This window comes from Pseudomonas sp. LRP2-20 (assembly GCF_024349685.1).
Lineage (GTDB): Bacteria > Pseudomonadota > Gammaproteobacteria > Pseudomonadales > Pseudomonadaceae > Aquipseudomonas.
Genome location: NZ_AP025944.1, coordinates 5,085,149 through 5,141,711, shown reverse-complemented (window position 1 = coordinate 5,141,711; position 56,563 = coordinate 5,085,149). Strand labels below are relative to the sequence as shown.

Here is a 56,563-nt window from a genome sequence, read left to right as displayed (position 1 = left end):
CTTGCAGCGCCTATGCATCCGAGCGCCGCCCGCGCGGCGCATCGCGAGCTATCGCTCGCTCCTACGTTTATTTCGGGCCAGTCAATCCTGCGAGATTGCACGCGAACGCCTTGGCGCATGGCGCGATATCGCGTCGTACCAACGAGGCGGTCGCGCGCCTGGCACAGGCGTTACTGGCCCGAAATAAACGTAGGAGCGAGCGATAGCTCGCGATGCGCCGCGCGGGCGGCGCTCGGTCGCATAGGCGCTGAATATCTCACGGCGAACACCCGAAGCCTCCAGAGATTTTGCTTATGAGAATTAAACTCATTACTATTGCACCCCCATTTCCCGGACTCACGCCATGAAGCACTCCGCCGCCGGACTCCCTCTGAGCTATCGCCTGGCCGTGGTTTCACGCAGCCTGGCTGCATTGCTGGGTGGCTATCTGCTGGCGTCGCTGGTCAGTGTCTGCGTGGCCCTGTTGCTGCCGTTGCCCCAGGTCGACGCCACGCTGACCGGCCTGATGCTCTCGTTCGTGTTCTACCTGCTGGCCTTCATCTGGTGCTTCGCCTGCCGCAGCGCCTGGCGCGCCTGGCTTGGCGTGCTGCTGCCGAGCCTGGTGCTGGGGCTGCTTGGCGGGTTCGCCTACTGGATGAAAAACCCATGAAGGAAGGCTTCCGCCAGGCCATGGCCTGGCTGCACACCTGGACCGGCCTGATCTTTGGCTGGCTGTTGTTCGCCATCTTCCTCACCGGCACCTTGTCGTATTTCAAGGAGGAGGTCAGCCACTGGGCACAGCCGGAAGTGCGCCGCCATGCACTCGACCCGGTGGCCAGCCTGGGGCTGGCCCAGCGCTACCTGGAGAGCAACTCCGCGCATTCGGGCAACTGGATGATCCGCCTGCCCAGCGAGCGTGACGCTGCCTTGAACGTGGGCTGGCGCGACCCCGAGGGCGGGCGGCGGGGCTTTGTCAGAAAGGACCTGGACGCGCAGAGCGGGCAGCCGGTCGAGGCGCGTGATACGCGTGGCGGCGAGTTCTTCTACCGCTTCCATTTCGAACTGCAGATGCCTTATCCATTGGGCCGCTGGCTGTCGACGTTGTGTGCCTTCATCATGCTGCTGGGGTTGGTCACCGGGATCATCACCCACAAGAAGATCTTCAAGGAATTCTTCACATTCCGCCCCGGCAAGGCCCAGCGCTCCTGGCTGGACGGCCACAATGCTATCGGCGTGCTGGTGCTGCCGTTCCACCTGATGATCAGCTACAGCAGCCTGGTGCTGTTCATGTACATGGTCATGCCGGCCGGCATCCTGGCCAGCTACGGCAACACCAGCGGATATTTCAATGACCTGTTCGGCCGCGACGAGGCCCCCAAGGTAGCCAATGTCGCGACCCCTCTGGTGCCGCTGGCGAGCCTCTATGCCAAGGTCCAGGCGCAGGTGCCGGGTGCACGCATGGGCTTCATCCAGGTGCAGAACCCGGGGGATCGCAATGCCCGTGTCACCTTCAGCCAGTCATCGGCAGACAACGTCCCCTACAAGCGCAGTGCCAACTGGACCTTCGATGGCGCCACCGGCGAACTGCTGAAACAGGGCGCGCCGGAAAGCGCCACGATGATGACCTCTTTCAGTTTCGCTGGCCTGCACATGGGCAACTACGCCGGGCCCTGGCTGCGCTGGCTGTATTTCGCCTTCGGGCTTGCCGGCACGGCGGTGATCGGCACCGGCCTGGTGATGTGGCTGGGCAAGCGCCAGCTCAAGCACGCCAAGCGCGAACGCCTGCCGGGCGAATTGCGCCTGGTCGAGGTGCTCAACATCGCCAGCATGAGTGGCCTGATCCTCGCCGTGGCCGGCTTCTTCTGGGCCAACCGGCTGCTGCCCGTGGCACTGCAAGGGCGGGCCGACTGGGAGGTGAATGCCTTCTTCCTGGTCTGGTCGGCGTCATTGCTGCATGCCGTAGTGCGCCCAGGGCGCAAGGCCTGGGGCGAGCAGCTGGCCCTGGGCGCGTTGGCCTTTGCCCTGTTACCCCTGCTCAACGCCCTGAGCACCGGCCAAGGGTTGAACGCCTCTGTGCCTGCGGGTGACTGGGCCATGGCCGGGTTCGACCTTACCGCCCTGGCCTGTGGGCTGTTCCTGGCCTGGGCCGCGAGCAAGATGCTGCGCCCTGCCAAGCCCGCCGCCAAGCGTGCGCCGAAGGCGGCCAAGGTCTCGCCTGACATGGTCGAGGTGCACTGATGCTGAGCATTGCCCTGATCGGCTTCGCCGGTTTCGCCGCGCTGTGCCTGGCGATGGAAAAGCACTTCAGCGAGCTGCTCAGGCGCAAACCCTCCCCAGGCCAGCTGCGTGTGCTGCGCATCGGCGGCTGGCTGTTGCTGATGCTGTCGCTGGTCCTCGCCGTGCGCTGGCGTGGCTGGGCACATGGTTTGGTGGAGTGGGTCGCATTGCTGATGGCGGGGGGCACCTTGTGGGTGTTTGGTTTGCCCTACCAGCCGCGCCTGTTGTTAGGCCTGGCGGCGCTCAGCCTGGTGCTGGGCCCGCTGTTGGCCATGTTTGCCGGGTGATGCCTTGAGCGAACCTGACAGCGACGGCACCCGCGCACGTTTCGTCCAGGTATTCCTGGCCCAGCGTGCACGCATGGAAGCCCTGGTCAGCCGCCGGGTAGGCTGCCGTGCCACGGCGTCGGACCTGGTGCAGGAATTGTTCCTGCGCTTCTGGCGCCGGCCCGACCTGAAGGTCGACGCGCTCGACACCTACCTGTTGCGCTGTGCCGGTAACCTGGCCATCGATCACTTGCGCAGCGAAGGCAGCCGCGAACGCGTCGCCGAAGCCTCGCTGGCGGTGGATGAAGCGGGCCTGGCCCAGGCGCCAGAGCAGGCCGCGGAAATCGATCATGACCTGCAGCGCATCGAAACCGCTCTGCGTGCCTTGCCTGAGCGTACCCGGCAGATCTTTCTGCTCAATCGTATCCACGGCTGCAAGTACGGCGAAATTGCCAAGGCCATGCAGCTTTCCCAGAGCACCGTGGAAAAGCATATGATGCGCGCCCTTGAAGCGTGCAAGGCCAGTGTTGCCGAGCCCGCGACCCTAACTCGCAGGCCTGGGAGCGCCCGCCGATGAGCCATCCAGACCTGATCACCGCTGCCCAGTCCGAGGCGGCCTTGCAGTGGCTGATCCGTATCAACGAACAGCCGGCAGCTGCCGGCAGTGCGGCGTTCAAGCGCTGGCTGCTGGCCGACCCCAGGCATCGCGAAGCCTACGCCGAGGCCCAGTTGCTGTGGCAGCTCAGCGAAGCACCGGCAACGCGCCTGGCCGAGGAAGAACACGCAGACTTGCAGCGTTACTTGCTGGCCATGGCCAAGCCGCCAGGCAAAGGGCATTGGCGGCGCGCCGGCATGGCGTTGGCTGCGGCGTGCCTGGTGCTGGCTGTCAGCATGGCGGGCGGCTGGCGGCCCAGTGACTGGTTGCTCAACCTGCAGGCCGATTTCAGTAGCAGCGATGCGCTGCGCCAGGTGACCCTGGCGGATCAGTCGCAGGTGACCCTGGATGCTGGCAGTGCCATCGCCGTCGACTTCCAGCCAGGTGAACGCCGCGTGCGCCTGTTGCATGGCGCCGCATTCTTCCAGGTTACCCATACGGGGCAGCCGTTCGTGGTGGAGGCCGCTGGCGGCGAAGTACGGGTGCTGGGCACGCAGTTCGAAGTGCGTGACCAAGGGCAGGGCGCGCAGGTCATCGTGCGCAGCGGGCGCGTGGCTGTTGTCCCGGCGGTGGGGCAGGCCGGCCAGGTGCTGACGGCCAACCAGCAGCTGGCCTATGCCGATGGGCAGGCAGGCGAGCTGTCGAGCGTGGACAGCGACAGCCGGCTGGCCTGGCGCCAAGGCTGGCTGAACTACTACCAGGCGCCGCTGGCGCAGGTGGTGGCAGACCTGGGCCGCTACTACCCAGGCCGCATCGTCCTGCTTGATGGCGAGTTGGGGCAGCGCAAGGTCAGCGGCAGCTTCCCGGCGAATGAGCCTTTGGCGGCACTGGACTCGCTGGGCAAGGTACTGGGCTTTTCGCGGCAAACGCTGTTGGGGCGGTGGACCGTGATCCACTGAAAAAAATGCAAAAGCGGATGAGGTAACAGGTGGCGGCATCCGTGTAATGAGTGGAAGTGCGATTCATTCGCAGTAATAACCCTCTCACAGGTCAGCGTCCATGAAGTTCACCCCGCGTTGCGTTCCCCTCTGGCTCGGCCTTTCAGCGTGCTCGGCCATTACCGCTGCCCCTGGCCTGATGGCTGCCGAGCAACTTCAGCTGCACACGTTCGACCAGCCCAGCCAGCCGCTGGCCCAGGCCCTGAATGCCTTCAGCCGTGCCACTGGCCAGAGTGTCGTCTACACCCTCGAATTGCCTGGCGTACAAGCCCCGGCCCTCAATGGCTCGTTCAGCGCCGAGCAGGCCCTGCAACAGCTGCTGGGCAACAGCGGACTGACCTGGCGCCGCCTCGACACACGCACCCTGACGCTCGAACCGGTGGATACTTCCGGCGCCGTCAACCTGCAGGCCACCACGGTGACCTCGCAAATGGACAGCTACAGCTATCAACCGCCGGCCAGTGCTTCGATCATGCGCGGTCAGGGGCCGTCCCAGGACATCCCTCAGGCGATCAACGTGGTGCCGGCCCAGGTCATCCGCGACCAGGCCCCACGCAACCTCGACGACGCCCTGGCCAACGTCAGCGGCATCACCCAGGGCAACAACTTCGGTGGCACTTCCGATACCGTGATGAAGCGTGGCTTCGGTGACAACCGCGATGGCTCGATCATGCGCGATGGCATGCCGCTGGTGCAGGGCCGCAGCCTCAATGCCAGCACCGAGCGGGTCGAAGTGCTCAAGGGCCCGGCTTCGCTGCTGTACGGCATTCAGGACCCAGGCGGGGTGATCAACGTGGTCAGCAAGCGCCCGCAACTGCAGCAATACAATGCCCTGACCGTGCGCGGCTCCACTTACGGCAGCGGCAAGAACGGCAGCGGCGGTGGTTTCGACAGTACCGGCGCGCTGGGTGACAGCAACTTCGCCTACCGCCTGATCGTCGATCATGAGGACGAGGACTACTGGCGCAACTTCGGTGTGCACCGCGAATCGCTGGTGGCGCCATCGCTGGCCTGGCTCGGCGAAGAGACCCAGGTGGTGCTGGCCTACGAGCACCGCGAATTCCTCTACCCGTTCGACCGCGGCACGGCATTCGGCAGCAACGGCCACCCACTGGACATCCCCGCTACCCGCCGGCTGGACGAACCATTCAACGACATGGAAGGGCGTTCCGACCTTTATCGCCTGGAGGTCGACCACCAGCTGGCCGACGACTGGAAGCTGCACTTCGGCTACAGCTTCAACCGCGAGACCTACGATGCCAGCCAGGTTCGCGTTACTGCGGTGAACGAGGCCAAGGGCACGCTGACGCGCAGCATGGACGGCACCCACAACGCCATGAGCCGCGACCAGTTCGCCACCTTGAGCCTCAATGGCAGTGTCGAGCTGGCCGGCATGCAGAACGACCTGCTGTTCGGCATTGACCACGAAGATCGCAAGATCTTTCGCGGTGACCTGATCCGCCAGAGCGCTCAATCCACCTTCAGCTACCTGAACCCGGTCTACGGCCAGGAAGTGGAGGGCACGACAGTGCGCGCCAGCGACAGCGACCAGACCGACAAGCTGCGCACCGACGCCTTGTTTGTGCAGGACGCGCTGCACCTGGACGAGCACTGGATCCTGGTCGCTGGCGCGCGTTACCAGCAATACGACCAGTACGCCGGCCGTGGCCGCCCGTTCAAGGCCAATACCGACACCAGTGGCCAGGCCTGGGTACCGCATGCCGGCATCGTCTACAAGGTCGATGACCAGCTGTCGTTCTACGGTAGCTACAGCGAGTCGTTCAAACCCAACTCCAGCATTGCCCCGCTGACCGGGGGTGTGGTGCTGGATTCGTCGGTGGCGCCGGAGGAGGGCAAGTCCTGGGAGCTGGGCGCCAAGCTGGACATGCCGGGCAGCCTCACCGGTACCCTGGCGCTGTTCGACATCACCAAGCAGAACGTGCTGGTCGCCAACTTCGACAGCGGAACCGGCGAGACGGTGTACAGCAATGCGGGGGAGGTCAATTCGCGCGGCGTCGAACTCGACCTGACCGGGCAGCTCAGCGAGCGCTGGAGCCTGATCGGCAGTTACGCCTATACCGATGCCAAGGTGACCAAGGATCCCGACCTGGAAGGCAACCGCCTGCAGAACGTCGCCAGGCATACCGGCTCGCTGTCGGCGGTGTATGACTTCGGCAGCCTGTTCGGTGGCGATCGCCTGCGTTTTGGCGCCGGGGCGCGGTATGTGGGCGAACGGCCGGGCAACTCGACCAATACCTTCGACCTGCCGAGCTATACCGTGGCTGACGCGTTCGCCACCTACGAGACCAAGCTCGACCAGCACAATGTGCGCGTGCAGCTGAACGTGAAGAACCTGTTCGACAAGGTGTATTACAGCTCGGCGGTGAACCAGTACTTCGTCGCCATTGGCGATGCGCGGCAGGTGAGCCTGTCGAGTACCTTCGAGTTCTGAACCTTGTACAGCCTGTGTCGGCCTCTTCGCGGCTAAAGCCGCTCCTGAAGGGACGGCGCAGGGCCTGTGGGGGCGGCTTCAGCCGCGAATGGCCGAACGGTACTCGCCAGGTGTCGCCCCCAGCGCCTGGCGGAAGCGGTTGCTGAAATGGCTGGCACTGGCGAACCCGCACAGCAGTGCCACCTGGCCCAAGGGCAGTTCGCCCAGGCGCAACAACTGGCAAGCCCGGTGCAGCCGTCGCGCCAGCAAGTACTGATGCGGCGGCAGGCCGAAACTGGTGCGGAACATCCGCGCAAAGTGGTACTCCGACAGGTTGCAGCGCAGTGCCAGCTCGCCCAGGGTAATCGGCTGGTCGAGGTGCGCCTCGATATACTCGACCAGCTGCCGACGCAGGCTCGGCGCCAGCCCGCCTTTCAGGCGCAACCCCTGGCGCAGGCCAACCTGGCTGAGTACGGCATGGTCGACGATCTCGTGGGCCAGGCTGCTGGCCAGCAAGCGTTCGGCGGGTTCATCCCAGTCGAGGGTGATCAGCTGGCGAAAGCGCACGGATTGCTGCGGGTCATCGAGGAAGGTCGCCTCCTGCAGCTGCAGTTCGCGTGGCTCACGGTCGAGCAGGCGCACGCAGCCCAGGGCGAACTGGGCCTCGCTGATGTACAGATGGGCCAGGCGAATCGCACCGTTCACCACCCAGTTCGACTCGTGCCCCGCTGGCATGATGCACAACTTGTCCGGCGCGCCCTTGTCGGCCGGGCGCTGGCGGCGGAAGGTGCCGGTGCCATCGGCGATGTAGCACGACAGTGTGTGATGGCTCGGCGCCTGGTAGTCGCGGGCGTCGTCGCGGTTGCTCCACAACGCTGCCGCCAGACCGTCGCCCAGGTGCGCGCTCAGCTCCAGCCGGGCGTTTGGCGAGGCGTGCATGGCGTTGAACACTTGCAACTGGGTGAGTGGGGTCATGGTGAGTCCTCTGCGGCTCATCGTACTGCGCCTGCATGCCGGTGACAGCTACCCGGGCAGGAAAAGCGCAAGTTTGTGCAAGCAGGGAGAGGCCAATCGGCAGAACACTGGTGATCCCTGTGGGAGCGGGCTTGCCCGCGAAAAGCCAGGCACCGCTATCGACATGCCCAAGGAACCGCCGCCATGAACCTGTTTCTGTACCTGCTCACCGTCCTGATCTGGGGGACCACCTGGATCGCCCTGAAACTGCAACTGGGCGTGGTCGACATCCCGGTGTCGATCGTCTATCGCTTCGCCCTGGCCGGCCTGATCCTGTTCGCCATGCTCCTGCTCACCCGCCGCCTGCAGCCGATGAACCGGCGCGGCCACCTGATCTGCGTGGCACAGGGTTTTTGCCTGTTCTGTGTCAACTTCATGTGCTTCCTCACCGCCAGTCAGTGGGTTGCCAGTGGCCTGATCGCCGTGGTGTTCTCGACCGCGACTTTGTGGAATGCCCTCAACGCCCGCATCTTCTTCGGCCAGAAGATCGCCAGCAATGTCCTGGCTGGCGGTGCGCTTGGCCTGCTCGGCCTGGGGCTGCTGTTCTGGCCCGAGCTCTCGCACCACACAGCCAGCCGCGAAACCCTCTACGGCCTGGGCCTGGCCTTGCTCGGCACGCTGTGCTTCTCGGCCGGCAACATGCTTTCCAGCATGCAGCAGAAGACCGGGCTCAAGCCCATGACCACCAATGCCTGGGGCATGGTCTATGGCGCCTCGATGCTGGCGCTGTATTGCCTGGTCAGCGGCATCCCTTTCGCCATGGAATGGAACACCCGCTACATCGGCTCGCTGCTGTACCTGGTCATCCCCGGCTCGGTAATCGGCTTCACCGCCTACCTGACTCTGGTCGGGCGCATGGGGCCGGAGCGGGCGGCCTACTGCACCGTGTTGTTCCCGCTGGTGGCGCTGAATGTGTCGGCTTTTGCCGAAGGTTACCAATGGACGACACCGGCGCTGCTGGGCCTGGTGGCGGTGATGGCGGGGAATGTGCTGGTGTTCCGCAAGCGCAAACCCGAAGTCGCAGCGCCTGTGGCAATGGCCAGATAGGCAACAGGTAGCCTGTACCAGCCGGGCTTCCCCTGTGGGAGCGGCGGTGCAGCGATCCGCCTTACGCGCGAAGGGCTGGCACAGGCAACGAGGCTCTCAGCCCTTCCATACCTGCGGATTCACCAGATCCCGCGGCCGCTCGCCGAGCAGCGCAGCCCGCAGGTTTTCCATCGCCCGGTTGGCCATGGCTTCGCGGGTCTCGGCAGTCGCCGAACCGATGTGCGGCAAGGTCAGCGCATTGGGCAGCTGGAACAGCGGCGACTGGCTCAGGGGCTCTTTCTCGTAAACATCCAGGCCGGCGCCACGCAGGGTGCCGTTCTGCAGCGCCTCGATCAGCGCCGCTTCGTCGACCACCGGGCCGCGGGCGATGTTGATCAGGAACGCACTCGGTTTCATCAGCTTCAATTCACCGGCGCCGATCAGCTTGCGCGTGGCATCGGACAGCGGCACCACCAGGCAGACGAAGTCGGACTCCGCCAGCAGTTGCTCGAGGCTGCGGTACTGGGCGCCCAGTTCCTGCTCCAGCGCCGTCTTGCGGCTGTTGCCGGCATACAGGATCGACATGTTGAAGCCGAAGCGGCCACGCCGGGCAATGGCGGCGCCGATGTTGCCCAGGCCGACGATGCCCAGGGTCTTGCCATGCACATCGCTGCCGAAGTGCGACGGGGCGACCGTGGCTTGCCAGTGGCCGGCCTTGGTCCAGGCGTCGAGCTCGGCGGTGCGGCGGGCGCAGCCCATGATGAGCGAGAAACCCAGGTCGGCGGTGCTTTCGGTGAGCACGTCGGGGGTGTTGGTCAGGGCGATGCCGCGCTCGTTGAAATAGTCGAGGTCATAGTTGTCATAACCGACCGAGACGCTGGACACCACTTCGAGCTTGCCCGCGCCTTCGAGTTGCGCGCGGCCCAGCTTGCGGCCGGCGCCGATCAGGCCGTGGGCCTCGGGCAGCGCTTCGTTGAACTGGGCACTGATGTCGCCGAGCTTGGGGTTCGGCACGATCACGTTGAAGTCTTGCTGCAGGTGCTCGGCCATGGCCGGGGTGATGCGGCTGAAGGCCAGGACGGTTTTTTTCATCGGGCAACTTCTCAGGGCGGTGGCTGGGGTTGATTGGTTAGCAACCTACCATTGTCCACCGCCGCCGTGCAGCAGCTTTTTTCAGTTGGCGAGCAGCAATTCGTGGGTTTTCAGGTCGGCTTCATGGGCCGCCAGAATTTCCGGCAACGAGTTGCGCAGGTACTCGACCCAGGTCTTGATCTTGGCATCCAGGTACTGGCGCGACGGGTAGATGGCATACAGGTTCAGCTCCTGCAGCCGGTACTCCGGCATCACCCGGACCAGGCTGCCGTCACGCAAGCCATCGATCACCGAGTAGATCGGCAATACGCCCATGCCCATGCCACTGCGGATCGCGGTTTTCATCGCATCCGCCGAGTTGACCTGGAACGGCGAGCTGGTGATGTTCACCAACTCCTGGCCCTCCGGGCCGTCGAACAGCCATTTTTCCAGCGGGATCACCGGGCTGACCATGCGCAGGCAGGAATGCTTGAGCAGGTCGACCGGCTTTTGCGCAAAGCCGTGCTTGGCCACGTACTCGGGCGAGGCGCAGACAATGCTGTAGGTGATGCCCAGGCGTTGCGAGACGAAACCGGAGTCCGGCAGCTCGGTGGCCAGCACGATGGACACGTCGTAGCCCTCGTCGAGCAGGTCCGGCACGCGGTTGGCCATGGTCAGGTCGAAGGTCACGTCCGGGTGCGACTCGCGGTAGCGGGCGATGGCATCGACCACGAAGTGCTGGCCGACCCCGGTCATCGAATGCACTTTCAACTGGCCGGCAGGCCGGGCATGGGCGTCGCTGGCTTCAGCTTCGGCTTCTTCGACATAGGTGAGGATCTGTTCGCAGCGCATCAGGTAACGCTTGCCCGCCTCGGTCAGGGCGATGCGCCGGGTGGTGCGGTTGAGCAGCCGGGTTTGCAGATGGGCTTCCAGGTTGGAGACCGCCCGCGACACGTTCGCGGTGGTCGTATCCAGTTGCGCCGCGGCGGCGGTAAAGCTGCCTAGCTGGGCTACGCAACTGAAAGCACGCATGTTTTGCAGGGTGTCCATGGGTCACTCTCAAGGTAGAGGACAAAATTGTGTCACGAAGTAACGCGAATGTGCGTTCGACCAAAGCCGGATTATCGCTGTTTCGGTAACAAAGATTCGCAGGAATATGCGCTTATCGCCAGTGCAGCGGCCCCCTAGAATTGCCCGGCCCCTCCACCTCTTCCTCGGGAAATCGCAGCTGTGCCGCGTCGCATCCTCAGAACACTTCAAGTGTTCAGTGCCTGTGCCCTTAGTCTCACCTTGAGCGGCTGTATCGGAACCTGGGGTATCGCCCCGCAAAGCAAGACCCTGCAAGCCAATACCTTGACCACCGACGCGGCCATTCGCGAAGCGGCCAGCGACGCGCACTGGCCTGACCAGCGCTGGTGGCATGCCTATGGCGACCCACAACTCGACCGCTGGATCGACCTGGCCGTGGCCGGCAGCCCAAGCCTGGCCATGGCGGCGGCGCGTGTGCGTGAAGCCAAGGCCATGGCGGGTGTGGTCGAGTCGGCGGAAAAGCTCCAGGTCAATGGTGATGCCACGCTCAAACGGCATAACTGGCCTGAGGATCAGTTCTACGGCCCTGGCGCGCTGTCGGGTGCCAACACCTGGGACAACAACGCCGCCCTCGGCTTCAGCTACGCGCTGGACCTGTGGGGGCGTGAGCGCAACGCCAGCGAGCAGGCGGTGGACCAGGCCCACATGAGCGTGGCCGAGGCCCGCCAGGCGCAGCTGGAGCTGCAGAACAACGTGGTGCGCGCCTACATTCAGCTGAGCCTGCATTTCGCCCAGCACGACATCGTCAAGGCCGAGCTCGAACAGCAGGAGCAGATCCTGGCCCTGGCCAAGCGCCGTCTGGACGGTGGCATCGGCACCCATTTCGAGGTCAGCCAGGCCGAGGCACCGCTGCCCGAAACCCATCGCCAGCTCGATAGCCTCGACGAAGAAATCGCCCTGACCCGCAACCAGCTGGCGGCGCTGGCGGGCAAAGGCCCAGGGGAGGGCGCGCAGTTGCAACGGCCGACCCTGGCCCTTGCGGCCCCTCTGAAACTGCCTTCGAACCTGCCTGCCGAGCTGGTCGGTCAGCGCCCGGACGTGGTCGCCAGCCGCTGGCAGGTCGCCGCACAGGCCCGTGGCATCGATGTCGCCCACGCCGGTTTCTTTCCCAACGTCGACCTGGTCGGCAGCCTCGGCTTCATGGCCACCGGTGGTGGCCCGCTGGAATTCCTGACCGGACGCAAGTTCAACTACAACGTCGGCCCGGCGATCAGCCTGCCGATCTTCGACGGTGGCCGCCTGCGCTCGCAGTTGGGCGTGGCCTCGGCGGGTTATGACGTGGCCGTGGCGCGCTACAACCAGACCGTTGTCGGTGCGCTGAAGAACATTTCCGACCAGCTGATCCGCCGTGAATCGATGAAGGAGCAGTCGCACTTCGCCGCCGAGTCGGTGGCCGCTGCGCAGAAAACCTACGACATCGCCACGGTGGCCTTCCAGCGCGGCCTGACCGACTACCTCAACGTGCTCAATGCGCAGACCTTGCTGTTCCGCCAGCAGCAGGTGCAGCAGCAGGTGCAAGCTGCGCGCCTGATTGCCCATGCCGAACTGGTCACCGCCCTGGGCGGTGGCTTGCAGGCCGGCCAGGACGTGCCGAAGGAAGAACGCCAGGCAGCGCCTGAAACCCCCGCCACCCTGGCCATTTTCGACAAGAAGCCGGATAACGCCGAATGAGCACTTCCAGTTTGCCCATGCGCTGGCTGCAGAGCCTCGAATGGCGCCGGGGCTTCTTTGCCTGGGCGCGCACCGACGGGGTGACCTGGGTCTACATCTTCAAGGTGCTGGCGGCAGCGTTCATTACCCTGTGGCTGGCCATGCGCCTGGAGCTGCCGCAACCGCGTACGGCGATGATCACCGTGTTCATCGTCATGCAGCCGCAGAGCGGCCATGTGTTCGCCAAGAGCTTCTACCGGGTGCTCGGTACCTTGGCCGGCTCGGCGATGATGGTCGCGCTGATCGCCATCTTCCCGCAGAACACCGAACTGTTCCTGCCCAGCCTTGCAGTGTGGGTTGGCCTGTGCTCGGCCGGTGCCATGCGCTACCGCACCTTCCGCGCCTATGGCTTCGTCCTCGCCGGCTACACCGCGGCGATGATCGGCCTGCCCGTGCTGCAGCACCCGGACCAGGCGTTCATGGCGGCCGTGTGGCGGGTCCTTGAAATTGCCCTGGGCATCCTGGTGTCGACCTTCGTCAGCGCCGCGATCCTGCCGCAGTCGGCCAGTGCCGCCATGCGCAATGCCCTGTACCAGCGCTTCGGCGTATTCGCCGGGGTAGTGGTGGAAGCCTTGCGCGGCGATAGCCAGCGCGACCGCTTCGAGACCAGCAACGTGCGCTTCGTCGCCGAGGCGGTGGGGCTGGAGAGCCTGCGTAACGTCACTGCCTTCGAAGACCCGCACATGCGTCGCCGCTCTGGCCGCCTGGTGCGCATGAACAGCGAGTTCATGGCCATCACCACGCGCTTCAACGCCTTGCACCGCTTGCTGGAGCGCCTGCGCGCCCGCGGTCCGCTGCAGATCGTCAGCGCCATCGAGCCAGGCCTGGACACTTTGGTGGAGCTGCTGCAGCCCTATGTGGGCCGGGCGCTGACCGACGCCGATGCGCTGCGCCTGACCCTGGAACTGGCGGCCTACAAGGAAGGCCTGCAGGCGCAGGTGCGTAGCCTGCGCGCCGACTACCTGGCAACCCAGCCCAGCGAATCCGACCTGCTCGATTTCCACACTGCGTTCGAGTTGCTCTACCGTTTCGTCGACGAGATGTACAGCTACGCCGAAACCCACGCCTCGCTGGCCGCGCACAAGCACGAGCGCGAGCAGTGGGATGAGCCCTATGTGGCGCAGACCAGCTGGCTGGTGTCGCTGGCCGCCGGTGTGCGGGCGTCGGCGGTGCTGTTGCTGCTGGGCAGCTACTGGCTGATGAGCGACTGGCCCAGCGGTGCCATGATGACCCTGATCGCCACCGTCACCGTGGGCCTCTCGGCCGCTTCGCCGAACCCCAAGCGCATGTCGTTCCAGATGGCCTGTGGTACGGCGATCGGTGCCTTCATCGGCTTTTTCGAAACCTTCTTCGTGTTCCCCTGGATCGACGGTTTCCCGCTGCTGTGCATGGTCCTGGCGCCGGTGTTCGTGCTCGGTGCCTTCCTGTCGTCGCGGCCAGCCTACGCCGGTTACGGCATCGGCCTGCTGGTGTTCTTCGCCATCGGCTCGGTGCCGAACAACCTGACCGTCTACGACCCCTACAGCTTCATTAACGACTACATCGGCATGGTCATCGGCATGTTCGTCTGCGCCGCAGCCGGGGCGATCATCCTGCCGCCGAACAGCCGTTGGCTGTGGAGCCGCCTGGAGCAGGAGCTGCGCGGGCAGGTGCTGTTCGCCATCAGCGGCCGCCTGCGCGGCCTCGGTTCGGCCTTCGAAAGCCGCACCCGCGACCTGTTGCACCAGGCCTATGGCCTGGCTGCCGGCAAGCCGCAGGTACAGAGCCAGCTGATGGGCTGGATGTTCACCGTGCTGGAGATCGGCCACGCCATCATCGAACTGCGCAAGGAGCAGGCCCGCGCGCCGGTCCACCCGGCCTACGCCGAGTCGCAGCCGTGGCGCCAGGCCATTCGTGTCATGGGCCGTGCCCTGGCCCGTCTGTTCCTGCAGCCCAGCGCCAGCAACCACGAACGCGCCCTGGTCGCGGTGGACCACGCCATCGCGCGCGTGCAGGCCACTGACGAACCGTTCGCCCGGCACTTCGACACCTCGGTGCTGCGCCGTGTCCAGAGCTACCTGCACTTCATCCGTTCATCCCTATTGGACCCACAGTCGCCGCTGGCACCGGCGAAAGGATTGCACGATGCTCCGTGAAAGCATGCCCCGTGAGATCGCCTTCCATGGCGTGTACATGCCCACCATGACCCTGATGTTCCTGTTCGCCCTGGGCCTGGCCTGGGGCCTGGACCGGTTCATCGCCAGCCATGATGGCTACCGCTTCTTCTGGCACCCGGCGCTGCTGCGCCTGAGCCTGTTCGTCTGCCTGTTCGGCGCCCTGGCGCTGTCGCTCTACTGGTGAGAAACCTTCGATGAAAAAGTTCTTCAGCCTGATCGCCACCCTGCTGGTGCTGGCCGCTGCCGTGGTGATCGGTCGCCAGTTGTGGTTGCACTACATGACCACGCCGTGGACCCGCGATGGCCGCGTGCGCGCCGACATCATCAACGTCGCCGCCGACGTGCCTGGCTATGTGGTGGACGTGCCGGTCAAGGACAACCAGCGGGTGAAGAAGGGCGACCTGCTGATCCAGATCGACCCTGAGCACTACCAGCTGGCGGTCGACCAGGCCAAGGCCCTGGTCGCCTCGCGCAAGGCCACCTGGGAGATGCGCAAGGTCAACGCCAAGCGCCGTGCCGACATGGACAACCTGGTGATCTCCAGGGAAAACCGTGACGACGCCAGCAACATTGCCAACTCCGCCCTGGCCGACTATCAGCAGGCCCAGGCTGAACTGGCGGCGGCCGAGCTGAATCTCAAGCGCACTCATATCGTCGCCACGGTGGACGGTTACGTGACCAACCTGAACATCCACAAGGGTGATTATGCGCGTACCGGCGAAGCGGTGATGGCGGTGGTCGACGAGAACTCCTTCTGGGTGTACGGCTTCTTCGAGGAGACCAAGTTGCCGCACGTGAAGGTGGGTGACCAGGCCGAGCTGCAGATGATGAGCGGCGAGCGCCTCAAGGGGCATGTGGAGAGCATCGCGCGCGGCATCTACGACCGCGACAACCCGCAGAGCCGCGAGCTGATCGCCGACGTGAACCCGACGTTCAACTGGGTGCGCCTGGCACAGCGGGTGCCGGTGCGGATTCATATCGATGAAGTGCCGGACGGGTTCCTGCTGGCGGCGGGGACGACCTGTACGGTGGTGGTGAAGCCGGGCGAGGAGTGAATGCTGCTACGTGGGCCTGACCTGTGCAGGCCCGCACGCTCGCAGCAATTGGTCCCAATCGTCCGCAGGGTGGCTGCTCGGCAGCATCTTCTGAAAAACCAATGCAATCGCAATACCTGCGTGATCAGCGGTTCAAGCGGCTCCGACCAGCACAGGCACCTCAACCCGATCAATCACTTTCGCGCTGATCGAGGGGTCCAGCAACCGCCCCAGCCGCGACAGGTGGCGGTGGCCCATGATGATCAGCTCGCAGTTCAGTTCCTGTGCCTTGGCGACAATCGCCTCGACCGGCTGCCCGGCGACCATGCAGCCCTGGCTGCTGAAGCCGGCCTGCTGCAGCAGTTGCACCGCCTCGGCCACGGCGCGGTCGCCCAGGCGTTGTTCCTCGCAGGCAGCGGGGTATTCCTCCAGTTCCTCGGCAGTGTAGGGCGCGGGCTTGTCGTGCACGGCGAAGGTCGAGTCGATGGCCAGCAGCACGTGCAACGCGTGTTCGTCGGGGCGGCAGTAGCGGCGGGCGAGGGTGATCAGGGCGCTGGCGGCAGGGGAGGCATCGATGGCGATCAGGACGGGGCTGGGCATGGGAATCCTTGGTTGATGCTGGTTCGTGTGCTTGCAGGTCTGGCCCTTTCGCGGGGCAAGCCCGCTCCCACAAGCATCCACCCTGCTCAAAGGCCGAGCAGTATCTGTGGGAGCGGGCTTGCCCCGCGAAAGGGCCGGACTTGCCAATGCTCCATTTAAGGCCGAACACGGCCAGCGAATAAATGCCCCGCCACGCACGAGCGCATTGCGTCTGGTGCAATCCGCCAACCTGCTACCATCGCCTTTCCCACCGCTGTAACGGAAAACGGCCATGCAACTCCCGGACATGAACCTGCTCGTCGCTCTCGATGCCTTGCTTGATGAAGGCAGCGTGGTCGGCGCCGCACAGCGCATGAACCTGAGCCCGGCGGCGATGAGCCGCACCTTGGGGCGTATCCGCGATGCCCTGGGCGATCCGATCCTGGTGCGCGCCGGCCGTGGCCTGGTGCCGACGCCACGGGCGCTGGCCCTGCGCGAGCAGGTGGCGGCACTGGTGGAGCAGGCCGGTGAAGTGTTCCGCAGCGCCGATGAAGTCGACTTGTCCAGGCTCGATCGCGCTTTCAATATTCGCACCAATGACCTGTTCATCGCCTTGTATGGTGCCCAGCTGCTGCGGCGCATGCATGAACAGGCGCCACGCACGGTGCTGCGCTTCGTGCCGGAAAGCCCCGGTGGCGATGACGACAGTGTGCTGCGCGATGGGCGCACCGACCTGATCATCAGCTCGACCGTCGACCTGGGCCCGGAGATCAAGGTGCAGAGCCTGTTCCAGACATACTATGTAGGCCTGGCCCGACGCGACCACCCGATCTTCGACCAGCCGATCACGCCGAGCAGCTTTGCCAGTTATCCACAGATCAGCGTGTCCCGCCGTGGCCGGGCCAACGGGCCGATCGATGTCGAACTGGCCAATTTCAAGGTGCAGCGGCGGGTGGCGCTGATTACCCCGAGTTTTCACTCGGCGCTGTTCTCGTTGCCGGATTCCGACCTGATCCTGCCGATGCCAGCCAACATCCTCAACAGTGTGCACAAGCTCGGGTTGCCGCTGCGTTCGTTCGAGATCCCGGTACCGCTGGAGCGGGTGACGGTACTGCAGGCCTGGCACCCGCGTTTTCACAACGATCCGGCGCACCGCTGGCTGCGGCAGACCTTGAAGGCCTGTTGCAGTGTCGACCCGTGAATGCTGCTCAGCCCTTGCAGCCTCTTCGCGGGAAAACCCGCTCCCACAGGGTAAGCGCCAAGCCCGAGGCTACCTCAGCACCTGTGGAAGGGGATTCACCCGCGAAGAGATCGACTCGGTTTTGAGTCGGATTGCGCCTGGCGCAACTTAAACCTGCCGAGAAGTCAGTTTTCGTCAGCATTCGACCTTCTTAGACTGGCTCCAGTCGCAAATTTGTTGCTGGAGATGTCTGCCCATGAGTTCCCTGTCTGCCCCCTCTGCCGCGATTGCCGCCGCCCCCGCGCCGGCCGCCCCCGTGCAGACGGCGTTCGGCCTGCAGGTGGTGGTCGGGCTGTTCGGTGTGCTGCTGGCGGTGCTGTGTGCCGGCCTCAACGAGTCGGTGACCAAGATTTCCCTGGCCGACATCCGTGGCGCCATGGGCATCGGCGCCGACGAAGGGGCCTGGCTGCTGGCGGTGTACAGCGCCGCGTCGGTCTCGGCCATGGCCTTCGCCCCGTGGCTGGCCACCACCTTCTCCCTGCGCCGCTTCACCCTGAGTGCGATCGGCCTGTTCGCCGTGCTAGGGCTGCTGCAACCGTTCGCCCCCAACCTGCATAGCCTGATGCTGTTGCGCGTGCTCCAGGGCTTCGCTTCGGGCGCCTTGCCGCCGATGCTGATGAGCGTGGCACTGCGTTTCCTGCCACCTGGCATCAAGGTCTACGGCTTGGCCTGCTACGCCCTGACCGCCACCTTCGGGCCCAACCTCGGCACGCCGCTGGCGGGCCTGTGGACCGAGTACGTCGGCTGGCAATGGGCGTTCTGGCAGATCATCCTGCCCTCGGCACTGGCCATGTTCTGTGTCGGCTGGGGCCTGCCGCAGGACCCGCTGCGCCTGGAACGCTTCAAGCAGTTCGACTGGCGCGGCGTGTTGCTTGGCCTGCCGGCCATCAGCTGCATCGTCCTGGGCCTGTCGCTGGGTGACCGCTGGGGCTGGTTCGATTCGCCGCTGATCTGCTGGCTGCTGGGCGGTGGCGTGCTGCTGTTGGTGCTGTTCATGTACAACGAATGGTCCGAGCCGCTGCCGTTCTTCCAGCTGCGCATGCTGCAGCGGCGCAACCTCAGCTTCGCCCTGCTGACCCTGGCCGGGGTGCTGATCGTGTTGTCCGGTGTGGGCAGCATTCCATCGGCGTACCTGGCGCAGATCCAGGGCTATCGCCCGGCGCAGACCAGCCCGCTGATGATGCTGGTGGCCATGCCGCAGCTGATTGCGCTGCCGCTGACGGCGGCGCTGTGCAATATCCGTGCGGTGGATTGCCGCTGGGTACTGGCCATCGGCTTGGCCTTGCTGGCGGGGTCGTGCGTGGGCAGCAGCCTGCTGACCAGCGAGTGGATCCGTGGCGATTTCTACCCGTTCTACCTGCTGCAGGTATTTGGCCAGCCAATGGCCGTGTTGCCGCTGCTGATGCTTTCTACCAACGGCATGAGCCCGCAGGAGGGCCCGTTCGCCTCCAGCTGGTTCAACACCGTCAAAGGCCTGGCCGCCGTGATTGCCGGTGGTCTGCTGGATGCCTTGGGCACGCTGCGCCGGCATTTCCATTCCAACCATCTGGTGGACAGCCTGGGCAACGCCCCGCTGATCGACGACAGCGCCGCCGGCCTGGCCAAGCGTATCCATGACCAGGCGCTGGTGCTCACGTCGGCCGACCTGTACCTGGTCATGGCCTGCGTCGCCGTGGCGCTGATCTGCCTGATTCCTTTCGTGCCTACCCGGGTCTATCCGCCGCGTGCGGTGGCCTGAACCCTGGATGACTTCGAGACACTGAACATGACCAACAACCGTAAAACCATTCTCATCGGCTCGGTGCTCGCTGTGGCCGTGCTGGCCGGTATCGTCGGCCCCTGGGTGTTCGGCAGCGACCACCACCAGCGCACCAACGATGCCTACGTGATCGCCGACTACACCGTGGTTGCGCCCAAGGTCGCCGGCTTCATCAAGGAAGTGCTGGTAGAAGACAACCAGCAGGTCCAGGCCGGCCAGTTGCTGGCGACCATCGATGACCGTGACTACCAGGCCGCGCTGGATGCCGCCCAGGCACAGCTGCTGGTGGCCAAGGCACAGAGCGCCGATGCCCGCGCCACCCTTGAGCGCCAGGCCGCACTGATTGCCCAGGCCCAGGCGGCGGTAACGGCGGCCCAGGCTGAAGCCGCCTTCGCCGACCATGAGGTCAACCGCTACAGCCGCCTGGCCGAGCAAGGCGCCGGTACCGTGCAGAACGCCCAGCAGGCGCGCAGCCGGGTCGACCAGGCCCGCGCGCGGCTGGTAAACGCCCAGGCGGCGCTGGTGGCAACCCGCAAGCAGGTGGACATCCTCACGGCCCAGGTGGCCAGTGCCGATGGCCAGTTGAAGCGTGCCGAAGCCGGCCTGGAGAAGGCCCAGCTGGACCTGTCCTACACCCGCATCACCGCGCCGGTCGACGGCATGGTCGGTGAGCGTGCACTGCGCGTCGGCGCCTTCGTCAACCCGGGCGCACGCCTGCTCTCGGTGGTGCCGCTGCAGCATGCCTACGTGGTCGGCAATTTCCAGGAAACCCAGCTGACCCATGTGCAGCCGGGCCAGCCGGTGAGCATCAGTGTCGATACTTTCTCCGGCGAAACCCTCAAGGGCCATGTCCAGAGCATCGCCCCGGCCACCGGCGTGACCTTCGCCGCGGTGAAACCGGACAACGCCACCGGCAACTTCACCAAGGTGGTGCAACGCATTCCGGTGAAGATCGTCTTCGATGATGGCCAGCCACTGCTCGAACGCCTGCGCGTGGGCATGTCGGTAGAGGCGACCATCGACACCCAGGGCGACAAGCTGGCCGGCAAAGAGGTGAGCGCCCGATGAAACCTGCCGCACGCTTGAGCCCGCTGCTGCTGGCCGTGTTGATGGCTGGCTGCACCCTCGGGCCGGACTTTCAGCGCCCTCCCAGCCAGGCGCCGCAGCAATGGGCAGCGCTGCAAGGTGAAGCCGCCGCGAGCCAGCCACAGGCTGAGCCGCTGGAGCTGCGCTGGTGGGAAACCTTTCACGATGCGCGCCTGAGTGCATTGATCCAGCGCGTGGCCGATAACAACCTCGACCTGCAGATGGCCAGTGCACGCCTGCTGCAAAGCCGGGCCTTGCGCAGCACAGTGGCGGCCGATGAAACGCCGTCGGTCGATGCCAATGTCGGTTACAGCCGCGCCCGCAACAGCGCAGAAGGCCTGAGCGATCCATCCGGCAACGCGGGCAAATCGGCCTTCAACCTCTGGCAGGGCGACCTGGTCGCCGGCTGGGAGCTGGACCTCTGGGGCCGGGTGCGGCGCCAGGTGGAAGCAGCCGACGCCACCGTGGAGGTGGCCGAGAACGACCGTCGGGGCGTATTGCTGGCGCTGCTTTCGGAAACCGCCGGCAACTACATCCAGCTGCGTGCCGTGCAACACACCCTGGACGTGACTCGTGACAACCTCAAGGTCGCCCAGCACAGTCTGAAGCTTTCCCAGGACCGTCAGGCAGAAGGCGTCGCCACCCGTCTCGACGTGGCCCAAGCCAGTGCCCAGGTCGCTTCCATCGAAGCGCGCCTGCCAAGCCTGGAAGCCCGGCGCGATGACCTGATCAACGCCCTCAGCCTGCTCGCCGCCGAGCCGCCACGCAGCCTGCAAGCCGAGTTGCTGCCGGGGGGCGAACTGCCCGCGCCGCAGCAGACCTTCGCCATCGGCCTACCGTCCGAACTGGCCGAGCGGCGCCCGGACATCCGTCAGGCGCAGGCACGCCTGCATGCTGCCACCGCGAGCATTGGTGTCGCCAAGGCCGACTTCTATCCAAGCATCCGTCTGTCCGGCAGCGTCGGCTTCCAGGCCATGCAACTGGCCGATTTCGGTGCCTGGGATTCGCGTCGCTTCGCCTTCGGCCCGCAGTTGTCGCTGCCGATCTTCGAGGGTGGGCGGCTCAAGGGTACCCTCGAATTGCGCGAGGCGCAGCAGCAGGAAGCGGCGCTGAATTACCGCAAGGTGGTGCTCGGCGCCTGGCACGAAATCGACGATGTGCTACGCCTGTACAACGCCAGCCAGTTGCGTCGCGACCACTTGGCCGAGGCCGTGCGGCAGAACCGCATCGCCCTGGAAACTGCCCAGCGCCAGTATGTGGAAGGGGCGGTGGACTTTCTCAATGTGCTGAGTGTGCAGAGCGCCTTGCTGGCCAGCGAAGAGCAATGGATCGACAGTTCGGCGGCAGTGTCGCAGGCGCTGGTCGGCCTTTACAAGGCGTTGGGCGGTGGCTGGCAGGCGTTCGACGAGCAGCCAGCGAAGAAAGCATAAAGACGAGTGCCGCGTTGCGGCCCATCGCCGGCAAGCCAGCTCCACAGGTATTGCGTTGATTTCAAGGGCAGTGCCGTCCCTGTGGGAGCGGGCTTGCCCGCTGCGATTCCCCAGACAGATGAGGAGGCACAGATGCACATTTCTCTTAACGGCAAGCGCGCTATCGTCAGCGGCTCCACGGCGGGTATCGGCCTGGCCATCGCCATCGGCCTGGCCGAGGCGGGCGCCGAAGTGGTCCTCAACGGCCGTACCCAGGCCCGTGTCGATGACGCCCTCAAGGCCGTGCGCGAGCGTCTGCCGCAAGCGCGCATCATTGGCATCGCCGCCGACCTGAGCACCCAGGAGGGCGCGCAGAAGCTGTTTGACCAGGTGCCGCACACCGATATCCTGGTCAACAACCTCGGCATCTTCGAACCCAAGCCGTTCTTCGAGATCGACGATGCCGACTGGCAACGCTTCTTTGATGTCAACGTGCTCAGCGCCGTGCGCCTGTCGCGCCACTACGCCCAGGGCATGGCGCAGCGCAAGTGGGGGCGGGTGATCTTCCTGTCCAGCGAGTCGGCGTTGCAGATCCCGACCGAGATGATTCATTACGGCATGACCAAGACGGCATTGCTGGCAGTGTCCCGTGGTCTGGCCGAGACCTTGGCCGGAACCGGGGTGACGGTGAATTCGGTGCTGCCGGGGCCGACCCGCTCGGAAGGCGTGGGCGACTTCTTTGCCAAGCTGGCGCAGGAGCAGGGTGTTGGCACCGATGAGCTGGAGGCCAACTTCCTCGCCGAGCACCGGCCGACTTCGCTGATCAAGCGGCTGGCGACGGTGGAGGAGGTGGCCAACATGGTGGTTTACCTGGCATCCGTGCAGGCCAGCGCGACTACCGGGGCTGCCCTGCGGGTGGATGGCGGGGTGTTGCGCTCCATCGCCTGACCGGTAGCTGCCTGTACCGGCCCCTTCGCGGGCAAGCCCGCTCCCACAGATTGGACTGCGCAGATCCTGTGGGAGCGGGCTTGCCCGCGAAGAGGCCGACTCCGATGTCAAAGGGGGCGCAGTAGCCCGAAGCGCTTGCGCAAGGCCCAGTCCAGCAGCCGTCGCGGCAGCAAGCGGGCCATCAGCGGCAGCGCCGTGCTGCCATTGCCCAACCGCACCACACCCGGCACAGGTGACTTGCCAACTGCCGCCAACACTCCCTGGGCAAATTCAGCCGCTGAAGTCGGCTTGTCCTGCGACGCCCGCGCCCGCGCCTGCACATGCTCGCGCAGCGGCCACCACGCCGAATCCGCCGCCAGCACCTGGTCGGCCTGGCGCTGGGCATTGCTGGCGAATTGCGAGGCAATTGCCCCTGGCTGCACTTCCATCACCTGGACACCGAATGGCGCCAACTCCAGGCGCAGGGCATCGCTCAGCGCATGCACGGCGGCCTTGGACGCACAGTAGGCCCCGGCGAACGGGGTGACCAGCACGCCCGAGACGCTGCCGATGTTCACCACCAAGCCACGCGAGCGACGCAGCAGCGGGAACAGGGCACGGGTCACGCCAACCACGGCGAACACGTTGGTTTCGAACTGCTGGCGCAGGGCGTCGACGCCACCGTCGAGCAGCGGGCCCATGGCGCCGTAGCCGGCGTTGTTGATGAGGATGTCGAGGGTTACCAGTTCCTCGGCCAGGCGCGCCAGGGCCTCGCTGTCGTTTACATCCAGTTGCCGGGCGCTGAAGCCGGCGGCATGCAGCCGCTCGACGTCCTCTGGCTTGCGGGCGGTTGCCCACACTTGGTAGCCGGCATCGCGAAAGGCGTCGGCCAGGGCGCGGCCGATGCCGCTGGAACAACCGGTGATCAGGACGGTGGGCATGGTTGAGGCCTTTATTCTGAAGGCTTTTAGATTGCCTGCTCCGGCCTCTTCGCGGGCAAGCCCGCTCCCACAGGTACTGAGCTGTTCTTGAGCTAAGCCGTAACCCTGTGGGAGCGGGCTTGCCCGCGAAGAGGCCGGAGCAGACGCTGGATCAGTTGGCAAATGTACCTTGCAGGTGTTCCGCACGAAACTCCAGAGTCTGCGGGCGGTACCCAGAGCGCAGCGGTGGAAGAGGCAGGCAGTCCTTCCACTCGCCCCCTGGTTGCAGTTCCCCCGGCCCGCGATAGCGCGGTGCGTTGTACGTGTTCTCCGCCAGGTTCACGGTATCCCCCGGTGCATACGCCGCCACCCGCCAGCGCAGTTCGCTCAGCGGGACATCGTTGCCGTTCTTCATGCGCACCTGCAATGCGCGGTCGGCGGGGCAGTGGTCGGGAGCGTAGCTCAGGCGCAGGTCCAGGCGCGCCAGTTGCGACGCTTCGCGACTGTCCTGCCAGAAGACCATCAAAGCCACCAGGCCCAGGCCACAGACAGCGGCCAGGGAGATCGGCAGGGCCTTGGCCGGGTAGCGCAACAGCAGCACCAGCCAGGTTAGGATGAGAAAGGCACCGATGATCATGGGGCAGGCAGACCTAGGTTGCGCAGGTCAGACCATCGTAGCGCCAAATCGGCTTGGTCTCAAAAAAGAAGGGGCCGCATCGGCGGCCCCTCGGGTGTTGCTTACTGCGCGATGGTCTTCACTGAAATACCCCGGTCGACGGGTGTCGAGGTGCGTCCATACACATCCTCGAAGCGCTCGATGTCGTCCTCGCCCAGGTAGCTGCCGGACTGCACTTCGATGATCTCCAGCGGGATCTTGCCCGGGTTGCGCAGGCGGTGGACCGAGGCGATCGGAATGTAGGTCGACTGGTTCTCGGTGAGCAGGAACACGTTCTCGTCACAGGTCACCTCGGCGGTGCCGGACACCACGATCCAGTGCTCGGCGCGGTGGTGGTGCATCTGCAGCGACAGGCTGGCGCCCGGTTTGACGGTGATGTGCTTGACCTGGAAGCGGCCGCCCATGTCCACCGAGTCGTACGAGCCCCACGGGCGATACACTTCCAGATGGTTCTGGGTTTCGCTACGGCCCCGCTCGTCGAGGGTCTTGACCATCTGCTTGACACCCTGGACCTTGTCCTTGTGGGCAATCATCATCGCGTCCTTGGTCTCGACCACGACGATGTTTTCCAGGCCGATCACCGACACCAGCTTGCCGTTGCCGTGGATCATGCAGTTGCGACTGTCCTGCACCACCACGTCGCCCTTGGTGACGTTGCCGTCGGCGTCCTTGTCGTGCACTTCCCACAGCGACGACCAGCAGCCCACGTCGCTCCAGCCGGCCGACATCGGTACCACGCAGGCACGCTGGGTCTTTTCCATCACCGCGTAGTCGATGGAGTTGTCCGGGCAGCAGGCGAAGGTGGCTTCGTCGATGCTCAATGCATCGCCATCTTCCTGGCTGCGCTCCAGGGCCAGCAGGCAGGTGTCGTAGATGTCGGAGTCATGCTTTTTCAGCTCTTCAAGGAAGCGGCTGGCGCGGAACAGGAACATGCCGCTGTTCCAGAAGTAGCCACCGGCGGCAACGAACTCGGCGGCGCGCTTCTCGTCGGGTTTTTCGACGAACTGGGCGACCCGGGCCACGCCTTCGGGCAGCAGAGCATCCTGGCTGGAGCGGATGTAGCCGTAACCGGTTTCCGGCTTGGTTGCCGGTACGCCGAACAGCACCATCTCGCCGCGCTCGGCAGCCACGGTGGCCAGGGCCAGAGCACGCTGCAGGGCCTTCTGGTCGTCGATCACGTGGTCGGCGGGCAGCACCAGCATCAAGTCGTCACGGCCTTCGTTGATCAGCTTCATGGCCGTCATCGCCACCGCTGGCGCTGTGTTGCGACCGAACGGCTCCATCAGGATGCCCTGGGTTTCCAGTTTCAGGGCAGCCAGCTGCTCTTGAACGATGAATTTGTGGTCCTTGTTGCAGACCACGATCGGGCTGTCCATGCCTTCGAAGCGCAAGCGCTCGAGGGTCTGCTGGAACAGGGTGTGTTCACCGGTCAGCGCCAGGAACTGCTTGGGGAACTGCTTGCGCGACAGAGGCCACAGACGGGAACCGCTACCACCAGAAAGAATTACCGGGATCATCATGTTTCTCCAATAGTCGTTATGAGGCAGGGAAATCAGTTGCTAGCCACGGGGCGAGTTACCCACACCGGCGACAAGTTGCTGCCGGAACCCGTTACGTACAGCACGGCAGCTTCGCCACGCTCCAGGGCGACCGGTTTCAGGTCGCTGACTTTCTTGTCGCCTTCGAACAAGGCCAGGTTGACCTTGACCGGATTGATTTCACGTTCGCCACGGCCCTTGGTAGCCACCGACGGCACCACTTCGGTCTTGCCGTCGGCCGTCTTCAGGGTCACCGCCTGGTCGCTGAGGTTCTGCACCCGCACCAGGGCCTTCTGCTTGTTCTTGAACGGTGGTTCTTCGATCAGCTGCGGGGTGCCACCGGCGTTGTTGACCAGGGTGTAGTACTTGTCCGCGGCCAGCTTCACCGGCACGCTCTTGCCGCCGACCTGGGCGGTGTAGTCACCGCCCGGCAGGAAGCTGAAGTCGCTGCTGGCCTGGGCGCCAACCTGCTTGATCTGGGTGTTGCCGACGCTGGCCGCAGCCGGTGCGCTGGCGGCGTTGTACAGGCGCACGAAGGTCGAGCCTTTCGGCGCGGTCGGGCCGTACAGGGCGGCGTCGGCACCGGCAAAGGCCTGCATGGAGGCAAGGGAAAGGCCGGCCGCGAGGGTGAGGGCTTTGGCAATGGAAGTCTTGGTAGTCATGTGCATTTCCTCTCTATCGATCAGTGATTCGTCCGGGTGGACGACAAGGCCAGGTTTTCTTCGGATTTACGGGCGTTCTTCAGCTGCGCGATCCACTGCGGGTCGAAGCTGCTGAGGTCGTTGGTCATTGGCAGATAACGTTCTGGGAATTCCCACACCACCACTTGTGGCGCGGCGTTCTTGAAGGCATCGCTCTGCATGTACTTGAGCATCGGCAGCAACGGGCCGTGGCCGTCCTCGGCGTAGTTGGCGACGTCGCTGTGCAGTGCCTGCTGCAGCGCACCGAGGAAGTTCCAGTGCGGGTTGGCGCTGTAGCTGGTGCCCACCAGGGCGACCGGGATCTGGTTGTCGGCGAACAGGGCGTCGCCGGATTCGCCTTCGGTTTCGGCAGGGCGGGTGGTGCGTTGCTGCAGGTTGTCCGGGGTCGGCAGCAGGTTGCTGAACAGCGGGTCCAGCGGCAGGAAGTTGGTCAGGTCGCCCTTGTAGGGGGCGGTGCTGCCGGCTTCGGTGATGAACGTCTGCGGCTCACCGTTGAGCAGGCTCTGGCGGCTGACCGCTTCGGCCAGCGCTTGCGCCACCACTTCGGCGCCCATCGGCGTCCAGTGGGTGTCGGTGCGCAGGAACACCTGGCCGCGGGCCTTGGCCTGTTCCAGTGCTGCCATCAGGTCGGGAGCGAACACGTTGGCCTGGCGCGCCTGGGCATGGAACCGGTTGTACAGATCGTCATGCAGGCTGGCCGGCTGTTCCTTGCCGATGTACTCGGCATACACCCGTGCCTTGGCCGGGATGATCGCCAGCACCAGCTGGCTGCCGTGCTGCTGCAGGGTGTCGCGCACGCCGCGGATCAGCGCCAGGTTGTCCTGCATCAGTTGCTCGGCACCGGCGGTAGGCTTGAACTCTTCGTCGCTGAACAGCCACTGGTCGCGGCCCAGCACCACGCCAGGGCGGCCTTCGTTGAACAGTTTGAAGTCCAGCGCAGCCCATAGGTTGGTGCCCAGGCGCTTGATCGGGAACTGGTCGTCGTAGTGGGTCTCGGCGGCCTTGGCCAGCTTGCCGTTGAGCAGGGTCATCTGCTCGGTACGGTGGAAACTGTCGAAGCCACCGGTGGACCAGACGCCCATGCCCACCAGCAGGCCGAGGAACGACAGGGAATAGGTGACGCGTAATGTCCGGGTCATGTCATCCACCTCAGAACTGGAAGTACAGGAACGGCGAGTAGCTCTGCGCCGAAAGCTTGAGGATCGAGGCCACGAACAGCAGCAGGATCAGGGCGCGGGACATGACCCGGGTCCAGTCCAGGCCGATCGAGCCGTCGGCATTCACCTGCACCGGCGTGGCCTTGGCGGTTGGCTTGGCATTGCGGTAGAAGTCGCGCAGGCCGAAGAACGCCAGGGTGAGGTAGGCAATCACCAGGGTCGCCACTTGCAGGCCGGTGAGCTGGGCGCGGTTGAGTTCCGACAGCTGCCATTCGCCGAAGCTGAACATGGCGCCGTACATGCGGGCGGCGACGTGCAGGTTTTCGGCACGGAAGATCACCCAGCCGACCACCACCAGCAGGAAGGTGAAGGCCCACTTGACCGGGTTGAAGCGCTGCGGGTTGGTGTCGATGCCCAGTGCCCGCTCGATCGCCAGCCACATGCCGTGCCAGGCGCCCCAGATGATGTAGGTGAAGTTGGCACCGTGCCACAGGCCGCCCAGCAGCATGGTCAGGAACAGGTTGCGGTAGGTGTTGAAGGTGCCTTTGCGGTTGCCGCCCAGGGTGATGTACAGGTAGTCGCGCAGCCAGGTCGACAGGCTGATGTGCCAGCGCCGCCAGAACTCGGTGATCGACTGGCTGATGTACGGCTGCTTGAAGTTCTCCATGAAGCGGAAGCCCATCATCAGGCCCAGGCCGATGGCCATGTCGCTGTAGCCGCTGAAGTCGAAGTACAGCTGCGCGGTGTAGGCCAGGGCGCCGAGCCAGGCGTCGCCGGTGGTCGGGTTGTGCAGGGCGAAGCAATGGTCGGCGACCACGGCCAGGGTGTCGGCGATGAACACTTTCTTGATGAAGCCCTGCATGAAGCGGGTGCAGCCTTCGGAGAACTTGTCCAGGGTGTGGGTGCGGTTGTTGAACTGGTCGACCAGGTCCTTGAAGCGCAGCACAGGGCCGGCGATCAGGTGCGGGAAGATCGCCACGAACGCCGCGAAGTCGATCAGGTTGCGAGTGGCCGGGGTGTCGCCGCGGTACACGTCGATGATGTAGCTGATCGACTCGAAGATGTAGAACGAGATACCGATCGGCAGCAGCACGTGGGTGAGGATGAACGGCTCCAGGCCGAACGAGGTAATGATCGCGTTGAGGCTCTCGACACCGAAGTTGGCGTATTTGAAGTAGCCGAGGATCGCCAGGTCCACGCCGACGCCGAGCAGCAGCCAGCGCTGGGCCGGCTTGCTACGCACGCCGGCGGCGCCGACTTTCAGGCCGATCCAGTAGTTCCACAGGGTCACACCGGCGAACAGGGCGAGGAAGTCGACCCGCCACCAGGCGTAGAAGATGTAGCTGGCGACCAGCAGCAGCAGGTTGCGATAGCGTTGCCCGCTCAAGTAGTACAGGCCGAGGAAGATCGGCAAGAACAGGAACAGGAACACGTTGGACGAGAAGACCATCCCGGTTCTCCTAATTGTTCACAGCATCCGGGGCACAGCGCCCCCCAAACCCCCCACTCATAAAAGTGAGAGATACCTTGGTCCCTGTGGGAGCGGGCTTGCCTGCGAACAAGGGCGAAGCCCTTGCCATGCACCGCAGTGCCTTCATCGCGGGCAAGCCCGCTCCCACAGGTTCCGATCCCTTGACGGGGTTAACTCATTTCTTGCTTTCTGCGCTCGGGTCGTAGACCCGGGTCAGGTCGCCGCCCAGCCGGAAACTGTTGAACGGTTGCATGTCATGCTTGCGCTCCAGGGTGTCACCGACGCAGTGGTACAGCGCGCACCAGGGCTCGAGCCACGAGTACTTGCTGTCGATCTTCAGGTCGGTCAGGTCCTGCTTCTCACCGGCGCGAGCCTTGAACTGGCTCGGGTCGCGTACACCCGCCAGCACGCCTTCGCCCAGACGCTGCAGGGCGAAATTGTTCTCGCTGCGCAGGTCGACGCCATTGGCCTGGGCGAAGCTGGCGATCATCGCCAGCGGCGGCAGGGCATAGTTGTGGTAAGCCAGGGCGCGCTGCTTACGCTTGATCTCGTTGGGCAGGAAGCCCTGCTCATCCACCTGGTTGGCGCCGACCTTGTATTCCTTCACCGCCCAGTCGAACAGGTCGCGGCGGTCGGTGGCCACGGCGGTGGCCATCACTGACCAGGCCGCCCAGTAGCTGTGGTTGTTGATCTTCTCCAGCGGCAGGTTGCTCCAGTCGCGCACGGTCTGTTCGGCGAGGCGGGCGAACCACTTCTCGATCAGCTGGGCCTCGGCCCGGTGCGCGGCCAGCGGCTGCGAGTTGGAGAACTTCAGGCGCAGCCACGAACCGCTCATGCTACCCAGCGCCCATTTGCGCATGGACTTGCCGGTGTGGTTGTAGTCGGTGGACAGCAGCGCATCGGCGCGTGCCCAGGTACCGAGCCAGGCCAGGGTGCAGTCGAGTTGCGCCGGGCGGCCGTCACGCATGTACTGGCCGACCATCTTGCTCACGCCCTTCTCGAGCGTGGTGATGTCCTCGGTCGACTTGCGGAAGGCCTTTTCCGAGGCAACGTTGAGCGTCGCCCGGGCCTTGTCCGAACCTTCGTACTTGCTGCGGAACTGCAGCGCGCCCGTGTAAGGCTTTGGCGCCGGCTCGCAATGGAAGCCGCCGTCGCCGGTCTTGAGCTTCTCGATGCCCTCGTAATAACCCTGCGGGGGCACCAGCGCAGCCTGTGCGGCGCCGCCGAACAGGGCCAGGGTGAGCAGGGCAGGGCGGAAGATTCGCTTGAGCATGGTCATGGTCGCCTCACTGGCCGGCATGCGCGGTCTGCGCGGGCACGGCGAAGTTGTTGCGTTTGCAGAGCTTGGCCTCGACTTTCTGGGTACCGCTTTCCGGCCCCTGGACTTCGAAGGCCAGCAGGTTCTGGCTGGCCCAGTCCTCGTCTTCGCGCATCTGGAAGACGAAGCGGCCGTCGGTGTCGGAGGTTTCCGGCTTCTCCAGCTTGATGTCCTCGTGGCGGCCATTCAGGTACCACAGGGTGGCTTGCAGCACTTTCACCGAAGGATCTTCGAACTTGATGTCCATCTGCAGGTTGCGGTTGACCAGGTCCTTGATCACGCCGCCTTTGCCGTTGACCATCAGCTCGTTCTTGCCAGGCTTGAGCGTGGTGCTGGCGCTCATCAGCGCCGGGCGCGCGTCGCAGCCGTCGTCGAGCAGGGCGAGGATCTGCCGCCAGATGGTTTCCTGGTCCAGGCGGTACAGCGGCGAGAACTCCCAGATGAGGATCTTCGGCGGGTTCTTCTGGAATTCCTCGCTGCCCAGGTACTGGATCATCGAGCCTTCCAGGCCACCACCGGGGAAGGCGACGTTGAGCACGTCGGCGCCGATGTACTGTTCGAGGAAACCGGAGAAGTTGTAGTTCTTGCCACTGTGGCTGGTACCGACCAGGGTGATCTGGGCGTTGCCGCTGTCACCGAACAGGTCGTCGCCGCCGCCGGTCGAGCCTTTCGGCTCGGTGGCGAACTGGTCCATGTACTGCACCGCGTAGCTGGTGCCGCAGAGCTGGCCGGCGACGTTGTGCAGGGTGCCGGTCTTGCCCATGCGCCCGGATTTGTGGGTTTCGAATTCCTTGCGCGGGATGCCTTCGAAGGCCGGCATCTTGTGCACCGTGTCGGCCACGATCTTCGCCGCGCGCTCGGCGCCGTACGGCGTCCAGTGCTGGTCACCGCGGAAGTAGAAATCCTTGCCCTGGTCGGCGGCGGCCAGCTGCTCGTTGGTCAGCGGCGACAGGTCGGGCACGTTGTAGCCCATGCTGGCGAAGCGCTTGAGCATGGCCTGGTAGTTGCCCAGCGCTTTCTGGTAGTCGAAGGCGGCCTTCTCTGCCGGGTTGAGCATGTTGCGGTTCACCAGGCCACGGGTCGGCTGGTAGACCACAACCAGCTCCACACCGCGCTTCTTGAACGCGTCGTGCACCTGCTGCAGGCGCTTGTAGCCGGCCGGCGTGGTGTTGAACTCGGTGCGCAGGTCTTCGCGGGTACGGAACAGCCAGTCGCCCTGGGCCTGCACCAGCGTGGTGAAATTCTGCTGATAGCGGGTGGTGTAGCGGCTGGCGTCATGCGCCTCGGGGCACAGCTGGCAGCATGGTTCGGCGGTGAAGCTCGGGGCCTTCACGTCGCCTGCGCGCACGCCCTGGCTGATGGCCAGGAGGGCGGCGGACAGGCCCAGCAGTTTCATCAGGTGTGGAGTCATGGTCTGGGCTTCCTTAATCGATCATTTCGGTCTGGCGTTCGACCGGGTCGATCAGCACGGCCTTCTGCTGGCGCACCAGCAGGTCGAGGATTTCGTCCTGGCGCTCGCCGAGGATGCCGTTGAGGCTGATGCCGCTGGCTTTGCGCGGGGCGAGCATGGACACCTTGTACAACTCGACCGACAGCGGCGAGTCGATCGACAGCGGGCCGGAGCCGTTGGCGGCCAACTCGCCGCCCACCACGATCAGCGACACCTTGGTGTCGAACGGGTCGAGGGCAATGTCGCGGTCGGTGTCGGACAGGTCCTTGATGTGCCCGTACACACCGACCAGGCCGTTGGCCACGGCGACGTTCTCGTACAGGCGAATGTTCACGCTGTTGCGCACGCGGATGCCGTGGCGACGGTTGTTGATCAGCTTGTTGCCCCAGATCAGGTTGTCGCCGCTTTCGTACAGGGTGATGCCGTCGGTGTGGTTACGGTAGATCTCGTTGTAGGCCACCAGGTTGTTGACGCTGTTACGGTCGATCACCACGCCGGAGAGCTTGTTGTCATAGCTCTTGTTGTTGATGATCCAGCTGTCGTTGACCTCACGCGAAACGATGATGCCGTGCTTCTTCTTGGTGCCGTACACGGTGTTGCCGGCAATGATCAGGCGGTGCGAACGGTCGTGCGGGTCGATGCCGTAGACGATGTTGTCGTGGTAGGTGTTGTCCTTGACCACGAAGTCCTGGGTCTCGTAGCAGTAGAAGCCGTACCACATGTCGCTGAACGTCGAGCCGATGATCCAGCCGGTCGGTTCCGCGCGGCCCATGCGCTCGGACATGTTCGGCGTGTACTGCGAGATGCTCACGCCGTATGACTTGGACTTGGCATAGCCGAAGCTGGCCATCTTGGTGTTGACGATGTAGGTCTCGGTGCCGCCCCACGACAGCAGGAACGGGCGGAATTCCTTGGGCGAACGGAAGGTCGCCGGGCCGTTGTCCTTCTCGCGCCAGCCGGTCACCTGGGTGTCGGTGACGAACAGCTTGCCGTCGTTGACCAGGAACGAGCCGCCTTCCTGGGACAGGCGCAGTTGCTTGACCTTGCCGTCGATCTCGAGAATGCCCTTCTGCCCGACCACGATCGGCAGGCGTGCCAGATACACGCCAGGTTCGACTTCGCTGAGGTATTGCTTGGGCACCTTCTTGCTCAGCTCGACCAGGTCGATGTGGCCGTCATCGACGAAGATCGCCTGGGGAATGCCATGCTGGCGCTGCACCCATTCGGCGGCCTTGTTGTCGCCGCCGACGAATTCCTTGAGGGTGTCCTCCTGGAACATGCGGCGCACGCTGACCTTGCCCTTCTGGCGGCGGTCGATCTTCTTCTGCACCGCTTCGGCGGTGTAGCCGCTCAGGTCGGGCAGTTTCGGCGGGTCCATCTGCAGCGGCTCGATCGGGGCGCTGGCCACGGTGTAGGTCTTGGCCTGCTGCAGCTCCTTGGCGATCACCTGGGGCTCTGCGGCGACAGCCAGGCCACTGGCCAGCAGCAGAGCGCTGGCCAGAAGGCTGTGACGTAAGTGCGGGTGAAGGTTCATCAGGTTTCTCCCGGCCTCAGAAGCGCCAGATCACGTCGACGAAGGCACGGTGCATGTACGAGTCCGCTTCCTTGCCGTAGGCGTCGCCCGGCTTGAACACGCCGGCACGCAGGCGCACCAGGGCGGAGGGCTCGTCGATTGCCTGGCTCATCGAAGCCGGCAGCAGGCCTTGCTTGAAGTACTTGGTGACGACCACGTCCATTTCCTGGCCGAGGTCTTTTTCGCCATCGACCAGTGGGCGGTTCACGCCGTCGTCGTTGACCACAGCGTTGATGCCGCTGGAACCGATGTTCTGATTGCCGTCGACACGCCAGAACTTGTGGTAGATGAGGCTGGCGTCGTAGTCGTCGCGCAGCTGCCAGGAGGCGAACAGGGTGGCCGCCTGCAGGTTGCCCAGCTCGCCGCGGAAGGCTTCGCCGAAGCGGTGCACGCGTGAACGGGTACCGGTGAAATTGGAGCGGTTGCTCTCCAGGCCGGTCTGTTCGAAGTTGTTCGAACCGTCGTCACCACCGCCGCCGCTGCCGCGGGCGTAGGCGGCACCGACCTGCCATTGCGGGTCCAGGCGCAGGCGGATGCCGAGGTCGGTGGCCCAGGCGTTGACGTTGCCGCTCTGCTTGCCGGTGGCCACGGTCTGGTCGCCGACGGTCTGGCTGCTCAGGGTGTCGCGGTCACCGGTCAGCCAGGTGACGCTGCCCCAGTAGTTGACGGTGTGGTCGTTGCGCCAGTTGTAGGCGTCGCTGTTGGCTTCCAGGCCCAGCCAGGTGAGGTCGCCGGTGCGGCGCTTGTCCAGTGCGTCGACGGTCTCGCCCGGGTTCTTCAGGCTGCCGCTGTCATGGGTGTGGTGGGCGCGCAGGCCGACCCAGTGGCCAGGGGTCCACTGCGTGGCGACGTTGCCGTAGATGTGGGTGCGGTCCTTGTCTTCCGGGGCCAGCTCGGTGAGGTCGGTGCGGTACTCGCTGAAGCGCTGGGCCACGCCCAGGTCGGCCTTGAGCAGGGTGGTGTCGAAGGTCCAGTTCAGCGCTTCGATGTTGGTGTCGCGCCACATGCCGTCGTCGCTGCGCAGCCGCTGGCGGCCGAGGCGCAGCTGTTCGCCCGGGTAGGCGGTGAGGCCGCTGTAGCCGACCCAGAACTCGCGCATGGCCAGGTAGCTCTTGTCCTGCTTGCGGCCGTCGGCGGCGGTGTCGGTGCTGGTGCCGTCGTCGTTCTGGCGCAGGGTGTCGGTTTCGATGGTATCGGTGGCGGTGACCGCCTGGCCCATGGCGTAGGCGCTCCAGTTGCCGCGTTCGCCATATACCCAGGGGCGCAGGTCGAGGCCCAGGCCGTTGACGTCGCCGCCAGGGCGGGTGCCGAGGTCACGGTCGTCTTCTGACTGGCCGGTGATTTTCACATCCAGGCCGAAGTTCTTTTCAGCGGTCATTTCCGCCAGGGTCGGGCAGGACCACAGCAGGGCGAAGCTCAGGCCGATGCCGGCTTTCACGAATGGATTGAGCGTCATAGCGAGTCCTCACCTTCTACTTCTTTTTCGTCGTCTTGCAGGGCTTCGAGGGCCAGGGTGCTGTTGGCGCCCTGAACCATGCTGCCGCGGGCCTGCTTTTCCTGCGCCAGCAGGCTCTGCGCCTGGCTGCGCTGGTCAGGCGTGAGTTGCTGGTCGAGCTGTTGCAGCAGCTCGCTGGACTGTGGCGTCGGGTTGGCCTGGGCCAGCTGGGCGAATACCCAGGCGTTGCCCGGTTGCGGGCGGATGCCGTGGCCTTCGCTGAACAGCTGGGCGAGGGCGTAGTCGGCGCTGTTCTGGCCGCCACGGGCGGCAGCCAGCAGGTTGTCCACGGCCTTCTGCGGCTCGACCTTGCCCAGGTAGCCACGGCGATACAGCTGGCCGAGGTAGTAGTGGGCGCTGATTTCGCCGGCATCGGCGGCAGCCTGCAGGTGTTGTTCGGCCTTCACCGCATCGGCAGGCAAGGTCTTGCCTTCGTAATAGAGGCGGCCCAGCAGCAGTTCGGCGCGTGGCAGTTCGGCTTCGCGGCCTTTGTCGATGTAGGCCATCAGCTGGTCGGTGTCGCCCAGTTCGGGGAAGTCGTACAAAAGCTGCGCCAGGCTGACCCAGGACGCCGGGTTGGCCGGGGCGACCTGTTCGAGCAGGTCCTTGGCGGTTTTTTCGTCGGTCTGGCCGAGGCTGCGGTCAGCCAGCACGCGGGCGACGCTGTCGACTCGGGTGGCCGGCACCGCGCCGCGGGCATAGGCGGATTTCAGCTGGCCGAGCAGGGCGGCCTGTTGCTCGGCCTGGCCGCGCTTCTGGTAGACGGTGGCCAGCTCGACGTAGCAGATGTCGGTGGTGTTCAGCGCGGCCTTGCAGATTTTCTCGACGTCACCCAGGTGCTGGTCGTAGGTGCCCTGGGTGCGATACAGCAGCACCTGGGCCAGGCCCGCTTCCGGGTTGCCGGCGGCGCGCCACTGGTCGATCTGCTGCTGGGCGTTGACCTTGGGGAAGCTCTGCGGGTAGGTCAGGTAGAGCATCGCCAGTGGGATCAGGGTATTGCTTTCACCTTGCTTGGCGGCGAGCTTGAGCAGGGTTTCGGCCTCTTCACGTTCGACCTGGGTGCTGTCGGGCTTGGCCACCAGCAGGCGGCCGAGGCGCGCCTGGGCACGTGGCGAGGTGGAGGCGGCAGCGCGGTAGGTGGCTTCGGCTTCGCGGATTTTCGCCGGGTCACGGGTGGCCACCTTGATGTCGGCCAGGCCCACCTGCGCGTCGCTGTAGCCCAGGTCGGCCAGGGCCTTGTAGTTGCGCTCGGCCAGCGCGGTGTCGCCGCGCTTGAGGGCTTCGTTGGCCAGGCGCTGGTCGGGCAGGCCCGCACAGCCGGCCAGTGTGATGGCTGCAGCCAATGCACACATTCCAAGGTTAACTCGGACCCTGTGGGAGCGGGCTTGCCCGCGAACTGCCACTGCCGACGACGTTGACCCTGCTGGCCTCTTCGCGGGCAAGCCCGCTCCCACAGAGGTCGCGTTGATTTCAGAGATCATTGTCCGATCCTCTTACAGGCCACGGGCCACGGCTTTGTCGATCAGCCAGTTCAGCGAAGGGCCACGGTCGCTGTTGACCGAGGCAGGGCGCCCGGCCAGTTCGGCCGGCATGGCGCTGTCTGGCTTGATCTGCACGCGGATGTCGGAGGCCAGGTCTTCGCTGTTGAGGCTGGCGCTGCTGACGATCTGGCCGGTGCGAGCTTCGTCTTCGCCGGCTACCTGGAAGTTGACCCGGGTGCCAGGCTTGACCTCGTCGAACTGGCGGTAGCTGAAGCGGGCCTCGACCATCGGGGTCGTGGTGCGCGGCACCAACTGGAAGATCGGCTGGCCCTTGGCGGCGTACTGGCCGTCGTCCACCAGCTGGCGGGCGACCACGCAATCGCAAGGGCTGGTGAGGGTGCCGGAGAGCTGCTTGCCGAACAGCTCCTCGATCTTCGCCGGCTCCAGCTGCGAGTCGTCCAGGTTGCCCTTGAGCATGTCCAGCATGCTGGTGGTGAAGGTTGCCAGCGGCGCACCCTTGACGATCTGCCCACCGGTTTCGGCCAGGCTGTTCACGGTACCGTCGCGCGGCATGGTGACGGTGGTGGTCGGCACAGCCACCACGCCGGCTTCGGCATGGCTGACGAAGTACATGCCGTACAGCGACTTGGCGACGAAGCCAAAGGCAGCCACACCGACCACGAACACGCCCAGGGTCACGGTCACCGCCTTGAGCCGACCGAAGGCGGACAGGCCGGAGCCCCCATCCTTCTGTTTGCGGGCCTTGGTGAAGTTGTCGCGCTGCAGGGTGCTGAGTACGTCGCCTGCGGTGATCAGCTCACCCGACAGGTGGCTGGTGATGATGTGGCGCAGGGTGGCGATGTCGCGCGGTTCGAGGTTCTGGAACTGCGCGCCGGTACGGCCGCTATCGCTCTGGTAGGAACGCACCTGGAACTCGATGTCCATCGACAGGCCGAGGTTGTCGACCGTGAACTGCAGGCGACCGCGTAGCACTTCACCGACCGACAGTGGCTGTTTGGTGTGGAAGCTCAGGCCACCGGCGGAGAGGTCGTCGACCTTCACATCGTGGGCCTGGCGCTCTTTGTCGAGGAAGCGCAGCTTGGCCGGGATGCGCACACGGGCGTGTTGGCGCTGGGCTTCGGACTCATGCACGACGTTGACGTTCACGGCGGTATTCATCTTGGTTTGTTCCTGTTAGTTCCGATCCGGGTTGGGCTCACACGACCATGAACAGCACAGCGACGAAGATGCTGGCAGCCGAGAAGGTCATGGTCCGCGAGGACCAGGTGTTGAACCATTGTTGAAAACTGGCGAGGTCACGCTTGAGGGCAGTCGGTTGGCGGGTCCAGGACTGCTTGTCGAGGCGGAAGAACACGTAGATCTTCATCAGCGCGCCGACGATCTGGTTGTAATAGAGAATCAGCGGGTAGGCCGGACCTACGTTGTGGCCGGAGCACAGCAGCATGATGGTGAGGATCAGGCGGGTGATGCCGATCCACAGCAGGTACACCAGCAGGAAGGCCATGCCGAACTTGAGGCTGGCGATTACCGCCACAGTCAGGCCGAGCAGGCTGGTCCACATCGACACGCGCTGGTCGAACAGCACGATGCTGGTGAACAGGCCCAGGCGGCGCAGGCCAAGGCCCAGCGCACGGGAGTTCTGCCGCAGGTTGTTGCCGTACCAGCGATACATCAGCTTGCGGCTGGCCTTGAAGAAGCTTTTCTCCGGCGGGTGCTCGACCGTGTTGATCGCGGCATCCGGCACGTAGAAGGTGTCGTAGCCCAGGCGCATCAGGCTGAACCAGCTGGACTTGTCGTCACCGGTAAGGAACTTGAAGCGGCCCAGGCGCCAGTGCATCAGCGAGTCGCTTTCGACGTCGGCGATGAATTCGGGGTTGGTCACCACGCTGGCGCGGAACATCGACATGCGCCCGGTCATGGTCAGCACGCGCTTGGACAGGGCCATCGAGCACATGTTGATGTGGCGCTGGGCGAAGCGCAGCTTGTGCCACTCGCTCATGATGTAGCCGCCGCGCACTTCGCAGAATTCGTTGGTGGTCAGGCCACCGACGTTGGGGTACAGCTTGAACCACGGCACGGTCTTGCGCACCACGCCTTCGCCGAGCACGGTGTCGCCGTCGATCACCGCGACCACGGCATTTTCGTCCGGCAGCATCCGCGAGATGGCGCGGAAGCCATAGGCCAGGCCGTCACGCTTGCCGGTACCGGCAATGCGCACGATGTCCAGGGTGACGTGGGCGGGCGGGTTGTACTTGGCCCACAGGCTCTTCACCAGCAGTTCATCGGACATCTCCACCAGCGAGCAGACCACGGTGGTGGGGTAGCCGCATTCGATCGCCTCGCGGATCACCGAGCTGTACACCTGGGCGGTGGTCAGCGCTTCGATTCGGAAGCTGGTGACCATCAGGTACACGTGCGACGGCGCGGCGGCATCGCCCATCTTCTGCACCTTGCGGCGCAGGTACGGGTAGACGCCGTAGAGGAAGATCATGCCGCGGATGAAATGGGTGGCGCCCATGGAATAGCGCCAGATGCCGACTGCGCCGACCAGGAAGATGAAGTGCTTCGACTGCGAGTCGAAGATATCGGCTGGCAGGGCCAGGGCGATCAGCATGAGCAGACTCATGAAGAGCAGCCACCCGGCGCACTGCAACAGCACTGTCTGGAGCCTTTGCATGTTCAGCATCCGTCGAGAATTCGGGAAAGGGTGGGCAGCGATGGTGGGGAGGCCACCGCTGCCCGGTCGGGCATTACCAGCAAATGCCTTCGGTACGACTGGTGGCGCAGGTGGTCTTGCCCATGAAGCCGACCAGGTCGATCACCTGCTTGCCTTCCGGCGCTTGCTCGGCAAGGGCGCGGAACTGCTCGTCACGGTTGCCCAGGACGATGATGTCGGCGTCGGCGATGACCTTCTGGAAGTCGGCGTTGAGCAGCGACGAGACGTGCGGGATCTTCGACTCGATGTACTCTTTGTTCGCCCCGTGGACGCGGGCGTACTCGACGTTCTCGTCGTAGATATCCAGCTGGTAGCCCTTGCCGATCAGGCGTTCGGCCAGTTCCACCAGCGGGCTCTCGCGCAGGTCGTCGGTGCCGGCCTTGAAGCTCAGGCCAAGCAGGGCGACCTTGCGCTTGTCGTGGGCTTCGATCAGCTCGAAGGCGTTCTGCACTTGCGATTCGTTGCTGCGCATCAGCGAGTCGAGCAGCGGTGCGCGTACATCGAGGGAAGCTGCGCGGTAGGTGAGGGCGCGCACGTCTTTCGGCAGGCACGAGCCGCCGAAGGCGAAGCCTGGGCGCATGTAGTACTGCGACAGGTTCAGCACCTTGTCCTGGCAGACCACGTCCATCACGTCACGGCCATCGACGCCGACGGCCTTGGCGATGTTGCCGATCTCGTTGGCGAAGGTAACCTTGGTGGCGTGCCACACGTTGCAGGTGTACTTGATCATCTCGGCCACTTCGATCGGCTTGCGGATGACCGGTGCGTCGAGCTCTTCGTACAAGGTTTGCAGCACGTCGCCGCTGGCCTTGTCGAATTCACCGATGACGGTCATCGGTGGGTGGTCGTAGTCCTTGATCGCGGTGCTTTCGCGCAGGAACTCAGGGTTGACCGCGACGCCGAAGTCGACGCCGGCCTTTTTGCCCGAGCAGTCTTCGAGGATCGGGATCACCACGTTCTTCACGGTGCCTGGCAGCACGGTGCTGCGCACCACGATGGTGTGGCGGCGTTCGCTGTCGCGCAGGACGTAACCGATCTCGCGGCACACCGACTCGATGTATTCCAGGCCCAGGTCGCCGTTTTTCTTGCTCGGGGTGCCGACGCAGATCATCGACACGTCGCTGGCACGGATGGCCTCGGCGAAGTCGGTGGTGCCACGCAGGCGGCCATTGGCGATGCCTTGCTGCAGCAGTGCTTCCAGGCCAGGTTCGACAATCGGCGACTTGCCCTGATTGATCAGGTCGATCTTGGTCTTGGACACGTCCACACCAATCACGTCATGGCCTCGCGCCGTCAGGCAGCCTGCACAGACCGCACCCACATAACCCAAACCAAAGATGCTGATACGCATCGCTATCACCTCATGTGTTTATCACGCCAGCTCCTCCGGGAAGAGCCGGACTGGGTTGATTAACAACAGTTTTCGGGCGCACGGGTCCATGGCGAAAAGCTCACTTCGCCGAGCGCAGGCATGAATAAATCCGTCGCGCACAAAGTTGTGCACTAAAAGTTGGCAGTTAATTGCCAGTATTAAAAAGGCGTGCCCTGAGATGCAGCCGTCTTTATTGCAAAGCGCTACTTGGCGCGTTGCTGTGCTTGTTCTTTCAAGTGAATAAATCCTTTGAAATCAACCACTAGGACGATTTTAAGGGCGCGTATGTCCTCCGTGATCCGGGGTTTCCGAAGAGCCCGTTACACCTTTCTAAGTTTAAGGGGCTGGTAATGGATACCTGCCGCTTGTCATCTGTAAGTCATCTCTCACAGCCCTGGGGCATGAAATTCGTTACGGCACTATGAGCGGTGGCTCGCAGGAGAAGTTCCTGGCTGGGTTTCGCCTCCATGAAAGATTTCTAAATAATTTTTCAGTGGCAAATACTTTCACTTTGATAGCACACAACAGTTTCACCCCCGGATATAAAGGACGGGCCTGAGGAGCGCTGTTGTTATGCCACCATGCAAAAAATTTTTTCAAAATTCGTCAAAAAAGTACGAACGGTCTTATGGCGTTTGGCGATATAGAGGAGGGTGCTAGTTTTTTGGCGTCGAAATAATGACTTGATGGCGCTTTGAAGCTTGCCCTGTTGCAGGGCGGGAGGGAGGAGTGGGGCGGGAGTTCGCCGATGTAGTTTCGGCGCGTCGCAGATCGAGCGCCGCCCGCGCGGCGCATCGCGAGCTTTGCTCGCTCCTACGTTTGTTTCGGGCCAGTTATTTCTGGGGGATTCGCGCGCGAACGTCTTGGCGCATGGCGCGACATCGCGTCGTACCAACAGGGCGGTCGCGCGCGCCTGTCACAGGGGTTACTGGCCCGAAACGAACGTAGGAGCGAGCAACGCTCGCGATGCGCCGCGCGGGCGGCGCTCGATCTCACAGGCGCTGCAGATCCCAGGTAGATCCCACGGCAGCCTTCATCACTGCTCAGGGTGATCGCGCAGGAACACCAGGTGATCCGGCTTGGACTGCTCGGCACTGTAGTAATAGCCCTGCACATCGAACTGCTTGAGCTGCTCCGGGTCGTTGACCCGTTCCTGGATCACGAAACGGCTCATCATCCCGCGGGCTTTCTTGGCGTAGAAGCTGATGATCTTGTACTGGCCGTTCTTCAGGTCCTTGAAGTCGACGTTGATCACCCGGGCCTTCAGCGCGCTGCGTTTCACCGCGCTGAAGTACTCGTTGCTGGCCAGGTTCAGCAGCAGCTCGTCGCCCTGGTCGGCCAGTGCCTGGTTCAGCCATTCGCTGATACGCGTTCCCCAGAAGGCATACAGGTCCTTGCCGCGGGTGTTTGCCAGCTTGGTGCCCATTTCCAGGCGGTAGGGCTGCATCAGGTCGAGCGGGCGCAGCAGGCCATACAGCCCGGAGAGCATGCGCAGATGCTCCTGGGCATAGCTGAAATCGTCCTCGCCGAGGGTTTCGGCATCCAGGCCGGTGTACACGTCACCTTTGAACGCCAGCAGCGCCTGCTTGGCGTTGGCTGGGGTGAAGTCTGGAGTCCAGCTGCCAAAACGTGCGGCATTGAGCCCGGCGAGCTTGTCGGACAGGTGCATGAGCTCACTGATTTGCGCCGGCGACAGTTCGCGCAGCTGCAGGATCAGTTCCTGGGAATCGTCCAGGTATTGCGGCAGGGTGAAACGCTCGGTCACCGGTGCGGTGTCGTAGTCGAGGGTCTTGGCGGGGGAAATCACCGTCAGCATCGGGTCGGCTCCTGAAATCGTTGCGGTGAATTCTACGGATCACGGCCGGTAACGCCAAACTATGGCGACAATAGTCACAGACCATCGCCGAAGCAGGCGCTATAGTGCGCGTTTTGGCTGTCACGGAGAGACCGATCGTGCGCATTGCCGGGGCCTTGCTGGCCACCTTGTTGAGCCTGGCCGCCCAGGCTGCCCCCATGCCCCCGGCCAGCCTCGACCGCAGCCAGTGGCCCGAGCAACTGGACAGCCCGGTGCTGTTCGACGTCGCCTCGCGGGCCGAGATCCTGTCATTTGCCCAGGTGCTGCATGAAAGCGAGCTGCTCGATGATGGCGCGCTGGCTGCGCGGTTGGGGCTGCGGCAGATCAACCTGCAGAAAATCCGCGCGCTGCGGGCGCAGATGTGGCAGCGCTTGTGGCAGGGCTACCAGCAGGCTCAGCGCAGTTGCGAACAGGATGCCTCGTTCTGCTACCTGCTCGAATCCATCGCCGACTTGCGCACCAGAGCGGCGACGTTCGCCACAGAAGTCGGCACGTTCTACACAGGTTGGATCGAACCCAGTCATCAGTTCCATGTGCGTTATCTGGACGAACAGCTGCGCAAGGCAGCGTTGCTGCCGCAGACCAGCAGCGAGGTCGAGCGCCTGTCCAGCCGCGAGCGCAATGGCGATGAACTGAACGATCGCATGTTCCTGCTGACCTTCGTCGGTGGCCCGGGAGCCGATGGCGGTAGCACTGACGCGCTCACCGAATACCTGCGCAAGCAGAAGCTGCAGGGGACCTTCTTTGTCTTGGGCAATCGCCTGCAGCAGCGGCGCGATACCGGCGCGGCCAATGCGCTGAGCCAGCTCTACGCCGGCCAATGCGTGGGCATCCAGGGTTGGGAATATCGCTCTCACGCTCAGTGGCAGGGCTGGCAGGACTCGATCAAGCGCGCCCAGGCCCGGGTCCAGGCCGACCTGCCGGCGCAATACGTGCCCTTGTTCCGCCCGCCCTATGGCCAGCGCCGGGCCGACGGCGAGGCCTTCATGGCCAGCCAGCAGCTGCGGGTGTCGCTATGGGATATCGATGCTCAGGATGATGGCCCGCTGACCGCCGAAGCTTCGGCCCAGCGTGTGTTGACCTTGATGCTGCTCTGGCGCAAAGGGGTGATCCAGTTCCATGACAGCCTGCCCAAGGCGCAGCCGGCGGTCGAGTGGCTGCTGCAGAGCACGGTGCAAAGCGGGATCGGCTGGGAGAACTGCCGCGATTACGCTGATCGCGAATAGAGGGTGTGACTTCTGACTGTAGTCCCGTCCGGGGTTGCCGCCAAGCGCTCTTCGTCAATCGGAAAAATAAACATCAAAATTGCGTAAAAATGCTTTTTTCGGTTATGGCTTTTGCGGTATGAAGAAACCAGACAGCCGATTCCTGCAGCACAGGTGGCGTCATCCAGGCCCACCTTGCCAGGTACGCTTCCCGGCCGTAGCAACGCGGATACGGGGAGAACGGCGGTCACTCTGCGGCGCACTACAGAGCGTGCCGTGTGGCTTCGACATAAGGTGACCGAGTATGGATGACCAAGGACGCACCCCTTCCTCCAGCAAGCCAATCCTCTATGTGCTCGATACCAACGTCCTGATTCACGACCCCAACGCATTACTCAACTTCGAGGAGCATCACGTCGCCATACCGATGACGGTGCTGGAGGAACTCGACAAGCTCAAGACCGGTAAACAGAGCATTGCTGCCGAATGTCGCCAGGCCATCCGCCTGATCGACCAGACCCTCGGTGACGCTTCGCCCAGCGATGTCGAGCAGGGCGTGCCGATCCAGCGTGGCAAGAGCGGGCCCAAGGGTTACCTGTCGATCCTGATGAGCCCGCGCAACGAGCCCAGCAAGCTGCTGCCGGAAAACCTCAACGACAACATCATCATCAATACCCTGCTCGACGTACGCAGCCGGCGCACCGACCTGGACGTGGTGCTGGTCACCAAAGACATCAACATGCGCCTGAAGGCGCGCGCTTGCGGGATTGCCGCCGAGGACTACAGCACCGACCAGCTGGTCGACGACGTTTCCTTGCTGTCCAAGGGCTATCACTCGGTCAGCGGGTCGTTCTGGGACCGCGTCAGCAAGGTCGATACCCGCCAGGAGCGTGGACGCACCTGGCATCGGGTGCAGATGATCGACAACCTGCCAGCGGTGCACATCAACGAGTTCATCATTGACGAACAAGGGTTCGTCGGCTGGGTAAAAGGCATCCGTAACGACGAACTGCTGTTGCTCGACCTGCACCAGGAACCCTTGCTGCACCAGGAAGCCTGGGGCCTGAAGCCGCGGGATATTCATCAGAGCCTGGCGCTGTTCGCCTTGCTCGACCCGGATATCCACCTGGTCAACCTGACCGGCGCCGCCGGCTCCGGCAAGACCATCCTGGCCCTGGCCGCGGCCATCGAGCAGACCATGGTCAGCAAGCGCTACCGGCGCATCATCGCCACCCGCAGCGTGCAGGGGCTGGACCAGGAGATCGGCTTCCTGCCGGGCACCGAGGCGGAGAAGATGGAGCCTTGGCTGGGCGCCATCACCGACAACCTCGAAGCCTTGCATATGGACGACGAAAGCACCCATGGCAGCGTCGAGTACATCCTCGAACGCGTGCCGCTGCAGTTCAAGTCGCTGAACTACATCCGTGGGCGCAGCTTCCAGCAGAGCCTGATCCTGATCGACGAGTGCCAGAACCTCACGCCGCACCAGATGAAAACCATCATCACCCGGGCCGGTTCCGGTTCCAAGGTGGTGTGCCTGGGCAACCTGGCACAGATCGATACGCCTTACCTGTCCGCGACCAGCTCGGGCCTGACCTACCTCACCGAGCGCTTCAAGGACTTCCCCCATGGTGTGCACATCACCCTGCAGGGTGTGCCACGCTCGGTGCTGGCCGAGTACGCCGAGTCGCATCTGTAACCTGGTGCAGCCGGGCGGTACGCCGCCCGGTTTTTTCCTCTGCGCAAACCTGACCCACGGGTTTACACTCTCTGTTCCCTTCACAGGAGCAGAGCAGTGCTGACTCATCTTGATTCCCAGGGGCGCGCCAACATGGTCGACGTCACTGAAAAAGCCGTGACCGAGCGCGAGGCCGTGGCCGAAGCGCGCGTGCGCATGTTGCCGCAGACCTTGCAGATGATCGTCGACGGCGAGCATCCCAAGGGCGATGTGTTCGCCGTGGCGCGCATTGCCGGTATTCAGGCGGCGAAGAAGACCAGCGACCTGATCCCGCTGTGCCACCCGCTGATGCTGACCAGCGTCAAGGTCGAACTGAGCGCCGAAGGCCAGGACGCGGTGCGCATTGTCGCCCGCTGCAAGCTGGCCGGGCAGACCGGCGTCGAGATGGAGGCGCTGACCGCCGCCAGCGTCGCTGCGCTGACGATCTACGACATGTGCAAGGCCGTGGACAAGGGCATGGTCATCGAACAGGTGCGCCTGCTGGAAAAGGTGGGTGGCAAGAGCGGGCACTACAAGGTGGAGGCATGATGAAGGTCAAGGTGATGTACTTCGCCCGTTACCGCGAGTTGCTGGGCGTCGATGCCGAGCGCCTGGAAGGCGAATTCAAGGTGCTCGACGATGTGCGCCAGGCGCTGGTGGCCAAAGGTGGGCCGTATGCGGTGCTGGCCGAACAGAACCTGATGTGCGCGCGCAACGAAGAGCTGTGCCGGCTCGACGAGCCGCTGGAAGAGGGTGATGACGTCGCGTTCTTCCCACCGGTGACCGGAGGCTGAACATGGCAGTGCGAGTGCAGCAAGGGGCGTTCGACCCTGGGGCCGAGGTCAATGCCATGCATGCGGCCAATGTCGGCGTCGGCGCCGTGGTCGGGTTCGTCGGCTATGTACGTGATTTCAACGATGGTCGCGACGTGGCGGGGATGTTCCTCGAACATTACCCGGGCATGACCGAGAAGGCCCTGGCCAAGATCGTGGTCGAGGCCGAGCAGCGCTGGCCGTTGCTCAAGGTCGAGGTGCTGCACCGCATCGGTGCGCTGGAGCCGGGTGAGCCGATCGTCTTTGTCGGCGTGGCCAGTGCCCATCGGCAGGCGGCGTTCGATGCCTGCAACTTCATCATGGACTACCTGAAGACCCGGGCGCCGTTCTGGAAGAAGGAAAATACCCAGGAAGGGCCGCGCTGGGTAGAAGGCAAACAGAGTGACCAGGATGCCGCAGGGCGCTGGTAGATCCTCTGTTTGATGGCCGGGGCGTTGCCCCGGTTCGCGGGTGAACCTGCTGCCACAGGGATATCCACAGCCTTCAAGACTTGGTTATCACAGGTAAACCGCTGTCCTCAGGTCCTGTAGAGAACCCTGTGGGAGCGGGTTTACCCGCGAAGAATCCAGCGCAAATCAGTGGTGCTTGCGCGGTACTGGTTTGAGCAGTTCGTCCGGCGGCATCTCGCACTTGATCTTGCGCCCCAGCAGCTCTTCGATCGCCGGCAGCTGGTAGGAATCATCCTCACCGGCAAAGCTGATCGACACACCGCTGGTGCCTGCACGGCCCGTACGGCCGATGCGGTGCACGTAGTCGTCCGGGTCTTCCGGCAGGGTGAAGTTGATCACGTGGCTGATGCCGTCGATGTGAATCCCGCGCCCGGCCACATCGGTGGCCACCAGCACGGTGATGCGCCCTTCACGGAAGCTCTCGAGGGTACGAATACGCTTGTGCTGTGGCACATCACCCGACAACTGCGCGGCATTGATGCCGTCGCGCACGAGTTTTTCCTCGATGCGCCGCACCTCGTCCTTGCGGTTGGCGAACACCATCACCCGTTCCCACTTGTTCTGGGTCACCAGGTTGTACAGCAGCTTGTACTTGTCGCTGCCGGCCACCGCATACACGTGTTGCTCGACCGTTTCGCTGGCGACGTTCTCCGGCTCGATCTCGACGATCGCCGGGTTGGTGGTCCACTGCTTGGCCAGGTTCATCACGTCGTCGGTGAAGGTGGCGGAGAACAGCAGGGTCTGGCGTTCGCTCTTCGGTGGGGTCTGGCGGATGATCTGCCGGACCTGGGGGATGAAGCCCATGTCGAGCATGCGGTCGGCTTCGTCCAGCACCATCACCTCGACCATGTCCAGGTGCACTTCGCCGCGCTGGTTGAAGTCCAGCAGGCGGCCGGGGGTGGCTACCAGAATGTCGCAGTGGCGAGCTTCCAGGGCCTTGAGCTGCTTGTCGAAGTCCATGCCGCCAACGAAGCTCATCACGTTCAGGCCGGTGTACTTGGTCAGGGCGACGGCATCCTTGGCGATCTGCACCACCAGCTCGCGGGTCGGCGCGATGATCAGCGCGCGCGGCTCGCCCATGTAGCGCTCTTTGGGCGGTGGCGTCTGCTGCAGCTGGGAAATGATCGAAATCAGGAACGCCGCCGTCTTGCCGGTACCGGTCTGGGCGCGACCGATGGCGTCCTGGCCACGCAGGGTATAACCCAGTACCTGCGCCTGGATCGGCGTGCAGTACGGGAAACCGAGGTCGTGGATGGCGTGCATCAGCTCGTTGGAGAGCTTGAAGTCGTGGAAGCGGGTCTTGCCTTCCTGCGGCTCGACCACGAAGTCTTCCGGCTTCCACAGGCTCGCCTGAGGCTTGGGCTTGCGTTCGCGACGTGGTTTGTCCTTGGCCGGCCTGTCGGTGGGCGCTGGGGCATCGGCGGGTGCTTCTGCCTTGGCGGCGGGCTTGGCGGCGGGTTTGGCGCGAGGTGCGGCCGGTTCGGGGGCGGGCCGGGCCTCGGCAGTGGGCGCGGGCGCCGCTGGCGTCACGCTGGCAGCAGGAGCGACGGCCTGGGGCGCGGCGTCTCCTTTGCCGAATATTTTCTTGAGTGCCTTGAGCACGATCGTCTCATCAACTGGTTAAGGAATGTACGCCGGGCAGTGTAATGCAAGATCTGGGCGCGGCGTAGGGGAAAACTCCCACAACTACAAATGGGTTGGCTTATTGCAATTGCTTGCTCAGCCAGTCGTGGATGTCGCTCAGTTCCTCGACCGCCACTTCGTGTTCCATCGGGTATTCGTGCCAGCGTGCGGCAACGCCCCAGGTATTGAGGTATTCGAACGCGGTACGGCCCATGGACGGAATCACCACCGGGTCGTGCACGCCGTGCAGGCACAGGGCCGGGGTGCGTTGCTGGCAGGCGCTGAGCTGGTGGCTGTCGGTGAAGGTCGGGGCATAGGTGGAGAGGGCAATCACGCCGCCCAGCGCTTCTTGCCACTTTATATAGGCAGTGTGCAGTACCACTGCGCCGCCCTGGGAGAAGCCGGCGAGGAAAATCCGCGACAGGTTGATGCCCTTGGCCTGTTCGGCCTTGATCAGGCCGATGATCTGTTCGGCCGACTCATCCAGCTGCGCTTCATCGATGGCGCGGGCCGGGGTCATGGCCTTGATGTCGTACCAGCTAGGCATGGCATAGCCGCCGTTGATGGTCACCGGGCGGGTCGGCGCCTGGGGCATGACGAAGCGGGTGCTGAGCAGGCGTTCCTGCATGAATTCGGCAACAGGTAGGAAGTCGTAACGGTCGGCACCCAAACCGTGCAACCAGATCACACAGGCGTCAGCGGTTTTCTGGGGTTCGAGAATCAGCGGGTTGGTCATGACTGCTCCGAAAGTGTGCGTGCCTTTCATAAAGGTGCGTGAAAACAAGGCGTAGGAATTATCTGACAGAAAGAGAATGTCGCAACGATACAACTTTCCCTACTTGACGAGCGCTTAAACGCTACAGCCAACAAATCTGGTACGCGCTTTGCAATTCTTCATTCGATGCAAAGGGCAGGCCGTGACGGTAACACCCTTTGCACGCGAAGGCTGTCACAGAACAGCCCATTGCGCCAATTGACCCAATAACAAGCCAACAAGGGTCGGATGCGCCTCATAAGGGTGCGGTGCAATTCCGGCTCGTACAACAAGAGCGATTTGGAGGTTGTGAATGAAGATGTTGAAAACCACCCTGGCAGTCCTGACCGCTGCCGCTGCACTGGGCGCCGTGAGCACCGCCCAGGCCGGCGCCACCCTCGATGCGGTAAAGAAGAAGGGCTTCGTCCAGTGTGGCGTGAGCGACGGTCTTCCAGGCTTCTCGGTACCTGATGCGCAGGGCAAGATCGTGGGTATCGACGCCGACGTCTGCCGCGCCGTGGCCGCCGCCGTGTTCGGTGACGCGACCAAGGTCAAGTTCAGCCAGCTCAACGCCAAGGAACGCTTCACCGCGTTGCAGTCGGGCGAAGTCGACGTGCTGTCGCGCAACACCACCTGGACCAGCTCGCGCGATGCCGGCATGGGCCTGGTGTTCGCCGGCGTCACCTACTATGACGGCGTTGGCTTCCTGGTCAACAAGAAGCTTGGCGTTTCCAGCGCCAAGGAGCTCGACGGCGCGACCATCTGCATCCAGGCCGGTACCACCACCGAACTGAACGTGTCGGACTTCTTCCGTGCCAACAACCTGAAGTACACCCCGATCACCTTCGACACCTCTGACGAGAGCGCCAAGTCGCTGGAGTCTGGCCGTTGCGACGTGCTGACCTCGGACAAGTCGCAGCTGTTCGCCCAGCGCTCCAAGCTGGCTGCGCCGACCGACTACGTGGTCCTGCCGGAAACCATTTCCAAGGAACCGCTGGGCCCGGTGGTGCGTAAAGGCGACGAAGACTGGTTCAGCATCGTCAAGTGGACCCTGTTCGCCATGCTCAACGCCGAAGAGGCCGGCATCACCTCGAAGAACGTCGAGGCCGAGGCCAAGGCCACCAAGAACCCGGACGTCGCCCGCTTGCTGGGCGCGGATGGCGAGTACGGCAAGGACCTCAAGCTGCCCAAGGACTGGGTAGTGCAGATCGTCAAGCAAGTCGGCAACTATGGCGAAGTGTTCGAGAAGAACCTGGGCCAGAGCACCGACCTGAAGATCGACCGTGGCATGAACGCCCTGTGGAACAACGGCGGCATCCAGTACGCGCCACCTGTGCGCTGATGGCTGCACCCTGCGGCGGCATCCCGCCGCCGCAGGCTGTTCGAATCCCTACTGTCCGGGGCACTTCATGCAAAATCAAATCGGCGCACCCAAGGGCTTGTCCCTTAACGATCCGCGTGTGCGCGCGTGGCTGTTCCAGATCCTCACGATCGTCTTCGTGGTCGGCCTGGGCTGGTACTTGTTCCACAACACGCAAACCAACCTGCAACACCGGGGTATCACCTCGGGCTTCGACTTTCTCGACCGCAGTGCCGGCTTCGGTATTGCCCAGCACCTGATCCCCTACGTGGAGTCCGACAGCTATGCGCGGGTGTTCGTCATCGGCCTGCTCAATACGCTGCTGGTGACCTTCATCGGCGTCATCCTGGCGACCGTGCTCGGCTTCATCATCGGTGTGGCGCGGCTGTCGCCGAACTGGATGATCAGCAAGCTGGCGACCGTGTATGTGGAAACCTTCCGCAACATCCCGCCGCTGCTGCAGATCCTGTTCTGGTACTTCGCGGTGTTCCTGACCCTGCCGGGGCCACGGGGCAGCATCAACATCGACGACACCTTCTTCATCAGCAACCGTGGCCTGAACATGCCCGGTGCCTCCATGGCGGAGGGCTTCTGGCCGTTCGTCGTCGCCCTGGTGCTGGCGCTGGTGGCGATCGTGGTGATGGTGCGTTACGCCAACAAACGCTTCGACGAGACCGGCGAGCCGTTCCACAAGTTCTGGGTGGGGCTGGCGCTGCTGATCGCCATTCCTGGCGCCTGCGCATTGCTGTTCGGCAGCCCGGTGCACTGGGAAGTGCCGCAGCTCAAGGGCTTCAACTTCGTTGGTGGCTGGGTGCTGATCCCCGAGCTGCTGGCGCTGACGCTGGCGTTGACCATCTACACCGCAGCGTTCATTGCCGAAATCGTGCGTTCGGGCATTCGTTCGGTGAGCCACGGCCAGACCGAGGCCGCCCACTCGCTCGGCCTGCGTGATGGCCCGACCCTGCGCAAGGTGATCATCCCCCAGGCACTGCGGGTGATCATTCCGCCGCTGACCAGCCAGTACCTGAACCTGGCGAAGAACTCGTCGCTGGCGGCCGGTATCGGCTACCCGGAGATGGTTTCGCTGTTCGCCGGTACCGTGCTCAACCAGACCGGCCAGGCCATCGAGGTGATCGCCATCACCATGAGTGTCTATCTCGCCATCAGCATCAGCATTTCGCTGCTGATGAACTGGTACAACAAGCGCATTGCGCTGATCGAGCGGTGAGGATACGCCCGTGAATGCCCATGTTTTCAAACCCGATATGCCGCCACCGGTGAAAACCGTCGGCGTGCTCGCATGGATGCGTGCAAACCTGTTCTCCAGCTGGCTCAACACCCTGCTGACGCTGTTCGCCGTGTACCTGGTGTGGCTGATCGTGCCACCGTTGGTGCAATGGGCATTGATCGACGCCAACTGGGTCGGCACTACCCGGGCCGACTGCACAAAGGATGGCGCCTGCTGGGTGTTCGTGCAGCAGCGCTTTGGCCAGTTCATGTACGGCTACTACCCGGTCGAGCTGCGCTGGCGCGTCGATCTCACCGTGTGGCTGGCCGTGCTGGGTGCCGCGCCGTTGTTCATCAAGCGCTTCCCGCGCAAGGCCGTCTATGGCCTGGGCTTCCTGGTGCTGTACCCGGTGCTCGCCTACACCTTGCTGCACGGTGGCCTGCTGGGCCTGAGCAACGTCGCCACCAGCCAGTGGGGCGGGCTGATGCTGACCCTGGTGATCGCCACCGTGGGCATCGTCGGTGCCTTGCCGCTGGGCATTCTGCTGGCCCTCGGGCGGCGTTCGAGGATGCCTGCGGTGAAGGTGGTCTGCGTCACCTTCATCGAGTTCTGGCGTGGTGTGCCGCTGATCACCGTGCTGTTCATGTCGTCGGTGATGCTGCCGTTGTTCCTGCCTGAAGGCATGAGCTTCGACAAGCTGCTGCGGGCGATGATCGGGGTGATCCTGTTCCAGTCGGCGTACGTCGCCGAGGTGGTGCGCGGTGGCCTGCAGGCCATCCCCAAGGGCCAGTACGAAGCTGCCGCGGCCATGGGCCTGGGCTACTGGCGCGCGATGGGCCTGGTGATTCTGCCGCAAGCGCTCAAGCTGGTGATCCCCGGCATCGTCAACACCTTCATCGCCCTGTTCAAGGACACCAGCCTGGTGATCATCATCGGCCTTTTCGACCTGCTCAACAGCGTCAAGCAAGCCGCCGCTGACCCGGCCTGGCTGGGCATGGCCACCGAGGGCTATGTGTTCGCCGCCCTGGTGTTCTGGATTTTCTGTTTCGGTATGTCCCGCTACTCCATGCACCTGGAGCGCAAGCTGGACACTGGCCACAAGCGTTAGGAGTTTCGAAATGAGTGAAGCGATCAAGCAGCCTGCCGGCCCCGAAGGCATCATCCAGATGCAGGGCGTGAACAAGTGGTACGGCCAGTTCCATGTGCTCAAGGACATCAACCTGAACGTGCGCCAGGGCGAGCGTATCGTCCTGTGCGGGCCGTCCGGTTCGGGCAAGTCGACCACCATCCGCTGCCTCAACCGCCTGGAAGAGCACCAGCAGGGCCGCATCGTGGTCGATGGCGTGGAGCTGACCAACGACCTCAAGCAGATCGAGGCGATCCGCCGCGAGGTGGGCATGGTGTTCCAGCACTTCAACCTGTTCCCGCACCTGAGCATCCTGGAGAACTGCACCTTGGCGCCGATGTGGGTGCGCAAGATGCCGCGGCGCAAGGCCGAGGAAATCGCCATGCACTACCTGGAGCGGGTACGTATTCCGGAGCAGGCGCACAAGTACCCGGGGCAGCTGTCCGGTGGCCAGCAGCAGCGCGTGGCAATTGCCCGGGCGCTGTGCATGAAGCCGAAGATCATGCTGTTCGACGAGCCGACTTCGGCGCTGGACCCGGAAATGGTCAAGGAAGTGCTCGACACCATGGTCGGCCTGGCCGAGGACGGCATGACCATGCTCTGCGTAACCCACGAAATGGGCTTTGCCCGGACCGTGGCGAACCGGGTGATCTTCATGGACAAGGGCGAGATCGTCGAGCAAGCGGCGCCGGATGACTTCTTCGACCGGCCGCGCAGTGACCGGACCAAGTTGTTCCTCAGCCAGATCCTGCACTGAGGCAACCGGGGCCGCTTTGCGGCCCATCGCCGGCAAGCGCGGCTCCCACAAGTTGGACTGCCCCCCAAAAGTTGGACAGTTTTAAGCTGCCGCCTGGGTCCTGTACTCGACAGGGCTCAGGCCATTGAGCTTCAGCTTGATGCGGTCATGGTTGTAGTAGTGAATGTACTCATCCAGGCCTGCTTTCAATTCATCAATACTCTCGAAACGCTTTAGGTAGAAAAACTCTGACTTGAGCGTCCCGAAGAAGCTTTCCATAGCCGCATTGTCCAGGCAATTGCCTTTACGAGACATGCTCTGTTTCACGCCGCGACTGCGAAGCTTGTGACGATATTGAGCCTGCTGGTACTGCCATCCCTGGTCGGTGTGGAGCACTAGCTTCGGCTTTTCTCCCAAGGTATTGAGTGCCTTATCCAGCATATTTCCAACCAGGCTGTACTGGGGGCGGCTAGCCGTCTCATAGGCGATGATTTCCCCGTTGTACAAGTCCATCACTGGCGAAAGATAGAGCTTCTGTTGAGCCACCTTGAACTCGGTTACGTCACTCACCCATTTTTGGTTAGGACGCTGGGCGACGAAATTTCGCTCCAGCAAATTCGCCGCTATCTTGCCCACGGCACCTCGGTAGGACTGATATTTCTTGGGGCGTACCAGTGACTTCAGCCCTAGGGCAGCCATCAGTTTCTCGATGACCTTCTTGTTGACCTGCACCCCCTCCTTTCTAATCACGAGTGCAACGCGTCGATAGCCGTAGCGCCCTTTCTCTTTGTGATAGATCTGCTGAATCTTCTCGTTAAGCTCGGCATATTTGTCCGGCTTCTGCTGGCTTTGCACCTGATAATAAAAGGTACTGCGAGCCAGCCCGACCAGCCCCAGCAGGTCAGGCAAAGGAAATCTACGCTTGAGCCTGGAAACGATCAGGGCTTTTTCCCCGATATTCGTTCCTTTTCCTCCCGTAAAGCCTTGAGCTCCTTTAAAACAGCATTCTCCATGCGCAGGTATTCGAGCTCCGCGATCAGTTGGTCTCGGGACTTTTGCGAGTCGTCGGTATCTGTGGGTTTTGCAGGTTTGATCTTCTTCGGCACTTTGATCGGCTTTTTCTGGCGGTCGACGGGAGCTACAAGGTCACCACTGTAGTACTGCCGCTGCCAGTTGCCTATCCGCGACGATTGGCCGAGGCCAAAATGCGCTGCGGTTTGCCGCATAGAAAGACGATGCTCGTGCATGTAGCTGACCACCTGCCGCTTAAAACCGTCGTCATAACCCCGCCCAGGCGAACGTGGAGGAAGGCTGGAATTGCGCTGATAGCTGGAAACCCATCGGCGCAGCAGGCTGAAGTCGATACCGAAATGTTGGGCTACCTTTCGGAAGCCATTATTGCCATCCAGGTAAGCGGTGATGGCTGTGAGCTTGAACTGCTCTGTGTACTTGCCCATAGGTCCCCCAAGGGTTGGATTTTTTGTCCAACTTCTTGGGGGCAGTCCAAGTACTGCGCTATCCAGGTGGGAGCCGCGCTTGCCGGCGATGGGCTGCAAAGCAGCCCCCGCTTCAAGCCTTACTTTTCTTCCGGGTTGGCAGCCGGTGCCGGCGGCGGGCGCAGGCCCACTTCGGCAATCAGCTTCAACTGCTGACCATTGCGCATCACCTCGATGGTGATCTTGTCGGTCGGCTTGATCCGCGCCACCTGGTTCATCGACTTGCGCCCGTCGCCGGCAGGTTCACCGTTGATGCTCAGGATCACGTCACCCAGCTGCAACCCGGCCTTCTGCGCCGGGCCGTCGCGGAAGATACCGGCCACCACGATGCCTGGGCGGCCTTGCATGCCGAACGACTCGGCCAGTTCCTGGCTCAACGGCTGCACCTCGATGCCCAGCCAGCCACGAATCACCTGGCCGTGCTCGACGATCGACTTCATCACCTCCAGCGCCAGCTTGATCGGGATGGCGAAGCCGATGCCCTGGGAGCCGCCGGACTTGGAGAAGATCGCCGTGTTGATGCCCACCAGGTTGCCATTGGCGTCGACCAGCGCACCGCCGGAGTTGCCCGGGTTGATTGCCGCGTCGGTCTGGATGAAGTCTTCGTAGTTGTTCAGGCCCAACTGGTTGCGGCCGGTGGCGCTGATGATGCCCATGGTCACGGTCTGGCCAACGCCGAACGGGTTGCCGATGGCCAGCACGACATCGCCGATGTGGATGGTGTCGGAGCGGCCAATGGTGATGGCGGGCAGGTTCTTCAGGTCGATCTTCAGCACCGCTAGGTCGGTTTCCGGGTCGCTGCCAATGACCCGTGCCAGGGTTTCACGGCCGTCCTTCAGGGCCACGACGATCTGGTCGGCGCCGCTGGTGACGTGGTTGTTGGTCAGCAGATAGCCTTCGGGGCTCATGATCACCGCCGAACCCAGGCTCGACTCCCAACGGCGCTGCTTGGGCAGGTTGTCGCCGAAGAAGCGGCGGAACTGCGGGTCTTCGAACAGCGGGTGAGCGGTCTTGTTCACCACCTTGGTGGTGTACAGGTTGACCACCGCCGGGGCGGCGAGGGTCACGGCGTCGGCGTAGGACACCGGGCCCTGCATGATCCGTGTGGTTTGCGGGGCTTGCTGCAGGTTGACGTCCTGGCTGGGCAGGCCGACCCACTCCGGGTAGCGCTGGATGATCAGTACGGCGATCAGAATACCGGTGAGCAGGGGCCAGCCAAAGTAACGCAAAGCCTTGAACATGAACGAGTCCTGGAAAAGAGCGGGGGCCGGCGGCCGCGCAGTGGGGCATGAGCGCGCGCGATCATACACCGGTTCCCCCGATGCCGGCGACGGCCCATAATGGCCGGCATTATACGGGCGTTCTGCAGACGTTGCGTCCGAGAAAAGCGCAGATTTCGAGGAGATTTTCATGGCCGTCGCACTCAACACCCTGGTCGAGGAAGCCGAACGCTACCTGGGCAGCGCGAAGATCCAGGATTATTGCCCCAACGGGCTGCAGGTCGAGGGGCGGCCGCAGGTCAGTCGCATCGTCAGTGGCGTCACTGCCAGCCAGGCGCTGCTGGATGCCGCGGTCGAGGCCGAGGCCGACCTGATTCTGGTGCACCATGGCTACTTCTGGAAAGGCGAGAATCCGTGCGTTACCGG

The 56,563-nt window shown here is 63.8% G+C and carries 49 protein-coding genes (1 of these 49 only partly in view); 26 read left to right on the top strand and 23 right to left on the bottom strand.

Annotated elements, in window-relative coordinates; genetic code table 11:
• Positions 1-343: 343 nt before the first annotated feature.
• From OCX61_RS23060 to OCX61_RS23035, 6 genes are all read left to right on the top strand, one after another.
• The gene (locus tag OCX61_RS23060) at positions 344-649 is read left to right on the top strand and encodes a DUF3649 domain-containing protein (RefSeq protein WP_261941534.1); all 306 of its coding nucleotides are present in this window, start codon (positions 344-346) and stop codon (positions 647-649) included.
• On the top strand, positions 646-2,217 hold the full coding sequence (locus OCX61_RS23055; protein ID WP_261941533.1) for a PepSY-associated TM helix domain-containing protein: 1,572 nt from the start codon (positions 646-648) through the stop codon (positions 2,215-2,217). The genes OCX61_RS23060 and OCX61_RS23055 overlap by 4 nt, the downstream gene beginning before the upstream one ends.
• Positions 2,217-2,543: a DUF3325 domain-containing protein gene (locus OCX61_RS23050; protein WP_261941532.1), complete on the top strand. Its 327-nt coding sequence runs from the start codon at positions 2,217-2,219 to the stop codon at positions 2,541-2,543. The genes OCX61_RS23055 and OCX61_RS23050 overlap by 1 nt, the downstream gene beginning before the upstream one ends.
• Before the next feature lie 4 nt (positions 2,544-2,547).
• Positions 2,548-3,099 (top strand): RNA polymerase sigma factor, encoded by a 552-nt coding sequence (locus OCX61_RS23045; protein WP_261941531.1) that lies wholly within the window; start codon positions 2,548-2,550, stop codon positions 3,097-3,099.
• Positions 3,096-4,076, top strand: coding sequence for a FecR family protein (locus tag OCX61_RS23040; protein ID WP_261941530.1), 981 nt, complete (start codon positions 3,096-3,098; stop codon positions 4,074-4,076). The genes OCX61_RS23045 and OCX61_RS23040 overlap by 4 nt, the downstream gene beginning before the upstream one ends.
• Before the next feature lie 100 nt (positions 4,077-4,176).
• Positions 4,177-6,567, top strand: coding sequence for a TonB-dependent siderophore receptor (locus OCX61_RS23035; protein WP_261941529.1), 2,391 nt, complete (start codon positions 4,177-4,179; stop codon positions 6,565-6,567).
• A gap of 78 nt (positions 6,568-6,645) precedes the next feature.
• On the opposite strand, the gene OCX61_RS23030 is transcribed toward OCX61_RS23035, so the two are convergent.
• Positions 6,646-7,521 (bottom strand): helix-turn-helix domain-containing protein, encoded by an 876-nt coding sequence (locus OCX61_RS23030; protein WP_261941528.1) that lies wholly within the window; start codon positions 7,519-7,521, stop codon positions 6,646-6,648.
• 183 nt (positions 7,522-7,704) lie between these two features.
• On the opposite strand from OCX61_RS23030, the gene OCX61_RS23025 reads away from it, so the two are divergent.
• Positions 7,705-8,607 (top strand): DMT family transporter, encoded by a 903-nt coding sequence (locus OCX61_RS23025; RefSeq protein WP_261941527.1) that lies wholly within the window; start codon positions 7,705-7,707, stop codon positions 8,605-8,607.
• Between the two features lie 96 nt (positions 8,608-8,703).
• Here OCX61_RS23025 and OCX61_RS23020 read toward each other — a convergent pair whose 3' ends face one another.
• Entirely contained in the window at positions 8,704-9,678 is a 975-nt protein-coding gene (locus OCX61_RS23020; protein ID WP_261941526.1) for a 2-hydroxyacid dehydrogenase, read from the bottom strand.
• Positions 9,679-9,759: 81 nt separating this feature from the next.
• Positions 9,760-10,707 carry a LysR family transcriptional regulator gene (locus OCX61_RS23015; RefSeq protein WP_261941525.1) on the bottom strand — a complete coding sequence of 316 codons (948 nt, stop codon included), beginning with the start codon at positions 10,705-10,707 and terminating at the stop codon, positions 9,760-9,762.
• Positions 10,708-10,887: 180 nt separating this feature from the next.
• On the opposite strand from OCX61_RS23015, the gene OCX61_RS23010 reads away from it, so the two are divergent.
• Genes OCX61_RS23010 through OCX61_RS22995 form a run of 4 tightly spaced genes read left to right on the top strand, consistent with a single transcriptional unit; the run spans position 10,888 to position 15,667 of the window.
• Positions 10,888-12,417 (top strand): efflux transporter outer membrane subunit, encoded by a 1,530-nt coding sequence (locus OCX61_RS23010; RefSeq protein WP_261941524.1) that lies wholly within the window; start codon positions 10,888-10,890, stop codon positions 12,415-12,417.
• On the top strand, positions 12,414-14,591 hold the full coding sequence (locus OCX61_RS23005) for an FUSC family protein (RefSeq protein ID WP_261941523.1): 2,178 nt from the start codon (positions 12,414-12,416) through the stop codon (positions 14,589-14,591). The genes OCX61_RS23010 and OCX61_RS23005 overlap by 4 nt, the downstream gene beginning before the upstream one ends.
• A gap of 4 nt (positions 14,592-14,595) precedes the next feature.
• Complete coding sequence (locus tag OCX61_RS23000) at positions 14,596-14,796, top strand: DUF1656 domain-containing protein (protein WP_008097766.1); 201 nt, start codon at positions 14,596-14,598, stop codon at positions 14,794-14,796.
• Positions 14,797-14,806: 10 nt separating this feature from the next.
• Positions 14,807-15,667, top strand: coding sequence for an efflux RND transporter periplasmic adaptor subunit (locus tag OCX61_RS22995; RefSeq protein ID WP_261941522.1), 861 nt, complete (start codon positions 14,807-14,809; stop codon positions 15,665-15,667).
• A 132-nt stretch (positions 15,668-15,799) separates the two neighbouring features.
• Here the strand turns inward: OCX61_RS22995 and OCX61_RS22990 are convergent, their stop codons facing one another.
• Complete coding sequence (locus OCX61_RS22990; RefSeq protein ID WP_261941521.1) at positions 15,800-16,246, bottom strand: universal stress protein; 447 nt, start codon at positions 16,244-16,246, stop codon at positions 15,800-15,802.
• Between the two features lie 271 nt (positions 16,247-16,517).
• On the opposite strand from OCX61_RS22990, the gene OCX61_RS22985 reads away from it, so the two are divergent.
• The 5 genes from OCX61_RS22985 to OCX61_RS22965 all read left to right on the top strand — a co-directional run bounded on the left by OCX61_RS22985 (position 16,518) and on the right by OCX61_RS22965 (position 22,667).
• Positions 16,518-17,426, top strand: coding sequence for a LysR family transcriptional regulator (locus OCX61_RS22985; protein WP_261941520.1), 909 nt, complete (start codon positions 16,518-16,520; stop codon positions 17,424-17,426).
• A gap of 235 nt (positions 17,427-17,661) precedes the next feature.
• Complete coding sequence (locus OCX61_RS22980) at positions 17,662-19,203, top strand: MFS transporter (protein ID WP_261941519.1); 1,542 nt, start codon at positions 17,662-17,664, stop codon at positions 19,201-19,203.
• A gap of 27 nt (positions 19,204-19,230) precedes the next feature.
• A complete protein-coding gene (locus OCX61_RS22975) occupies positions 19,231-20,292 on the top strand; it encodes an HlyD family secretion protein (protein ID WP_261941518.1) in 1,062 nt (353 codons plus the stop codon).
• Positions 20,289-21,740, top strand: coding sequence for an efflux transporter outer membrane subunit (locus OCX61_RS22970; protein WP_261941517.1), 1,452 nt, complete (start codon positions 20,289-20,291; stop codon positions 21,738-21,740). The genes OCX61_RS22975 and OCX61_RS22970 overlap by 4 nt, the downstream gene beginning before the upstream one ends.
• Before the next feature lie 132 nt (positions 21,741-21,872).
• On the top strand, positions 21,873-22,667 hold the full coding sequence (locus OCX61_RS22965; protein WP_261941516.1) for an SDR family NAD(P)-dependent oxidoreductase: 795 nt from the start codon (positions 21,873-21,875) through the stop codon (positions 22,665-22,667).
• 107 nt (positions 22,668-22,774) lie between these two features.
• On the opposite strand, the gene OCX61_RS22960 is transcribed toward OCX61_RS22965, so the two are convergent.
• The 15 genes from OCX61_RS22960 to yaaA form a co-directional block, all read right to left on the bottom strand.
• A complete protein-coding gene (locus tag OCX61_RS22960; protein WP_261941515.1) occupies positions 22,775-23,587 on the bottom strand; it encodes an SDR family oxidoreductase in 813 nt (270 codons plus the stop codon).
• A gap of 151 nt (positions 23,588-23,738) precedes the next feature.
• Positions 23,739-24,203: a multidrug transporter gene (locus tag OCX61_RS22955; protein WP_261941514.1), complete on the bottom strand. Its 465-nt coding sequence runs from the start codon at positions 24,201-24,203 to the stop codon at positions 23,739-23,741.
• 101 nt (positions 24,204-24,304) lie between these two features.
• Positions 24,305-25,759 carry a mannose-1-phosphate guanylyltransferase/mannose-6-phosphate isomerase gene (locus tag OCX61_RS22950; RefSeq protein ID WP_261941513.1) on the bottom strand — a complete coding sequence of 485 codons (1,455 nt, stop codon included), beginning with the start codon at positions 25,757-25,759 and terminating at the stop codon, positions 24,305-24,307.
• A gap of 35 nt (positions 25,760-25,794) precedes the next feature.
• Complete coding sequence (locus OCX61_RS22945; RefSeq protein WP_261941512.1) at positions 25,795-26,442, bottom strand: alginate O-acetyltransferase AlgF; 648 nt, start codon at positions 26,440-26,442, stop codon at positions 25,795-25,797.
• A gap of 20 nt (positions 26,443-26,462) precedes the next feature.
• Positions 26,463-27,620, bottom strand: a complete 1,158-nt coding sequence (locus OCX61_RS22940) for an alginate O-acetyltransferase (protein WP_261941511.1) — start codon at positions 27,618-27,620, stop codon at positions 26,463-26,465.
• 10 nt (positions 27,621-27,630) lie between these two features.
• Positions 27,631-29,088, bottom strand: coding sequence for an MBOAT family O-acyltransferase (locus tag OCX61_RS22935; RefSeq protein ID WP_261941510.1), 1,458 nt, complete (start codon positions 29,086-29,088; stop codon positions 27,631-27,633).
• Between the two features lie 196 nt (positions 29,089-29,284).
• Positions 29,285-30,388 carry a mannuronate-specific alginate lyase gene (locus tag OCX61_RS22930; RefSeq protein WP_261941509.1) on the bottom strand — a complete coding sequence of 368 codons (1,104 nt, stop codon included), beginning with the start codon at positions 30,386-30,388 and terminating at the stop codon, positions 29,285-29,287.
• 7 nt (positions 30,389-30,395) lie between these two features.
• Positions 30,396-31,838 (bottom strand): alginate O-acetyltransferase, encoded by a 1,443-nt coding sequence (locus tag OCX61_RS22925; RefSeq protein ID WP_261941508.1) that lies wholly within the window; start codon positions 31,836-31,838, stop codon positions 30,396-30,398.
• A gap of 13 nt (positions 31,839-31,851) precedes the next feature.
• Entirely contained in the window at positions 31,852-33,411 is a 1,560-nt protein-coding gene (gene algG / locus OCX61_RS22920; protein WP_261941507.1) for a mannuronan 5-epimerase AlgG, read from the bottom strand.
• Between the two features lie 16 nt (positions 33,412-33,427).
• Positions 33,428-34,906: an alginate export family protein gene (locus OCX61_RS22915; RefSeq protein WP_261941506.1), complete on the bottom strand. Its 1,479-nt coding sequence runs from the start codon at positions 34,904-34,906 to the stop codon at positions 33,428-33,430.
• On the bottom strand, positions 34,903-36,297 hold the full coding sequence (algK, locus tag OCX61_RS22910; RefSeq protein WP_261941505.1) for an alginate biosynthesis TPR repeat lipoprotein AlgK: 1,395 nt from the start codon (positions 36,295-36,297) through the stop codon (positions 34,903-34,905). The genes OCX61_RS22915 and algK overlap by 4 nt, the downstream gene beginning before the upstream one ends.
• A 141-nt stretch (positions 36,298-36,438) precedes the next feature.
• Positions 36,439-37,605: an alginate biosynthesis protein Alg44 gene (locus tag OCX61_RS22905; RefSeq protein ID WP_261941504.1), complete on the bottom strand. Its 1,167-nt coding sequence runs from the start codon at positions 37,603-37,605 to the stop codon at positions 36,439-36,441.
• A 37-nt stretch (positions 37,606-37,642) separates the two neighbouring features.
• On the bottom strand, positions 37,643-39,124 hold the full coding sequence (alg8, locus tag OCX61_RS22900) for a mannuronan synthase (RefSeq protein WP_261941503.1): 1,482 nt from the start codon (positions 39,122-39,124) through the stop codon (positions 37,643-37,645).
• 73 nt (positions 39,125-39,197) lie between these two features.
• On the bottom strand, positions 39,198-40,514 hold the full coding sequence (locus OCX61_RS22895; RefSeq protein WP_261941502.1) for a nucleotide sugar dehydrogenase: 1,317 nt from the start codon (positions 40,512-40,514) through the stop codon (positions 39,198-39,200).
• Positions 40,515-41,571: 1,057 nt separating this feature from the next.
• A complete protein-coding gene (gene yaaA / locus OCX61_RS22890; protein ID WP_261941501.1) occupies positions 41,572-42,351 on the bottom strand; it encodes a peroxide stress protein YaaA in 780 nt (259 codons plus the stop codon).
• Positions 42,352-42,488: 137 nt separating this feature from the next.
• Here yaaA and OCX61_RS22885 point away from each other — a divergent pair, with 137 nt between their 5' ends.
• The 5 genes from OCX61_RS22885 to moaE all read left to right on the top strand — a co-directional run bounded on the left by OCX61_RS22885 (position 42,489) and on the right by moaE (position 46,555).
• Positions 42,489-43,616 carry a polysaccharide deacetylase family protein gene (locus OCX61_RS22885; protein ID WP_261941500.1) on the top strand — a complete coding sequence of 376 codons (1,128 nt, stop codon included), beginning with the start codon at positions 42,489-42,491 and terminating at the stop codon, positions 43,614-43,616.
• Positions 43,617-43,899: 283 nt separating this feature from the next.
• On the top strand, positions 43,900-45,294 hold the full coding sequence (locus OCX61_RS22880) for a PhoH family protein (protein WP_261941499.1): 1,395 nt from the start codon (positions 43,900-43,902) through the stop codon (positions 45,292-45,294).
• Positions 45,295-45,390: 96 nt separating this feature from the next.
• Entirely contained in the window at positions 45,391-45,861 is a 471-nt protein-coding gene (gene moaC / locus OCX61_RS22875; protein ID WP_085675049.1) for a cyclic pyranopterin monophosphate synthase MoaC, read from the top strand.
• On the top strand, positions 45,861-46,106 hold the full coding sequence (gene moaD / locus OCX61_RS22870) for a molybdopterin converting factor subunit 1 (RefSeq protein ID WP_261944356.1): 246 nt from the start codon (positions 45,861-45,863) through the stop codon (positions 46,104-46,106). Before moaC ends, moaD begins: the two co-directional genes overlap by 1 nt.
• A gap of 2 nt (positions 46,107-46,108) precedes the next feature.
• The gene (gene moaE / locus OCX61_RS22865) at positions 46,109-46,555 is read left to right on the top strand and encodes a molybdopterin synthase catalytic subunit MoaE (protein ID WP_261941498.1); all 447 of its coding nucleotides are present in this window, start codon (positions 46,109-46,111) and stop codon (positions 46,553-46,555) included.
• 165 nt (positions 46,556-46,720) lie between these two features.
• On the opposite strand, the gene rhlB is transcribed toward moaE, so the two are convergent.
• Complete coding sequence (gene rhlB, locus OCX61_RS22860; protein ID WP_261941497.1) at positions 46,721-48,196, bottom strand: ATP-dependent RNA helicase RhlB; 1,476 nt, start codon at positions 48,194-48,196, stop codon at positions 46,721-46,723.
• A 100-nt stretch (positions 48,197-48,296) separates the two neighbouring features.
• Positions 48,297-48,953: an alpha/beta hydrolase gene (locus OCX61_RS22855; RefSeq protein ID WP_261941496.1), complete on the bottom strand. Its 657-nt coding sequence runs from the start codon at positions 48,951-48,953 to the stop codon at positions 48,297-48,299.
• A 331-nt stretch (positions 48,954-49,284) separates the two neighbouring features.
• Between OCX61_RS22855 and OCX61_RS22850 the strand changes: the two genes are divergently transcribed.
• The 4 genes from OCX61_RS22850 (at position 49,285) to OCX61_RS22835 (ending at position 53,442) form a co-directional block, all read left to right on the top strand.
• On the top strand, positions 49,285-50,313 hold the full coding sequence (locus OCX61_RS22850) for an amino acid ABC transporter substrate-binding protein (protein WP_261941495.1): 1,029 nt from the start codon (positions 49,285-49,287) through the stop codon (positions 50,311-50,313).
• A gap of 67 nt (positions 50,314-50,380) precedes the next feature.
• On the top strand, positions 50,381-51,559 hold the full coding sequence (locus OCX61_RS22845) for an amino acid ABC transporter permease (RefSeq protein WP_261941494.1): 1,179 nt from the start codon (positions 50,381-50,383) through the stop codon (positions 51,557-51,559).
• A gap of 10 nt (positions 51,560-51,569) precedes the next feature.
• Positions 51,570-52,667: an amino acid ABC transporter permease gene (locus OCX61_RS22840; RefSeq protein ID WP_261941493.1), complete on the top strand. Its 1,098-nt coding sequence runs from the start codon at positions 51,570-51,572 to the stop codon at positions 52,665-52,667.
• Positions 52,668-52,677: 10 nt separating this feature from the next.
• Positions 52,678-53,442 carry an amino acid ABC transporter ATP-binding protein gene (locus OCX61_RS22835; RefSeq protein WP_003251792.1) on the top strand — a complete coding sequence of 255 codons (765 nt, stop codon included), beginning with the start codon at positions 52,678-52,680 and terminating at the stop codon, positions 53,440-53,442.
• 81 nt (positions 53,443-53,523) lie between these two features.
• Here the strand turns inward: OCX61_RS22835 and OCX61_RS22830 are convergent.
• A protein-coding gene (locus OCX61_RS22830; protein ID WP_410011089.1) for an IS3 family transposase occupies positions 53,524-54,878 on the bottom strand; the annotation gives its coding sequence in 2 pieces (ribosomal slippage) (positions 53,524-54,405 and positions 54,408-54,878; 1,353 coding nt in all).
• A 119-nt stretch (positions 54,879-54,997) separates the two neighbouring features.
• Complete coding sequence (algW, locus tag OCX61_RS22825; protein ID WP_261941491.1) at positions 54,998-56,158, bottom strand: Do family serine endopeptidase AlgW; 1,161 nt, start codon at positions 56,156-56,158, stop codon at positions 54,998-55,000.
• 169 nt (positions 56,159-56,327) lie between these two features.
• On the opposite strand from algW, the gene OCX61_RS22820 reads away from it, so the two are divergent.
• On the top strand, positions 56,328-56,563 hold the start of the coding sequence (locus tag OCX61_RS22820; RefSeq protein ID WP_261941490.1) for a Nif3-like dinuclear metal center hexameric protein. The gene runs 523 nt beyond the window's last position; only the first 236 of its 759 coding nucleotides appear in the window; it begins with the start codon at positions 56,328-56,330; its stop codon lies beyond the right edge, outside the window.

Coding starts and splice junctions, on each gene's coding strand:
- algG (WP_261941507.1), bottom strand. CDS start 33,411: ATGAACCTTCACCCGCACTTACGTCACAGCCTTCTGGCCAGCGCTCTG.
- yaaA (WP_261941501.1), bottom strand. CDS start 42,351: ATGCTGACGGTGATTTCCCCCGCCAAGACCCTCGACTACGACACCGCA.
- OCX61_RS22915 (WP_261941506.1), bottom strand. CDS start 34,906: ATGACGCTCAATCCATTCGTGAAAGCCGGCATCGGCCTGAGCTTCGCC.
- OCX61_RS22845 (WP_261941494.1), top strand. CDS start 50,381: ATGCAAAATCAAATCGGCGCACCCAAGGGCTTGTCCCTTAACGATCCG.
- OCX61_RS22975 (WP_261941518.1), top strand. CDS start 19,231: ATGACCAACAACCGTAAAACCATTCTCATCGGCTCGGTGCTCGCTGTG.
- OCX61_RS22970 (WP_261941517.1), top strand. CDS start 20,289: ATGAAACCTGCCGCACGCTTGAGCCCGCTGCTGCTGGCCGTGTTGATG.
- OCX61_RS22930 (WP_261941509.1), bottom strand. CDS start 30,388: ATGACCATGCTCAAGCGAATCTTCCGCCCTGCCCTGCTCACCCTGGCC.
- OCX61_RS23055 (WP_261941533.1), top strand. CDS start 646: ATGAAGGAAGGCTTCCGCCAGGCCATGGCCTGGCTGCACACCTGGACC.
- OCX61_RS22855 (WP_261941496.1), bottom strand. CDS start 48,953: ATGACCAACCCGCTGATTCTCGAACCCCAGAAAACCGCTGACGCCTGT.
- OCX61_RS23050 (WP_261941532.1), top strand. CDS start 2,217: ATGCTGAGCATTGCCCTGATCGGCTTCGCCGGTTTCGCCGCGCTGTGC.
- OCX61_RS22965 (WP_261941516.1), top strand. CDS start 21,873: ATGCACATTTCTCTTAACGGCAAGCGCGCTATCGTCAGCGGCTCCACG.
- algW (WP_261941491.1), bottom strand. CDS start 56,158: ATGTTCAAGGCTTTGCGTTACTTTGGCTGGCCCCTGCTCACCGGTATT.
- OCX61_RS23005 (WP_261941523.1), top strand. CDS start 12,414: ATGAGCACTTCCAGTTTGCCCATGCGCTGGCTGCAGAGCCTCGAATGG.
- OCX61_RS23015 (WP_261941525.1), bottom strand. CDS start 10,707: ATGGACACCCTGCAAAACATGCGTGCTTTCAGTTGCGTAGCCCAGCTA.
- OCX61_RS22835 (WP_003251792.1), top strand. CDS start 52,678: ATGAGTGAAGCGATCAAGCAGCCTGCCGGCCCCGAAGGCATCATCCAG.
- algK (WP_261941505.1), bottom strand. CDS start 36,297: ATGTGTGCATTGGCTGCAGCCATCACACTGGCCGGCTGTGCGGGCCTG.
- OCX61_RS22940 (WP_261941511.1), bottom strand. CDS start 27,620: ATGACCCGGACATTACGCGTCACCTATTCCCTGTCGTTCCTCGGCCTG.
- OCX61_RS22935 (WP_261941510.1), bottom strand. CDS start 29,088: ATGGTCTTCTCGTCCAACGTGTTCCTGTTCCTGTTCTTGCCGATCTTC.
- OCX61_RS23000 (WP_008097766.1), top strand. CDS start 14,596: ATGCCCCGTGAGATCGCCTTCCATGGCGTGTACATGCCCACCATGACC.
- OCX61_RS23025 (WP_261941527.1), top strand. CDS start 7,705: ATGAACCTGTTTCTGTACCTGCTCACCGTCCTGATCTGGGGGACCACC.
- OCX61_RS22955 (WP_261941514.1), bottom strand. CDS start 24,203: ATGATCATCGGTGCCTTTCTCATCCTAACCTGGCTGGTGCTGCTGTTG.
- OCX61_RS22980 (WP_261941519.1), top strand. CDS start 17,662: ATGAGTTCCCTGTCTGCCCCCTCTGCCGCGATTGCCGCCGCCCCCGCG.
- OCX61_RS23060 (WP_261941534.1), top strand. CDS start 344: ATGAAGCACTCCGCCGCCGGACTCCCTCTGAGCTATCGCCTGGCCGTG.
- OCX61_RS22960 (WP_261941515.1), bottom strand. CDS start 23,587: ATGCCCACCGTCCTGATCACCGGTTGTTCCAGCGGCATCGGCCGCGCC.
- OCX61_RS23035 (WP_261941529.1), top strand. CDS start 4,177: ATGAAGTTCACCCCGCGTTGCGTTCCCCTCTGGCTCGGCCTTTCAGCG.
- OCX61_RS23040 (WP_261941530.1), top strand. CDS start 3,096: ATGAGCCATCCAGACCTGATCACCGCTGCCCAGTCCGAGGCGGCCTTG.
- moaD (WP_261944356.1), top strand. CDS start 45,861: ATGAAGGTCAAGGTGATGTACTTCGCCCGTTACCGCGAGTTGCTGGGC.
- OCX61_RS22850 (WP_261941495.1), top strand. CDS start 49,285: ATGAAGATGTTGAAAACCACCCTGGCAGTCCTGACCGCTGCCGCTGCA.
- OCX61_RS23020 (WP_261941526.1), bottom strand. CDS start 9,678: ATGAAAAAAACCGTCCTGGCCTTCAGCCGCATCACCCCGGCCATGGCC.
- OCX61_RS22945 (WP_261941512.1), bottom strand. CDS start 26,442: ATGACTACCAAGACTTCCATTGCCAAAGCCCTCACCCTCGCGGCCGGC.
- OCX61_RS22985 (WP_261941520.1), top strand. CDS start 16,518: ATGCAACTCCCGGACATGAACCTGCTCGTCGCTCTCGATGCCTTGCTT.
- OCX61_RS22950 (WP_261941513.1), bottom strand. CDS start 25,759: ATGATCCCGGTAATTCTTTCTGGTGGTAGCGGTTCCCGTCTGTGGCCT.
- moaE (WP_261941498.1), top strand. CDS start 46,109: ATGGCAGTGCGAGTGCAGCAAGGGGCGTTCGACCCTGGGGCCGAGGTC.
- OCX61_RS22925 (WP_261941508.1), bottom strand. CDS start 31,838: ATGACTCCACACCTGATGAAACTGCTGGGCCTGTCCGCCGCCCTCCTG.
- OCX61_RS22880 (WP_261941499.1), top strand. CDS start 43,900: ATGGATGACCAAGGACGCACCCCTTCCTCCAGCAAGCCAATCCTCTAT.
- OCX61_RS22990 (WP_261941521.1), bottom strand. CDS start 16,246: ATGCCCAGCCCCGTCCTGATCGCCATCGATGCCTCCCCTGCCGCCAGC.
- alg8 (WP_261941503.1), bottom strand. CDS start 39,124: ATGCAAAGGCTCCAGACAGTGCTGTTGCAGTGCGCCGGGTGGCTGCTC.
- OCX61_RS22895 (WP_261941502.1), bottom strand. CDS start 40,514: ATGCGTATCAGCATCTTTGGTTTGGGTTATGTGGGTGCGGTCTGTGCA.
- OCX61_RS23030 (WP_261941528.1), bottom strand. CDS start 7,521: ATGACCCCACTCACCCAGTTGCAAGTGTTCAACGCCATGCACGCCTCG.
- OCX61_RS22995 (WP_261941522.1), top strand. CDS start 14,807: ATGAAAAAGTTCTTCAGCCTGATCGCCACCCTGCTGGTGCTGGCCGCT.
- OCX61_RS22905 (WP_261941504.1), bottom strand. CDS start 37,605: ATGAATACCGCCGTGAACGTCAACGTCGTGCATGAGTCCGAAGCCCAG.